Annotated in this window: 48 protein-coding genes and 1 riboswitch (2 of these 49 cut by a window edge); of the genes, 31 read left to right on the top strand and 17 right to left on the bottom strand. The window is 69.0% G+C overall.

Going from position 1 to position 57,671, the window contains the following annotated elements:
* Positions 1-150, bottom strand: partial view of a hypothetical protein gene (locus AB0I34_RS16820; protein ID WP_360445860.1) — the 5' end (the start) only. It extends 477 nt beyond the left edge of the window; the window shows 150 of its 627 coding nt (coding positions 1-150); the start codon lies at positions 148-150; the stop codon falls past the left edge of the window.
* Positions 143-2,065, bottom strand: coding sequence for an acyl-CoA dehydrogenase (locus AB0I34_RS16815; protein ID WP_360445859.1), 1,923 nt, complete (start codon positions 2,063-2,065; stop codon positions 143-145). The genes AB0I34_RS16820 and AB0I34_RS16815 overlap by 8 nt, the downstream gene beginning before the upstream one ends.
* Positions 2,066-2,165: 100 nt before the next feature.
* Here AB0I34_RS16815 and AB0I34_RS16810 point away from each other — a divergent pair, with 100 nt between their 5' ends.
* From AB0I34_RS16810 to AB0I34_RS16785, 6 genes are all read left to right on the top strand, one after another.
* Positions 2,166-2,561 (top strand): TOBE domain-containing protein, encoded by a 396-nt coding sequence (locus AB0I34_RS16810; protein ID WP_360445857.1) that lies wholly within the window; start codon positions 2,166-2,168, stop codon positions 2,559-2,561.
* Complete coding sequence (gene modA, locus AB0I34_RS16805) at positions 2,561-3,346, top strand: molybdate ABC transporter substrate-binding protein (protein WP_360445855.1); 786 nt, start codon at positions 2,561-2,563, stop codon at positions 3,344-3,346. Before AB0I34_RS16810 ends, modA begins: the two co-directional genes overlap by 1 nt.
* Before the next feature lie 38 nt (positions 3,347-3,384).
* Positions 3,385-4,149 (top strand): molybdate ABC transporter permease subunit, encoded by a 765-nt coding sequence (gene modB, locus AB0I34_RS16800; protein ID WP_360445853.1) that lies wholly within the window; start codon positions 3,385-3,387, stop codon positions 4,147-4,149.
* A complete protein-coding gene (locus tag AB0I34_RS16795) occupies positions 4,146-5,207 on the top strand; it encodes an ABC transporter ATP-binding protein (protein ID WP_360445851.1) in 1,062 nt (353 codons plus the stop codon). The genes modB and AB0I34_RS16795 overlap by 4 nt, the downstream gene beginning before the upstream one ends.
* 161 nt (positions 5,208-5,368) lie before the next feature.
* Positions 5,369-7,261: an alkyl sulfatase dimerization domain-containing protein gene (locus AB0I34_RS16790; RefSeq protein WP_360445850.1), complete on the top strand. Its 1,893-nt coding sequence runs from the start codon at positions 5,369-5,371 to the stop codon at positions 7,259-7,261.
* 106 nt (positions 7,262-7,367) lie between these two features.
* The gene (locus AB0I34_RS16785; protein WP_360445848.1) at positions 7,368-9,071 is read left to right on the top strand and encodes a SulP family inorganic anion transporter; all 1,704 of its coding nucleotides are present in this window, start codon (positions 7,368-7,370) and stop codon (positions 9,069-9,071) included.
* Between the two features lie 47 nt (positions 9,072-9,118).
* Here the strand turns inward: AB0I34_RS16785 and AB0I34_RS16780 are convergent, their stop codons facing one another.
* A complete protein-coding gene (locus AB0I34_RS16780) occupies positions 9,119-10,237 on the bottom strand; it encodes a hypothetical protein (protein WP_360445846.1) in 1,119 nt (372 codons plus the stop codon).
* Positions 10,238-10,629: 392 nt separating this feature from the next.
* Here AB0I34_RS16780 and lanKC point away from each other — a divergent pair, with 392 nt between their 5' ends.
* The 5 genes from lanKC to AB0I34_RS16755 all read left to right on the top strand — a co-directional run bounded on the left by lanKC (position 10,630) and on the right by AB0I34_RS16755 (position 18,762).
* Positions 10,630-13,206 (top strand): class III lanthionine synthetase LanKC, encoded by a 2,577-nt coding sequence (gene lanKC / locus AB0I34_RS16775; protein ID WP_360445844.1) that lies wholly within the window; start codon positions 10,630-10,632, stop codon positions 13,204-13,206.
* Between the two features lie 3 nt (positions 13,207-13,209).
* A complete protein-coding gene (locus AB0I34_RS16770; protein WP_130387812.1) occupies positions 13,210-13,347 on the top strand; it encodes a SapB/AmfS family lanthipeptide in 138 nt (45 codons plus the stop codon).
* Positions 13,348-13,502: 155 nt separating this feature from the next.
* A complete protein-coding gene (locus AB0I34_RS16765; RefSeq protein WP_360445842.1) occupies positions 13,503-15,428 on the top strand; it encodes a prolyl oligopeptidase family serine peptidase in 1,926 nt (641 codons plus the stop codon).
* On the top strand, positions 15,425-17,077 hold the full coding sequence (locus AB0I34_RS16760; protein WP_360445840.1) for an ABC transporter ATP-binding protein: 1,653 nt from the start codon (positions 15,425-15,427) through the stop codon (positions 17,075-17,077). Before AB0I34_RS16765 ends, AB0I34_RS16760 begins: the two co-directional genes overlap by 4 nt.
* Positions 17,074-18,762 (top strand): ABC transporter ATP-binding protein, encoded by a 1,689-nt coding sequence (locus tag AB0I34_RS16755; protein ID WP_360445838.1) that lies wholly within the window; start codon positions 17,074-17,076, stop codon positions 18,760-18,762. Before AB0I34_RS16760 ends, AB0I34_RS16755 begins: the two co-directional genes overlap by 4 nt.
* Here AB0I34_RS16755 and AB0I34_RS16750 read toward each other — a convergent pair.
* Entirely contained in the window at positions 18,741-19,340 is a 600-nt protein-coding gene (locus tag AB0I34_RS16750; RefSeq protein WP_360445836.1) for a response regulator transcription factor, read from the bottom strand. The two genes, AB0I34_RS16755 and AB0I34_RS16750, sit on opposite strands and share 22 nt — an antisense overlap.
* A 99-nt stretch (positions 19,341-19,439) precedes the next feature.
* Here AB0I34_RS16750 and AB0I34_RS16745 point away from each other — a divergent pair, with 99 nt between their 5' ends.
* Entirely contained in the window at positions 19,440-19,976 is a 537-nt protein-coding gene (locus AB0I34_RS16745; RefSeq protein ID WP_360445834.1) for a DUF5946 family protein, read from the top strand.
* A 344-nt stretch (positions 19,977-20,320) separates the two neighbouring features.
* Entirely contained in the window at positions 20,321-20,896 is a 576-nt protein-coding gene (locus AB0I34_RS16740) for a transglycosylase family protein (protein WP_360445832.1), read from the top strand.
* A gap of 191 nt (positions 20,897-21,087) precedes the next feature.
* Here the strand turns inward: AB0I34_RS16740 and AB0I34_RS16735 are convergent, their stop codons facing one another.
* From AB0I34_RS16735 to AB0I34_RS16725, 3 genes are read right to left on the bottom strand one after another with little or no spacing between them, the layout of a single operon-like run.
* Positions 21,088-21,738, bottom strand: a complete 651-nt coding sequence (locus AB0I34_RS16735) for a hypothetical protein (RefSeq protein WP_360445830.1) — start codon at positions 21,736-21,738, stop codon at positions 21,088-21,090.
* A gap of 4 nt (positions 21,739-21,742) precedes the next feature.
* Positions 21,743-22,384 carry a Pr6Pr family membrane protein gene (locus AB0I34_RS16730; RefSeq protein WP_360445828.1) on the bottom strand — a complete coding sequence of 214 codons (642 nt, stop codon included), beginning with the start codon at positions 22,382-22,384 and terminating at the stop codon, positions 21,743-21,745.
* A gap of 40 nt (positions 22,385-22,424) precedes the next feature.
* A complete protein-coding gene (locus AB0I34_RS16725) occupies positions 22,425-22,991 on the bottom strand; it encodes a 2TM domain-containing protein (protein ID WP_360445826.1) in 567 nt (188 codons plus the stop codon).
* A 79-nt stretch (positions 22,992-23,070) separates the two neighbouring features.
* Here AB0I34_RS16725 and AB0I34_RS16720 point away from each other — a divergent pair, with 79 nt between their 5' ends.
* From AB0I34_RS16720 to AB0I34_RS16710, 3 genes are all read left to right on the top strand, one after another.
* Complete coding sequence (locus tag AB0I34_RS16720) at positions 23,071-23,670, top strand: TetR family transcriptional regulator C-terminal domain-containing protein (protein WP_360445824.1); 600 nt, start codon at positions 23,071-23,073, stop codon at positions 23,668-23,670.
* A 91-nt stretch (positions 23,671-23,761) separates the two neighbouring features.
* Positions 23,762-24,274: an AAA family ATPase gene (locus AB0I34_RS16715; RefSeq protein ID WP_360445822.1), complete on the top strand. Its 513-nt coding sequence runs from the start codon at positions 23,762-23,764 to the stop codon at positions 24,272-24,274.
* Positions 24,275-24,309: 35 nt separating this feature from the next.
* Positions 24,310-26,403, top strand: coding sequence for a molybdopterin-dependent oxidoreductase (locus AB0I34_RS16710; protein ID WP_360445820.1), 2,094 nt, complete (start codon positions 24,310-24,312; stop codon positions 26,401-26,403).
* Here AB0I34_RS16710 and AB0I34_RS16705 read toward each other — a convergent pair.
* The gene (locus AB0I34_RS16705) at positions 26,400-27,413 is read right to left on the bottom strand and encodes a LacI family DNA-binding transcriptional regulator (protein ID WP_360445818.1); all 1,014 of its coding nucleotides are present in this window, start codon (positions 27,411-27,413) and stop codon (positions 26,400-26,402) included. The genes AB0I34_RS16710 and AB0I34_RS16705 overlap by 4 nt on opposite strands.
* A 302-nt stretch (positions 27,414-27,715) precedes the next feature.
* On the opposite strand from AB0I34_RS16705, the gene AB0I34_RS16700 reads away from it, so the two are divergent.
* The 7 genes from AB0I34_RS16700 (at position 27,716) to AB0I34_RS16670 (ending at position 35,837) form a co-directional block, all read left to right on the top strand.
* Positions 27,716-28,465, top strand: a complete 750-nt coding sequence (locus AB0I34_RS16700; RefSeq protein ID WP_360445816.1) for a sugar phosphate isomerase/epimerase — start codon at positions 27,716-27,718, stop codon at positions 28,463-28,465.
* Between the two features lie 76 nt (positions 28,466-28,541).
* The gene (locus tag AB0I34_RS16695; protein ID WP_360445814.1) at positions 28,542-29,639 is read left to right on the top strand and encodes a Gfo/Idh/MocA family oxidoreductase; all 1,098 of its coding nucleotides are present in this window, start codon (positions 28,542-28,544) and stop codon (positions 29,637-29,639) included.
* A gap of 10 nt (positions 29,640-29,649) precedes the next feature.
* Entirely contained in the window at positions 29,650-30,258 is a 609-nt protein-coding gene (locus AB0I34_RS16690) for an SGNH/GDSL hydrolase family protein (protein ID WP_360445813.1), read from the top strand.
* A 71-nt stretch (positions 30,259-30,329) separates the two neighbouring features.
* Positions 30,330-32,777, top strand: coding sequence for a glycoside hydrolase family 2 protein (locus AB0I34_RS16685; RefSeq protein WP_360445811.1), 2,448 nt, complete (start codon positions 30,330-30,332; stop codon positions 32,775-32,777).
* Positions 32,778-32,845: 68 nt separating this feature from the next.
* Complete coding sequence (locus AB0I34_RS16680) at positions 32,846-34,204, top strand: APC family permease (RefSeq protein WP_360445809.1); 1,359 nt, start codon at positions 32,846-32,848, stop codon at positions 34,202-34,204.
* 23 nt (positions 34,205-34,227) lie between these two features.
* Positions 34,228-34,611, top strand: coding sequence for a hypothetical protein (locus AB0I34_RS16675; protein ID WP_360445807.1), 384 nt, complete (start codon positions 34,228-34,230; stop codon positions 34,609-34,611).
* On the top strand, positions 34,611-35,837 hold the full coding sequence (locus AB0I34_RS16670) for a glutathionylspermidine synthase family protein (protein WP_360445806.1): 1,227 nt from the start codon (positions 34,611-34,613) through the stop codon (positions 35,835-35,837). Before AB0I34_RS16675 ends, AB0I34_RS16670 begins: the two co-directional genes overlap by 1 nt.
* Here AB0I34_RS16670 and AB0I34_RS16665 read toward each other — a convergent pair whose 3' ends face one another.
* Positions 35,838-37,298, bottom strand: a complete 1,461-nt coding sequence (locus tag AB0I34_RS16665; RefSeq protein ID WP_360445805.1) for an NAD-dependent succinate-semialdehyde dehydrogenase — start codon at positions 37,296-37,298, stop codon at positions 35,838-35,840. It lies immediately after the preceding gene.
* Positions 37,299-37,333: 35 nt separating this feature from the next.
* Positions 37,334-38,407: an MsnO8 family LLM class oxidoreductase gene (locus AB0I34_RS16660; protein ID WP_360445803.1), complete on the bottom strand. Its 1,074-nt coding sequence runs from the start codon at positions 38,405-38,407 to the stop codon at positions 37,334-37,336.
* 411 nt (positions 38,408-38,818) lie between these two features.
* On the opposite strand from AB0I34_RS16660, the gene AB0I34_RS16655 reads away from it, so the two are divergent.
* The 4 genes from AB0I34_RS16655 (at position 38,819) to AB0I34_RS16640 (ending at position 46,479) form a co-directional block, all read left to right on the top strand.
* Positions 38,819-41,806 carry a type 2 lanthipeptide synthetase LanM family protein gene (locus AB0I34_RS16655; protein WP_360445801.1) on the top strand — a complete coding sequence of 996 codons (2,988 nt, stop codon included), beginning with the start codon at positions 38,819-38,821 and terminating at the stop codon, positions 41,804-41,806.
* A complete protein-coding gene (locus AB0I34_RS16650; RefSeq protein WP_360445799.1) occupies positions 41,803-42,015 on the top strand; it encodes a hypothetical protein in 213 nt (70 codons plus the stop codon). The genes AB0I34_RS16655 and AB0I34_RS16650 overlap by 4 nt, the downstream gene beginning before the upstream one ends.
* A gap of 109 nt (positions 42,016-42,124) precedes the next feature.
* Positions 42,125-45,049 carry an AAA family ATPase gene (locus AB0I34_RS16645; protein WP_360445797.1) on the top strand — a complete coding sequence of 975 codons (2,925 nt, stop codon included), beginning with the start codon at positions 42,125-42,127 and terminating at the stop codon, positions 45,047-45,049.
* A 179-nt stretch (positions 45,050-45,228) separates the two neighbouring features.
* Positions 45,229-46,479 carry an ROK family transcriptional regulator gene (locus AB0I34_RS16640; RefSeq protein WP_131359856.1) on the top strand — a complete coding sequence of 417 codons (1,251 nt, stop codon included), beginning with the start codon at positions 45,229-45,231 and terminating at the stop codon, positions 46,477-46,479.
* On the opposite strand, the gene AB0I34_RS16635 is transcribed toward AB0I34_RS16640, so the two are convergent.
* Positions 46,476-47,234: an alpha/beta hydrolase gene (locus AB0I34_RS16635; protein ID WP_360445795.1), complete on the bottom strand. Its 759-nt coding sequence runs from the start codon at positions 47,232-47,234 to the stop codon at positions 46,476-46,478. The two genes, AB0I34_RS16640 and AB0I34_RS16635, sit on opposite strands and share 4 nt — an antisense overlap.
* 162 nt (positions 47,235-47,396) lie before the next feature.
* On the opposite strand from AB0I34_RS16635, the gene lysX reads away from it, so the two are divergent.
* The 3 genes from lysX to AB0I34_RS16620 all read left to right on the top strand — a co-directional run bounded on the left by lysX (position 47,397) and on the right by AB0I34_RS16620 (position 52,654).
* A complete protein-coding gene (lysX, locus tag AB0I34_RS16630; RefSeq protein ID WP_360445793.1) occupies positions 47,397-50,753 on the top strand; it encodes a bifunctional lysylphosphatidylglycerol synthetase/lysine--tRNA ligase LysX in 3,357 nt (1,118 codons plus the stop codon).
* 78 nt (positions 50,754-50,831) lie between these two features.
* The gene (locus AB0I34_RS16625; protein ID WP_360445792.1) at positions 50,832-51,755 is read left to right on the top strand and encodes a hypothetical protein; all 924 of its coding nucleotides are present in this window, start codon (positions 50,832-50,834) and stop codon (positions 51,753-51,755) included.
* Positions 51,756-51,826: 71 nt separating this feature from the next.
* The gene (locus tag AB0I34_RS16620) at positions 51,827-52,654 is read left to right on the top strand and encodes an alpha/beta fold hydrolase (RefSeq protein ID WP_360445790.1); all 828 of its coding nucleotides are present in this window, start codon (positions 51,827-51,829) and stop codon (positions 52,652-52,654) included.
* Positions 52,655-52,657: 3 nt separating this feature from the next.
* Here the strand turns inward: AB0I34_RS16620 and AB0I34_RS16615 are convergent, their stop codons facing one another.
* The 4 genes from AB0I34_RS16615 to AB0I34_RS16600 form a co-directional block, all read right to left on the bottom strand.
* The gene (locus AB0I34_RS16615; protein ID WP_360445788.1) at positions 52,658-53,092 is read right to left on the bottom strand and encodes a PIN domain-containing protein; all 435 of its coding nucleotides are present in this window, start codon (positions 53,090-53,092) and stop codon (positions 52,658-52,660) included.
* Positions 53,089-53,325: a CopG family transcriptional regulator gene (locus AB0I34_RS16610; RefSeq protein WP_360445787.1), complete on the bottom strand. Its 237-nt coding sequence runs from the start codon at positions 53,323-53,325 to the stop codon at positions 53,089-53,091. The genes AB0I34_RS16615 and AB0I34_RS16610 overlap by 4 nt, the downstream gene beginning before the upstream one ends.
* A gap of 22 nt (positions 53,326-53,347) precedes the next feature.
* The gene (locus AB0I34_RS16605) at positions 53,348-53,989 is read right to left on the bottom strand and encodes a hypothetical protein (protein WP_360445785.1); all 642 of its coding nucleotides are present in this window, start codon (positions 53,987-53,989) and stop codon (positions 53,348-53,350) included.
* Between the two features lie 143 nt (positions 53,990-54,132).
* Entirely contained in the window at positions 54,133-54,963 is an 831-nt protein-coding gene (locus AB0I34_RS16600) for a helix-turn-helix transcriptional regulator (RefSeq protein ID WP_360445783.1), read from the bottom strand.
* Between the two features lie 102 nt (positions 54,964-55,065).
* Between AB0I34_RS16600 and AB0I34_RS16595 the strand changes: the two genes are divergently transcribed.
* A complete protein-coding gene (locus AB0I34_RS16595; protein ID WP_360445781.1) occupies positions 55,066-55,773 on the top strand; it encodes an SDR family oxidoreductase in 708 nt (235 codons plus the stop codon).
* On the opposite strand, the gene AB0I34_RS16590 is transcribed toward AB0I34_RS16595, so the two are convergent.
* Entirely contained in the window at positions 55,774-57,147 is a 1,374-nt protein-coding gene (locus AB0I34_RS16590) for an L-serine ammonia-lyase (RefSeq protein WP_360445779.1), read from the bottom strand.
* 86 nt (positions 57,148-57,233) lie between these two features.
* Positions 57,234-57,326: riboswitch (glycine riboswitch) on the bottom strand.
* Positions 57,324-57,671 carry the 3' portion of a DUF3817 domain-containing protein gene (locus AB0I34_RS16585; RefSeq protein WP_360445777.1) on the bottom strand. It continues 36 nt past the right edge of the window, so only the last 348 of its 384 coding nucleotides appear in the window; the start codon falls outside the window, past its right edge; the stop codon is at positions 57,324-57,326. It overlaps the preceding riboswitch by 3 nt.

Below are 57,671 nucleotides of genomic sequence, written 5' to 3'. Positions count from 1 at the left end.
CGCGAGCGCCCGGGCCTGGACCCGGACGTTCTCGATCGCGCCGGTGGCCCGCAGGTCGTGGAGATCCAGAGCGTCGGCCTGCTCCAGCAGCACCCGGGCGAGTTCGCGGGCGGCCTCGGCGGCCGACGCGGGTTCGATCGGCTCACTCATGCTGCGACGGTACAACCATCGGCACCTCCACCGCCGAGCCCGGTACGCCGAACGCGTCGACGAGCTCGACCGCGACCGGCCGAACCGCGGCGCAGAGCTCGTTCACCAGCGCCGTGATCGCCTTCGACCGGCCCGGCGACAACCGCCCGTGCTCGAGGTACCAGGCACGCTCCGACTCGATCGTCGCGAGCGCATGCAGGTCGTAGACGTCCTTCAGCACCTCGCGGAGCTCCTCCGGCGCATCGTCGACCGCCGCATGGAACGCCTCCAGCACGACGCGGTCCACGTGCGCCCGCCCGGCCGCGATGACGTGGTCCTGGCACCGGTTGAACACCTCGAACGGCTCATCCCCGGCATCGATCCCCGCCTTCAGCCGCCGCGCGACCCCGGACAGCATGTGCTCCTCCCGGAACCGCAGCAGCCCCGAGTGGTACGCGTCGTCCCGCAACCCCGCATCCGGATCGTTCGCGTCACTCCGATTCGGTACGACGTCGCGCAGCCGCTCGATGAGTGGTCGCAGGGCCGCCTTCTCAACCGCGATCTCCACCGCCTGAGCCGCGATGAACCGGGCCGTGCCGAGCGGGTCCAGCTTCCCGAACGACTCCCGGTAGTCCGTCAGCAGACCCTTCGCCACCAACTGAAGCAAGACAGTGTTGTCCCCCTCGAAGGTGGTGAACACATCGGTGTCCGCCTTCAGCGTGGCCAGCCGGTTCTCCGCCAGGTAGCCGGCACCGCCGCACGCCTCACGGCACATCTGGATCGTCTCGGTCGTATGCCACGTCCCGAGCGCCTTCGTCCCGGCCGCCTGCGCCTCCAGCGCTCTCCGGTCGTGCTCGTTGCTGCCGTCACCGAACACCCGCACGAACTCGTCGACCAGCTCGGCCTGTGCGAAGTGCAGTGCGTAGGTCCGCGCGAGCAACGGCAGCAGCCGGCGCTGGTGCATCCGGTAGTCCAGCAGCAACGCCTCATCAGCACTCCCCGGAGCACCGAACTGCCGCCGCTGAGCGCCGTACCGGATCGCGATGGTCAGTGCGACCTTGCTGGCGTTGATCGCCGCGCCACCGACCGAGACGCGTCCCTGTACGAGCGTGCCGAGCATGGTGAAGAACCGGCGGTCCGGGTTCTCGATCTCACTCTGGTAGTTGCCACCAGCATCGACCTGGGCGTAGCGGTCCAGCAGCGCCTCCCGCGGCACCCGGACCTGGTCGAACACGATCCGCCCGTTGTCGACCCCGTTCAGCCCCAGCTTCGGGCCGCAGTCGGACAGCGTCACCCCGGGTGTCGCCGTACCGTTCTCATCCCGGATCGGCACGAGCAGGCAGTGCACTCCTCGGCTCTCGCCGCCGACGACGAGTTGCGCGAACACCGCGGCCATCCGTCCGTGCCGCGCCGCGTTCCCGATGTAGTCCTTCCGCGCGGCCGCGGTCGGCGTGTGCACGACGAACTCCGCGGTCGAGGCGTCGTACGTCGCCGCCGTACCAAGGGCCTGCACGTTCGAACCATGGCCAGTCTCGGTCATCGCGAAGCAGCCGAGCAGCCGGCCGCTGAGCGCATCCGCCAGGTAGCGCTCGTGGTGACGCTCGGTGCCCAGGTGCAGAATCGCGCCGGCGAACAGGCCGAACTGCACCCCCGCCTTCACCATCAACGAGAGGTCCCCGAAGGCGAGTGTCTCGAACCCGGCGATGAATCCGCCGAGATCGCCCGCACCGCCGTACTCCTTCGGGAAACCGCGTGCCGGATGACCCTCGGCCGTGACATCCAGCAACACGTCGAGCACTTTGTCGCGGTACTCGTCCGGTGGCAGGCGCACCGACATGTCGAGCAGCTCCGCGTTCGCGCTCAGCCCAGCGCGCACGACGTCCCGCGCCGCCTTGTGCGGCCCGTCCAGATAATCCCACAACCCCGTTGTGCTCATGCTCTTAACCTATGCGGATTCGCCCGTACATTCCGTCACCATCGTGTGACTGTGGACAACTCTCGTCACAATGCGCATCTGCGGCAGTATGCTGTCGACCGTGCCGAACTTGCGGATCAGTGAGGCGGCCGCGCTCCTCGGAGTCAGCGACGACACGGTACGGCGCTGGATCGATCAGGGCAGGCTGCAGTCAGTCCAGGAAGGCGGTCGGATGGCCGTCGACGGTGGCGCGCTCGCCGCCTTTGCCCAGAGCCTGGCGGAGTCGCCCGAGCCGGGGGTCACCGCCGCGGCCTCGGCACGCAACCGCATGCGGGGGATCGTCACCCGTGTCCTCAAAGACGGCGTGATGGCCCAGGTCGAGATGCAGGCCGGGCCGTTCCGCGTCGTGTCCCTGATGAGTCGTGAGGCCGCCGACGAGCTCGGACTCGAGCCAGGTGTGGTTGCGGTCGCCTCGATCAAGTCGACCCATGTGGTCGTAGAAATCCCGGAGGCCTGATGTTCCGTCGTGCAGTGCTCGCCGCGCTTGCCGCCACCGTCGCGCTCACCCTGGCCGGCTGCGGTGACGACACCCCTGCGGCTTCGCCGTCCTCGGACAGCCCGAGCGCCGCGGCGTCCCTGTCCGGGACTGTCAACGTGTTCGCCGCCGCGTCGCTCACCGAGTCGTTCACCCAGATCGGCAAGGACTTCGAGGCGGCTCATCCGGGTGTGAAGGTCACCTTCAACTTCGCCGGCAGTTCGGCCCTGGCGCAGCAGATCAACCAGGGTGCGCCCGCCGACGTGTTCGCCTCCGCCGCGCCGAAGAACATGGACCAGGTGACCGACAAGAACAGCCCGACCACGTTCGTGACGAACACGCTGGAGATCGCGGTACCGCCCGGCAACCCCGGGAAGATCACCGGACTGAAGGACTTCGGGGACAAGAGCAAGAAGATCGCGCTGTGCGCGCCGCAGGTGCCGTGTGGCGCAGCGTCGGAAACGGTGTTCAAGGCGGCCGGGATCACCCCGCAGCCGGACAGCCTGGAGCAGGACGTCAAGGCCGCGCTGACCAAGGTCAGCCTCGGTGAGGTCGACGCCGCGCTGGTCTACAAGACCGACGTACAGGCGGCGAAGGGCAAGGTGGAGGGGATTGAGTTCCCCGAAGCCGGCGAGGCCGTCAACAAGTACCCGATCGCCACGCTGACCAAGGCCCCGAACGCTGACGGCGCCAAGGCGTTCGTCGACTATGTCCTGTCCGACAAGGGCAAGGCCGTCCTCACCGCAGCTGGCTTCGCCACACCGTGAGCCGTCGTAGCAGGAGCACGATCGGGCGTCTGCCCCTCGTGCTCTTGCTGCCTGCGTTACTCGGCCTGGCGTTCCTGCTCATCCCGCTGGTAGGTCTGCTCGCCAAGGCGCCGTGGTCGACGCTGCCGAGCCGTCTGTTCAGTGCTGATGTCTGGGACGCACTGAGGTTGTCTTTGGTCTGCGCAACAGCGGCCACTGCGGTGTGCATGGTCCTGGGGATCCCGCTGGCGTGGTTGCTGGCCAAAGCACCGATACCCGGCCGCGGCGTCATCAGAGCGTTGGTGACTGTTCCACTGGTCCTGCCGCCGGTGGTGGGAGGTGTTGCGCTGCTCCTGGTGCTCGGACGGCGTGGGCTGGTCGGTCAGCACCTGGACGCCTGGTTCGGCATCAGTCTGCCGTTCACCACGGCCGGAGTGATCGTGGCTGAAGCCTTTGTGGCTATGCCGTTCCTGGTCATCTCCGTGGAGGGTGCGCTGCGCGCTGCGGACCCCCGCTACGAGGAGGCCGCCGCGACGCTCGGCGCTGGTCGGTGGCTGACGTTCCGCCGCGTCACACTGCCTTCCATCGCACCAGGTGTCGTGGCGGGCGCCGTACTGTGCTGGGCTCGTGCTCTGGGTGAGTTCGGCGCCACCATCACCTTTGCCGGCAACTTTCCCGGTCGTACGACGACGATGCCGCTGGCCGTCTATCTGGCTTTGGAGACCGACCCGGACGTGGCCGTCGTACTGAGTCTGGTGCTGCTGATCGTTTCTGTCGTCGTACTGGCGTCTCTGCGTGAGCGCTGGATCAGTGGGCTGCGATGACGCTGCATGCCGAGATTCGCGTGACGCGCGGCGAGTTCGACCTCTCACTCGACCTCGCCGTCGAACCAGGCGAGGTCGTCGCCCTCCTCGGACCCAACGGCGCCGGCAAGACCACCGCGCTCCGTGCGATCTCCGGACTGCTGCCGCTGGGCGACGGCCGGATCGCGCTGGACGAGGAGGTGTGGGACGAGCCTCCTCGCACCTTCCGTACGCCGGACCGTCGGCCGATCGGCGTGGTCTTCCAGGACTACCTGCTGTTCGACCACCTGAGCTGCCTGGAGAACGTTGCCTTCGGCCTCAGAGCCCGTGGTGTCGACAAGCACGCAGCCCGCGCGGAAGCCACCCGGTGGCTCGACACTGTAGGCCTCTCGGCGTACGCCCGAAGCCGACCACGCTCGCTGTCCGGCGGCCAGGCCCAGCGGGTCGCTCTGGTCCGCGCGCTGGCGACCAGCCCTTCGCTGCTCCTGCTTGACGAGCCGCTGGCCGCATTGGACGCCAGTACGACGCTCCACGTGCGCGCCGAACTCGGTCAGCACCTGGACCGCTTCCCAGGGCACACGCTGCTCGTCACCCACGACCCCCTCGACGCCATGGTCCTCGCGGACCGCCTGGTGATCGTCGAACACGGCCGCGTGGTCCAGGAAGGCCGTCCCACCGAGATAGCCCGCCGCCCTCGCACCGACTACGTAGCCCAACTGGTAGGCCTCAACCTCTACCGAGGCACAGCATCCGGCACCACCGTCACGCTGTCCGAAGGCGGCACCATGACCCTCGCCGAGCCTGCGACCGGCCCGGTTCACGTAGCCTTCCCACCCACTGCCGTCAGCCTCTACCCCGAGGCCCCGTCCGGCAGCCCCCGCAACACCTGGCCCGCCACAGTGACCGGCATAGAGCAACACGCCCACACAGTCCGAGTCCGCCTGACCGCAACCCCCGCCGGCCCAACCACCCTCCTGGCCGACATCACCCCCGCCGCAGTAGCCGACCTCCACCTGTCCCCCGGCCAAACCCTCCACGCCTCCCTGAAAGCCACCGAAATCCACACCTACCCGGTGTAAAGGCCCCACCCGCAACGCGACAGTTGAGGACGTTCCCGTCCTCGAGGGTGACTGGGCCAGCGCCAGCTCGTCCAACAGCGACTCGCATCGTTGACGGTGCTGTCGAACTCATCCTGCTCGGGTGAAGTCGAGCGCGTCCGAGCCGGATAAGACTCAGGGGCATGACGACTCCTCGTGATGCCAGCGCTGCCGTCCGCGTCCAGCACCGAGCGGCGCTCGAGACTCTGCCGATGTCCGATACTGCCGACTTCGATGCGACCTCACGGGGTCGGATCGATGAGCTCAGCCCGGGTGTGGTGCGGGCCGTGGGCGGCGAGGTGGTGTGGGACAACGACTCGTACGCGTTCCTGGAAGGAGACGCCCCGGACACGGTGCACCCGAGTCTGTGGCGGCAGTCGCAGCTGGTCGGGCGACAGGGGCTTTTCGAGGTGGTCGAGGGCATCTACCAGGCGCGCGGCTTCGACCTGTCGAACATCACGTTCGTCGAGGGCGAGACCGGTCTCGTGGTGATCGACCCGCTGCTGTCGGCACAGACCGCTGCCGCCGCGCTCGGTCTGTACCGCAAGCACCGGGGCGACCGACCCATCCACGCAGTCATCTATACCCACTCTCACGTCGACCACTTCGGTGGCGTGAAGGGCGTGGTCTCCCAGGAGGACGTCGACGCCGGGCGCGTGCGGATCCTCGCTCCGGAGGGGTTCACCGAGCACGCTGTCTCCGAGAATGTCTACGCCGGCACCGCGATGGGCCGACGGGCCGGCTACATGTACGGCGCGGCACTGGCCCGTGGGCCGCGCGGCCAGGTCGGCGCCGGGCTCGGGCAGACGACCTCGACCGGAACGATCACGCTGATCGCGCCGACCGACTTCATCTCCACGACCGGGCACGAGGAGACCGTCGACGGGGTCCGGATGGTGTTCCAGATGGCACCCGACACCGAGGCGCCCGCGGAGATGCTGATCTACTTCCCCGAGCACAGGGCGCTGTGCGCAGCCGAGGACGCCACCCACAACCTCCACAACCTCCTCACCCTGCGCGGCGCGCTGGTCCGCGACCCGCGCGGCTGGGCTCGCTATCTCACCGAGACCCTCGACCTGTTCGGTGCGGACGTCGACGTTGTCTTCGCCTCCCACCATTGGCCCACCTGGGGCAACGAGCACGTCGTCCACTACCTCACCCTCCAGCGCGACCTTTACGCCTACCTGCACGACCAGACCCTGCGGATGCTGAACAAGGGCCTGACCGGCCCCGAGATCGCCGAGCTGATCCAGCTCCCGCCCGTCCTGGACAACGCCTGGCACACCCACGGCTACTACGGCTCGGTGAGCCACAACGTCAAGGCGATCTACCAGCGCTACATGGGCTGGTTCGACGGCAATCCCGCCCACCTGTGGCAGCACCCACCCGTCGAGGCCGCCACCCGGTACGTCGAGTTCATGGGCGGCGCCGACGCTGTCGTGGAGAAGGCCCAGCAGTACTTCGACAACGGCGACTTCCGCTGGGTCGCGGAGGTCGTCAACCACGTCGTGTTCGCCCAGCCGGATCACGCCGCCGCCCGCGAGTTGCTCGCCGACACCTACGAGCAACTCGGCTACGGCTCCGAGAACGGCACCTGGCGCAACTTCTACCTGTCCGGTGCCACCGAGCTACGCGACGGCAGCTTCGGCACCCCGACCATCGCCGCATCTGCCGACGTGGTCTCCAACCTCAGCCCGGACATGTTGTTCGACGCCTTCGCGATCCAGCTCGACGGACCCCGCGCCTGGGACCAGACCCTGTCCATCGACGTTGTCTTCAATGATGTCGACGAGCGCTACCGGCTCCGCCTGTCCAACGGCGCCCTCACCTACAGCTCGGCGCCACAGCGCGGAGACGCCGACGTGACCCTGACCCTGCCTCGCGCTTCGTTGCCCGCCCTCGCCCAGGCAACGACAGATCCCGTCGCGCTGGCTGCTGCCGGCATCGACGTCGCCGGCGACGCCGGAGTCCTCGACCGGCTGTTCGGGCTTCTCGACCCCGGCGACCCGAACTTCACGATCGTCACACCTGACTAGTCCAGACGAAGCGTCGACCAGGACCGCCGGCTGCTGAGCCTTGGGCGGGCATCTTGCAGGTGCTGGACACCGGAGTGGGACCTTCGAGACAGGCGGGGTGACACGCGTGAGGTTGCTGTTCGGATCGCTGGCCGGGTACCGGCCACAATGGCTGCGCCGCGACCTGGTCGCAGGCCTGACAGTGTGGGCGGTGCTGGTTCCCGAGTCGCTCGCCTACGCCACGATTGCCGGCGTCTCGCCGGTCGTAGGCCTGTACGCGGCGGTACCGGCGCTGGTGCTGTACGCGGCCATCGGAAGTTCCCGGCACCTGGTGGTCGGTCCGATGTCGGCGACCGCGGCATTGTCGGCCGGCATCGTCGGCACCTTCGTCGCCGCCGGCGACGATCGGTACGCCGCGCTGACGACCGCGCTCGCGCTGGTGACCGGGGTCATCGGTGTGGTCGCGGGGCTGGCCCGGCTGGGGTTCCTCGCCTCGTTCATCTCCGAGCCGGTGCTGAAGGGGTTCATCGTCGGGTTGGCGCTGACGATCGTGGCTGGACAACTCCCGAAGTTGTTCGGAGTCGAGGGTAGCGACGGCGACTTTTTCGCCAAGCTCTGGCACCTGCTCACCTCGCTGGACCAGACGAGCGGGACCACGCTGGCAATCGGCGTTCTCAGCCTCGTCCTGGTGCTGGGCCTGCGCCGGTGGCTACCGCTCGTCCCGGGGTCCCTGGTGGCGGTCCTGCTCGGCATCGCCGCGGTCGCCCTGTTCGACCTCGACCAGCATGGCGTGGCGATCGTCGGGCCGATCCAGTCGGGCCTGCCGACGTTCGGGCTCCCCTCCGGCTTGGCGTGGGACGACTACCTCGCCCTGGTGGGGCCGGCCGGTGGAGTGCTGCTGGTCGGGTTCGCCGAGGGACTGGCGGCGGCGAAGACGTACGCCGCCCGGGCCGGCTACGACATCGACGCCAACCGCGAGCTGGCCGGTTTGGGTGTGGCGAACCTCGGAGCAGGCGTCGCCTCCGGGATGGTCGTCAACGGCAGCCTGTCCAAGACCGCCGTCAACGGCGGGGCCGGCGCCCGCTCCCAGATCAGCGGGCTGACGGTTGCCGCACTCACGGTCGTGACGCTGCTGTTCCTGACCGGCCTGTTCGAGGAGCTTCCGGAGGCCACCCTGGCCGCCATCGTGATCGCCGCGGTCATCGAGCTGGTCGACATCGCCGCCCTGCGCCGGCTGTATCGCGTATGGACCCAAAGGCTCGGCGGCATCTACGGCCCCGCCGCCCGCGCGGACTTCCTCGCCGCGATCGCCGCGATGCTCGGCGTGCTCGTCTTCGACACCCTGCCCGGCCTGGTGATCGGCATCGCCGTGTCGATGACGCTGCTGCTCTACCGAGCCAGCCGGCCGCACGTGACCAGACTGGTCCGCGTCGGCGACACCGACCGGCCCGGACTCTGGGTGGATGCCGACCGCCACCCCGACGTCCGCCCTGAGGAAGGCATCCTCGTGATCCGGGTGGAATCCGGGCTGTTCTTCGCCAACGCCGATCACGTCCGCGACAGCATCCGTGCCCTTGCCGCACCCGGTCCCGTCGCCGTCGTGCTGGACGGCGAGAGCAGCCCGTTCATCGACGTGACAGCGGCCGGCATGCTCGATCAACTCAGCCGCGAACTCGCTGCCCGCGGCGTACGCCTCTACTTCGCCCGCGACATCGGCCAGGTCCGCGATGTCCTCCACCACACCGACAACGGATCAGGACTCGTGATCTACCGGAACATCGACGCCGCAATCACTGCCGCCCGAGCACATGCGCAACGACCTGACGACTGACGCACGCATCGCTGCTCAACCCCAGCTGTGCTGCGGCCGACCCGTAGTTAGTGCAGTCCGTGGCTCCACGCCAATTGGAGGAGAGCGGCGCCTGCGGGTTGGGTTGGGTTTTGGTGGGTGAAGGTGTTGATTACCTCGGGGGTGAAGGGTTGGGGGGTCAGGAGGCGGCCTTCGGGGTTGGTGGTGGGGAGGTCGGGGAAGAGGGTGTCGAAGATCGTGGAGTCGAGGGACAGGACTGTCAGTAGGTCGGTGGCGAAGGTCAGGGGGTCTACGCCTAGGCCTACGCAGTGGGCTCGGGCCGTGCCGGCTTGGAGTGCGTTGGTCAGCTGGGTGGCGAAAGGCCAGTGCGCGTAGGGGATGGGGGCGGTGGCGCTTCCGTAGTCTTCGGGGTGGGCGGCCAGCTCTTCGGCCAGTTCTCTGGTGAGGTTGTGCCAGAGGGAGAAGTCGTTCTGTTCGTTCCAGGGGGCGTCGGCGCTGGGTTGGAAGATGCCGGAGGGGACTACCTGGTAGAGGCCGCCGGCGTGGCCGACTTTGGCGGGGTCTCGCCAGTGGAGGTAGAAGGTGGATTCGCCGGAGTCGACGTCGCGGCGGATGGTGAGGGTGCTGATCGCGATGTTGGTCGGGCGGTTGGCTGGGTTCCAGGGAGCGCCGATGGATGTGCGCAGCAGGGTGGGGGCGCTCGGGTCGAGGCGTTGGGCGGTGAACTCGTGGGCAGAGGCTTCTCCGGTGTTGATGCTGTCGAAGTAGGTGGCTCGACCCAGGCGGAGGCAGGGCTCGGGGCCAGTCAGGTCCGCGGCTATGAGGCGGTAGGTGGGGCGGTCCTCGAAGACGGCTGGTGGGGCCAGGTCGGCGATGGTTTCGGCGTACGAGCCGTAGTGGGTGCCGTCATGGCGGCGGGGCAGCTGCACCCGGGCTGCGGGTTCGCGGCCGGTGACGCCGGTGAAGGTCGCGTCGGGATCGAACTCGAGAGTGATGGACGCCAGCGGGATGGGTGTCGTCGGTAGCCAGGTTTCTGGTGCCAGCAGCGGTGTGCCTGCAACATGACGGGCTGCAGGGAACTCGTCGGATGCGTCCAGGCCGAGGCGATAACGGTGCTCGACGAGGTGGCGGCGTACGGCGAACCAGGCGTGGCGGCTTGCCTCGACGTCGGCTGTGGATTCCGGCATGACTCATTGCAGCAAGGTGCACGCTCCCCGAGCAACGGCGGGTCCCGTCGATCGTGTGCATCCGACCGACGGGGAGGCCGACTACGTGATCAAGCCTGTTGTTGCCCCAGGCATCTTGGCGATCGCTGCATGACGGCGAACTTGGAGGCCGCCCTCGGCGCTGCACGAGGAACCGTCGGAGAAGTTACGGGCTGTGACGTCAACGGGATGAATTGACATCGTGTAACGGCCGATTTCACGCTCAGAACGCGCGGTATGGTAACGAGGAGTGTTTAGTTACTCACTCGTAGTGTGTGGATTCTTCACACGAGAGTGATGACATCGTGCACTACGCCAGCCCCTGTCCGGGTGTCCAAGATGTGCGGGGCACCACGAGAGGGGGTCGGACAGTCATGCACGAGAGTTACGAGTTCTACTGCCTTGCGGACCGGACGTTCTACGAGACGCCGGCCAACCGTGGTGCCCAGCACCCGGACTTCGCCCTGTCCGGCAGGGCGGTACCGGACGGGTGGCGGCATGTGCCCGGGGAGACCTGGATGCACTACGCGCCGGACGGGCTGGAGCTTCCCGCGCAGGGCTGGAAGATCCACGTGTCGGCCCGGCTCGCGGATGTCGAACGGACGCTCGAGGCCGTCTGGGAGTACTGCGTCCCGCGCGGCATCGCGTTCAAGTTCCTCCGCAACGAGCCCGTCCTCGTGATGGTCAACTCGAAGGCCGCTCCGCGCGGATCGAGTGGCAAGCTCGTGACGATCTACCCGATCGACGAAGCACAGCTCGAGCTCGTTCTCAAGGAGCTCGACGGGATCCTCCACGGCGTCGAAGGCCCTTATATCCTGAGCGATCTGCGCTACGGCGAGGGTCCGCTGTTCGTCCGGTACGGCGCCTTCGTCATCAGGTTCTGTCTGTCGCCGGCCGGCGAGCGCGTGCTGGCGCTCGAGGACGACCAGGGCCGGCTAGTCCCGGACCATCGGGGCCCGACGTTCGCGCTGCCCTCGTGGGTGACGTTGCCGGACTTCCTGCAGCCGCAGCTCGACGCGCGCAACGCCGTCACCACCAACGACCTCGCGTACACGATCGACGGCGTCATCCAGTTCTCCAACGGCGGCGGCGTGTACCTCGGCCACCACAACGAGACCGGTGACCGCGTTGTTCTCAAGGAAGGCCGTCCGTACGCCGGTCTGGACATGGCCGGCCGAGATGCGGTCGCGCGGATCGCCCACGAGAAGGACATCCTCGAGCAGCTCGACGGCCTGGACGTCGTACCGAAGCTGCACGACTACCTCCAGCTCGGTGAGCATCACTTCCTCGTGCAGGAGCACATCGACTCGGTGTCACTGCAACGAGAGCTGGTACGGCGGTATCCGCTGACGCACCCGGATGCGTCCGAGGCGGACAAGGCGGAGTACGCCGAGTGGGCCGCACATTTGGTCGGCAGGGTCGCAGAAGCGGTCGGTCAGCTGCATGAGCGCGGAGTCGTGTTCTGCGACCTGCACCCGGACAACGTCCTGCTCGACGCCAACGGCCGGCTCACGCTGATCGACTTCGAGGTCGCGACTCGCGCCGAGGACAAGGCCCGCTCGACGCTCGCGCATCCTGGCTACGCAGCTCCCGGCGATCGCCAGGGCGTCGACGTCGACCGCTACGCGCTGGCCTGTATCGCGCTCGGCGTCTACGCGCCGCAGGCAACGATCCTGCTGAATCTCCATCCCGGCAAGGCATTCCAGCTCGCCGACATGATCACCGAGACGTTTCCGGTGCCCAAGGCAACCATTGAGGAAGCCGTCCGCATCATTGTCGGACCGAAGGCCACGCACGATCCCGAGATGGTCGACCTGGCCCTCCCCGGCGAGGCCGAGTGGCCCGAGGTCCGCGAGGCACTGACCCGATCCATCGTCGCGAGCGCGACCCCCGAACGCACCGACCGGCTGTTCCCCGGCGACATCGCGCAGTTCCGCGACGGCGGCGGCATCGACCTCGCCACCGGCGCCGCGGGCGTCCTGTACGCACTCGCCACGACCGGCGCCGGCCGCTTCCCGGAGTACGACGACTGGCTGCGCAAGCGGGCCGTGGACACGGAGACCGGTCCCGGCTTGTACGACGGTCTGCACGGTGTCGCGCACGTCCTCGACGAGCTCGGGTACCGCCAGGACGCACTGGATCTGGTCGAGCGCACGCTCGCCGACGACTGGAGCTCCCGCGAGCTCGGGTTGCACTCCGGTCTGGCCGGCATCGGGCTCAGTCTCCTGCACTTCGACACCGAGCCGGCCCTTCGGGCGAAGGCGGTCCGCGTGCTCGACCTCGTCGCTGACCGGCTCGGCGACGTCACCGACGTACCCGAGGTCAGCGGCGGACAGCAGACGCGGGCCGGTTTGATGCACGGATCGTCCGGTCCGGCGCTCTTGTTCCTGGAAGCGTTCGAGCAGCTGGGCGACACCGGGCTGCTCGACCTGGCCGAGATCGCCATCAGGCAGGACCTCCGACGTACCACCCTCACCCCGGATGGGATGCGGCAGGTGGACCAGGGTTGGCGGACCCTGCCGTACCTCGAAGAAGGTTCGGCCGGCGTTGCCCTCGTCCTCGAGCGGTATCTGCGCCACCGTCCCTCCGCGGAGCTCGCGGCGACGCTCGCTGAGCTCCAGCGGGTGACGCATTGCTCCTACTACGTCCAGCCCGGTCTGTTCATGGGTCGCGCCGGTCTGCTGCTCACAGCCGCCTCACTCGGCGAGGAGCAGGCGACGGTCGACGACCTGGTGTACGGGCTCGGCTGGCACGCGATGCCGTACCAAGGCGGTCTCGCGTACCCCGGCAACCAGTTGCTCCGTCTGTCGATGGACCTGGCGACCGGGTCGGCCGGCGTACTGCTGGCCCTGGGAACGGCGCTGCACGACGCGCCGGCGTCCCTCCCGTTCCTCGGACCTCCCCAGTGGTCCGAGTCTCCATCCCGACGATCTGCACCGAAGGAGGTGTAAAACATGGCACTTCTCGACCTTCAGGGTCTGGAGACCCCGGGCTACGGCCACGGCGGCCACCACCACGGCGGCTCCACGCTGACCGTGCTGGGCTGCGCTTCGCAGACCCCGAGCAACCTGAGCCTTCTGCTCTGCCACTGATCGGTGGTTCTGAGGCCCTGGGTGGGCGGCATACCTCACCCAGGGCCGAACTGCCTTCGGCCGTGCCGCAGGGCACGGCCCGACCCGATCACCGGTGACCGACTCGCCTCGGTCGCCGGGCGGCTGGTGTTGTGCCGGACGGAAGGAGTGGAGTGTTGGGTACTTCCGTGCAGTCCTATCCATGCGCCGAGCGGACTCCGCTCGTGGAGCAGGTGCACGGCTGTTCCGTCGCGGATCCGTACCGCTGGCTCGAGGACTCCGAGTCCGGCGAGACCCAGCGGTGGCAGGCGGAGCAGGACCAGCTGTGGCTGAATCATGCCGCCACGCTGACGAACCGGTTCCGGTTCCGCACCAGAGTGAAGGCCCTCTCGAACGTCGGCACGGTCTCCGTTCCCAGCTGGCGCGGCGACCGCTGCTTCACACTCCGCCGCGATCCGGGCCGACAGCACCCGATCCTGTACGTCGACGAGCGCGTCCTCCTCGATCCGCTGCAGCTCGACCCCAGCGGGCGCACCACTCTGGACGGCTGGCAGCCGTCGTCGGATGGCAACCTCCTCGCCTTCCAGGTCTCACAAGGCGGCACCGAGCAGTCCGTCCTGTACGTCCTCGACGTGACCACCGGTCAGCTCGTGGACGGCCCGATCGACGGTTGCCGGTACTCCCCGATTGCGTGGCTCCCGGACGGAAAGTCCTTCTACTACGTGCGTTTCCGCCAGGTACGCCATCACCACCTGAACGACCCCGACGACACCACGATCCTCGCGACCGAAGCGTCGTACGGGCTCGAGCTCAGCCATGACGGTCGCTGGCTGACGATCTCCGCCTCCCGCGGGACCGCGAACGACCTCTGGCTCGCCGACCTTGCCACGGACGAACCACCCACCCCCGTGCAGCAGGACATCGACGCCCTCACGGTCATGACGGTGGGTCCCGACGGTCGTCTGTACGTCGTCACCACCCGCACCGCGCCGACCGGCCGCATCTGCATCGGCGACCCCAAGGACCCCTCGAGCTGGGACGACTTCATCGATCCCTGCGCACCACTGACCGGTCTCGCGATCCTCGATGACCACATCCTCGTCAGCCACACCGACCGGATCACGATCCACGACCGCGCAACAGGCACGCGCATCGGCTCCGTCGAACTCCCAGGGTCCGTAGGCTCCCTGACCACGCGACCGGACGGCGGCACCCAAGCCTGGTTCGCCTACACCGACAGCGTCACCCCGTCGGCCGTCTACTGCTACGACGCCACGACCGGCGGTACGACGCTCTGGTCGCACGCACCTGGCGTGGTCGCGGACGCCGAGTCGCACCGCCTCACCTACACCTCGCCCGACGGCACCGAGCTCTCGCTCCTCGCGATCGCCAAGCCCGGGATCAACGGACCGCGACCCACGATCCTCTACGGGTACGGCGGTTTCGGCCGATCGCTCACCCCGACGTACTCCGCGTTCACGCTCGCCTGGGTCGAGGCGGGCGGTGTCTTCGTGACCGCTACCGTCCGCGGCGGCGGCGAGCGCGGCGAAGCATCCCACTGGGCCGGGATCCTGGAGCAGAAGCAGCAGGTCTTCGACGACTTCATCGCGGCCGCCGAGCACCTGATCGCGACCGGTTGGACCACCGCCGATCAGCTCGCAGCGTGTGGCGAGTCCAACGGCGGCCTGCTCGTCGCCGCTGCGCTCACCCAGCGCCCGGAGCTGTTCGCGGCCGCCGTCTGCTCGGCACCGCTGACGGACATGGCGAGGTACGAGTTGTCGGGTCTCGGCGAGCGCTGGGTGCCAGAGTTCGGGTCCGCGTCGGATCCCGGCCAGTTCAGGAACTTGCTGTCCTATTCGCCGTACCATCGCGTCGCCGAAGGCCTGAAGTACCCGGCCGTTCTCCTGACGGCCTTCGGGAACGACACACGCGTGGATCCCTTGCACGCGAGGAAGATGTGTGCGGCCCTCCAGCACGCGACCGCGGGCGAGCGTCCGGTGTTGCTGCGCCTCGAAGCCGACGCGGGCCACGCGACCGGAGGCATCAGCCTGGCCGCTGACATGCTGGCGTTCGTCGCCGGCCAGACCGGCCTGGCGTCATGATCACCTTCGGAGAGGTCGCCAAGCACAGCCGTGGCTGGCTGCCGGTGATCGGTCTCAACGCACTGATCGGCAGCGGCGTCACCCTTGCCCTGCCGACGATCCTCGGCCGTTCGGTCGACTCGATCGTGGCGGGAGACGGCTACACCCGTTGGCTGATCGCGGCCGCCGGAGTGATCGGCCTCGGCATCGCCGCCAGCATCGTCGACGCCTTCGTCGGCGCAGCCTGTGTCGCCGAGACGACCGCCTGGTTGCGGCATCGCCTGGTCAGACAGATCGTGCACGGCGGCCCGGAGGGAACCCGCAGGTTCGACACCGGCGACCTCGTCACCCGCGTCTCCGCCAACGCCACCGACGCCGCCCAAGCCGGCCCGGCCACGGTGACCGCGATCGCCGCGATCGCTCCGCCTGTGGGCAGTCTGGTCCTGCTCGCAGTGATCGACCCGTGGCTCGCCGCGGCGTTCTTTGGCGGCGTACTGCTCGTGGTCCTCGTCCTGTGGACGTTTGCGAAGCGCACCGCCGACGTCAGCCTCGCCTACCAGGAGGCCCAGGGCCGGATCGCCGCACTGCTGTCCGAGTCGCTCACCGGCATCCGCACGATCGCCGCCGCCGGTACGACGGCCCGCGAGGAACGCCGCATCCTCGGTCTCCTGCCCGAGTTGCACAAGCACGGCGTCGTCACTTGGCGCATCCTGGCCCGCTCCGGCGCACAAGCCGCGATCGTGGGTCCGCTCGTACTCGTCGCCGTACTGGCCGTGGGTGGGCTCCAGCTCGCGTCCGGCCGGATCACCGCGGGCGAACTGTTCGCCGCGTCCCAGTACGCCGTACTCGGCGCCGGCCTCGGCAACCTGACCGGTGTGATCGGGGAGATCGCCCGCGCCAAGGCCGGTGTGCATCGGGCCGGCGAGGTGCTCGCGATCGAGTCGGTCGCGCACGGCACGCTCGCACTGCCGAAGGGAACCGGCCGCCTGACGTTCCACGGCGTCAGCGTGATCGCGGGCGGCAATGTCCTGCTGGACAACGTGAATCTCGACCTTCCCGGCGGTGCGACCGTCGCCGTGGTCGGTCCGAGCGGCGCCGGCAAGTCGGTGCTGGCCGCGGTCGCCGCGAGGCTGCGCGACCCGTCGACCGGCCAGGTGTCGCTGGACGGCGTACCGCTGCGGGCCGTCAGCCGGCAGGCTCTGCGCAGCGCGGTCGGTTGCGCCTTCGAACGTCCGCAACTGGTCGGCCGGACCATCGGCGACGCGATCGCGCCCGAGACGATCAGCCCGGTCCGCACGCTGGCCGCGGCCCGAGCCACCCACGCGCACGACTTCGTCAGCCGGCTGCCCGACGGGTACTTCACGTCGTTGCGCAAGGCACCGATGTCCGGTGGTGAGCGGCAACGGCTCGGCCTCGCCCGAGCCTGGTCGGCGGACCGTCTGCTGGTACTCGACGACGCGACCTCCAGCCTGGACACGGCCACCGAGCGGCAGATCAGCCGGACCCTCACCGAGGACCGCCACCACCGGACCCGCCTCATCGTCACCCACCGCCCAGGCACGGCGGCCCGTGCCGACCTTGTCGTCTGGCTCGACCACGGTCGCGTCCGCGCCATCGGCCCACACGCCGACCTGTGGCAGCACACGTCCTACCGCGAAGTCTTCGGATGAAGCGCGAACTGAGCTACGGCGCCGCGGCGCTGCGGAGGCGGGATACGACCAGGCTGATCGCCTGGTCGATTCCGGAGATCCTGCCGACCGCGATCTACGGCATCGCGGTCGCCCACGCGACCGACAACTTCCTCGCCGGCCACGTCTGGCAGGGCATCGCCTGGCTCGGCGGACTGGTCGCGACGGCTTGTCTGGGGGCGACCGGCGCACGCCAGGTGTACGGCCGCCTCGGGGATCTGGTCGAGCCCGTCAGGGACGACCTGGTACGACGCGTTGTCGCCGGCGCACTGCAGACCGGGGACGACAGTGCCGTGGCGCGGTTGAACCGGCAGGTCGAGATCGTTCGGGACACGTTCGCCGGGTTGGTCCTGGTCATCCGCAGTTTCGCCGTCACGTTGTTCGGCGTGCTGACCGGCCTCTTGTCGCTGGCGCCGTTGGTGGCGGCGTTCGTCGTACCGCCGTTCCTGCTCGGCTTCGCGTTGTCGTTGGCTGTGTTGGGGATGGCAGCGGATCGAGTTCGGGCGTCGTTGCAGGCGGATGAGGATCTCGCAGCGTCGGCCGGGATGGTGTTCGGCGGGGTGCGGGACGTCGCGGCGGCCGGGACCGAGGAGTTCGCCGGACGTTTGGTGGGCGAACCGATCGAGGCGCATGCCGCGGCCGAGCGTGCACTCGCCAAGGTCGCGGCGCTCCGGACGCTGTGCTTCGCGGTCGGTGGGTGGCTACCGCTGCTGATCTTGCTCGCCACCGGACCCTGGCTGGTCGGACGTGGCGTGAGCACGGGCACCTTGCTCGGCGGCCTGACCTACGTGCTGATCGGGTTGCAGCCGGCGCTCAACACAGTGATGGGCGCGCTGGGCGACAGCGGTCTGCGGTACGTCATCACCCTCGGCCGGATCCTGGACACCTCCCCCGCGGTAGGGCAGCCCCGTCGCGCAGACAGCCCCACCGGTTTCGACGTCCGCCTGCGCGGGCTGAGCTTCGCCTACGGCCCGAACGCCGAGCCTGTGCTGGACAAGCTCGACCTGACCATTCCCGAAGGTGAGCATCTGGCGGTCGTCGGACCGAGCGGGATCGGGAAGTCCACGCTGGCCGGGCTGGTGTGCGGGATGCTGACACCCACGAGCGGGCAGGTGCTCCTGGGCGGCGTACGACCGGCCAGGGTGACGCCGGCCACGCGGGTGCTGATCCCGCAGGAGGCCTACGTCTTCAATGGGACCGTGCTGGACAACCTGACCTATCTGTTGCCGAACGCAACAACACCGCAGGTGGCGGACGCGGTCGATGCGATCGGTGCGGCCGCGCTGATCGAGCGGATCGGTGGACTCACCGCCGACGTCAGACCGGGCGAGCTGTCCGCAGGCGAACGGCAGTTGATCGCACTGGTCCGCGCGTACCTGTCCCCCGCGCCGCTCGTCGTACTCGACGAGGCGACGTGCTTCCTGGATCCGGAAGCCGAGCGCGTCGCCGAGGAGGCGTTCGCCAAACGCGAGGGCACGCTCATCGTCATCGCGCACCGCATCAGCTCGGCGCTCCGCGCCCGCCGCATCCTGGTCCTCGACGGCAACCAGGCAACCCTGGGCACGCACGTCAGCCTGATGCGCAAGTCCCGCATGTACCGCGACCTTCACGGCAGCTGGGCACCGGCCACGACCCAGAACCGGAGTCAGATCCAGCCGGCGTCCTGAGCCTTGCGGATCGCCTCGATCCGGCTGCGCGAGCCGGTCTTCGCCAGGATGCGGGACAGGTAGTTCCGCACGGTGCCGGCGCTCAGACTGAGGGTCCGGGCAACTTCTTGCGCCGTCGCACCCGTGGTGACCTGGCGCAGCACCTCGCACTCGCGATCGGTCAACGGGTTGTCGCCGGCCTTCAACGCCGCGACCGCGAGCCGCACGTCGACGACCGGTAGCCCCTTCGCGACGTCCCGGACCGCCTGCACCAACTGGTCAGGGGTGACATCCGTCGCGATCAGCCCGATCCGCGGCGCCTGCTTCACCAGCGCGATGCTGGTCGCGGCGACGGCCTCGTGCTCGATCAGCACCAGCACACCGCGGCCTGCCAGCTTCCGGCACAGCTCCTCGATCCGGATCCGCCCGGGCAGCTGTGGGTCGAGCAGTACGACGTGCGGCCGTCGCCCAGCCACCTGTAGGACGTCCTCCGAGCGATCCAGCTCGGCCACCACGTCCAGATCGTTCTCCCTTGCCAGCACCGCGGCCAGTGCACCACGCACCAACGTGCCGCGATGGCCGAGAGCCACTCGGATCACCGCTTGCCCCCATACCCTTCCGTCGCCTCATCCGCCGGTCCACCACCGCGGCGGCGAAATCCAGCTGCCGGACGGCGGGGCCCGTGCTTCGATCAACGAGTGAACCCGCCGGATGACACGCACGAATCCCGCCGCTGCCCGGGCTGCGGCGCCGATCTCCCGCGCTCGGACTGGCCGGGCGAGGCGAAGAACAACGCATCCCCCGAATGCCTGGAGGTGTCCGGTCAGCTGCTCGGCTTCGAGATCGAGCACCAGGCCAGGCTCGGCCACCTGCACCAACTGCGGATCGACGCGTACGGCGGCCAGCACGTCCTCCCCGGGGCTCCGCCGATCGGGCCGGTGTTCGCGCTCAACGGGCTTTACATGTACCTCGAGCGCGGTTCGGGCAACCTCGACGTCCGCACGGCGCACGGCATCATGGCCAACTCGTACGACGACTGGCCGGTGCTCACCCCACCCGCGACGGTCGGCCGGCTCACGGCGTACGACGTCCTGACCGCAGGTGGGGTCGAGGAGGTGGAGTCGATGCTCATCATGTGGGCCGGACAGGTGTGGGATTCCTGGCCGGACGACGTCCAGGATGTGGTCCGGAAGCTGACCGTCGAGCTGGTCCCGGAACGCTGTTTCCGGCGCTAGAAACCGGTCGGTTCCGAGCCTCGGATACCCCTTTCCAGCGACCCTAAAACCTCGGCGGGTCGGGCCGGAAACCGTTCTGTTGTTGGACTTTCACTACCTCAAAGGCCAGAAAAAACCGGGGCAGATTCCCCGGATGGTCTTGCGCTCCGCGCCGAGGTCGCACAGGATGACAGGCGTTGCGTCGTTACCGTGGCGTGATCATTCGGTCGCTGTCCTGTGACCTGACCGAGTGCCCCCTCCCCTGCACGGGGGGTCTGGTGAGTTCCACCATGCCCAAGCTCACGAGGAGCGCAATTCCGATGTCCAAAGCTCGACATGCGCGCCCCCGGCGAAGTACCCGCCGGGTGGCACGGACCCTCACGATCGCCGGTCTCGGGGCCGGCATCACCGCCGCCGGCGCCGGTGCGGCGTTTGCGACCGACTACACGGTCAAGCCCGGCGACACCCTCTCCGAGATCGCGCAGGCCAACGGCGCCGACTGGCATCAGCTGGCCAGGATCAACAACCTGAAGGACCCCGATCTGATCCTGATCGGGCAGACCCTGACGCTGGACGGCGTGACGAAGGCCGCCGCTCCGAAGCGGGTGACGACCAAGAAGGTCGAGACCAGGAAGGTCCGCAAGACCGAGCGCAAGGTGAAGTCCAGCCGCTCCGAGGACCGTCGGTCGACCAGCGGCCGCGCGAACCTCAGCGGCGCCTGGGCGAAGGTCGCCAACTGCGAATCCAGTGGGAACCCGCGGGCCGTCAACCCGGCCGGGTACTACGGGCTGTTCCAGTTCGACCGGCAGACGTGGCGCAGCGTCGGCGGCTCCGGCAGCCCGGCCAAGGCATCGGCGGCCGAGCAGTTGATGCGCGCGAAGAAGCTGTACGCCCAGCGCGGCGCGTCCCCGTGGCCGGTCTGCGGCCGCTTCCTCCGCTGACCTGGCTCCACACGCCGCTCCATCCGGCCGGGCGGTGGTGGACCGTCCTCCCACCGCCTGGCCGGGTCCTCCGCGTCCCTGGCGTCTGGCGCTCCCCACCCATCGTGGCGGGTTAGTGCGCAACTCATCCGTGATCGCGACGGGTGGGGAGCACCAGACGCCAGTTGGTCAGAGGGTTCTCAGATGCCCTGTCAGGTCCGGGTGATGACCAGCATCTCGTTGGCACCGACCTGGAACTCGTACGGCACCTTGCGGGTCTCCCAGGTGATGCCGCCCAGCTCGTCCAGGATCTCCGGCAGGAACGGCACCGGCTCGCCGTCGCCCTGCAGCACGAGCGGGAAGATGCGCACTTCGCCGTTGCTCACCCGGATCAGTTCACGCAGAGCCGCCAGGTGCCAGTCGCGGTCGTACTTGTCCGCCCACGTGAACAGCAGGTGCGAGCACAGCACCAGGTCGAACCGCCGGTCGCCGAACGGAAGCTCCGGCAGCCCGGCCGCGATGTAGCGCTCGGGCGCCACCGACACGTCCTGCAGGAACCGGTCGGCCGCCTCGATCCTGTACTGGTCCTTCCGCTCCGGCGATCCGTACCAGTGCCAGACGAAGCTCCCGTGGTGCTCATCCACGATCCCCGCGGTCGCGGGCAGGCTGCGCCGAACGGTGTCGACGAGCTCCGACGGCTCCAGCTCGTACGCCGGATCGGCCGCGATCGCGTCGACGCCACGCGCGGCGGCCTCCGCGGTGAAGCTCGCACCGCCCGCACAGCAGTCGAGCACGGAGTCAGGGAGTTCTCTCAGGTCGAACATCGCTTCGTACTCGGCGTACGAGCGCGAGGTCACCAGCACGGGTCTACCTTTCGACGGTTGTCTTCCGGTGCAGGCGGCGATCCAGGAAGGATGCTCCGGCCGCCAGAGCCAGGAAGAGTACCGCGACCAGCAGACAGTTCAGCAGCACCCGGGCGTACCCGTGCTCGCCGACGTCCACGAACGGATACGGGTAGAAACCGACGAACTCACCGCGGACCAGTGTGAAGACCAGCCACAGCAGGGGGTACACGATCGACCACCCCACGATCCGCTGATCCACCACGCCGCGCGGGCCGAACAGCAGCCATCCGAGGACGCCGAGGATCGGCGTCGCCGTGTGCAGCAGCAGGTTCGCCACCGATGCCCACCCGGACAGATCGTCCTGCCCGGCCAGCACCAAGTGGTAGACGATCCCGGTCACGGCGATGCACAGCACACCATTCAGCCGCAACGTCTTGAACAAGGTCCCCTGCGGCCGGTCCGGCTGCAGCGCCAGTAGCAGAACCGTTGCCCCCAGCAGCAGGTTCGACTGGATCGTGAAGTACGCGAACACGTTGAACACCCGCTCCGGATTGTCCCGGAAGAACCCCTCGGTCCCGTTCGCCGTCACGAACAGCTGCACCACGATGCCGGCCGCCACGGCGAATGCGGTGCCCCCGGCCCAGACCCGCCCGGTCGTCGTCATGCCCGCAATCTACGACGGCCGGACGGCGGAGCCGGGGATCTCAGACGGACTGCTTCTCGCGCGGCGCCTGCTCCTGGCCGGCGGACGCGTCGGCGCCCTGGAAGCTGTAGCTGAACGAGACGATGGCATCGATCACGAGCACGATGGTCCACGTCCACGCCGGGGCGAGGGCAGCGTCGTACCCCTGCCCGGAGAGCAGGCCGAGGGCGATCATGATGCCGACGGCTACGACATACGCGAGCAGGTGGCGATACCAGCCGGCGCGCTCGCGGCGGGCCCGCTCAGGCCCGCGCCTCGGCGGCTTGACCGGCCGCGGCGCGCCACCCAGGTAGTGCGCGGCCCACTTGTCCGCCCACTGGAGCGTCTGGTGGCCGAAGCCGACGCTGACGCCGATGAAGATCGCGGCCAGCGAGTGCTTGAACGACGGCTCGCCGCCGCGATGGATGTCGATCACGCTGGCAACCAGCAGGACCATGTCGACCAGCGGCACCGCCGCCAGCAGGACCAGGCCGGCCTTCGGCAGCCGGAGCAGATAGCGCGCCGCGAGGCCGGCGGCGAGCAGGACCCAGAACCCGACCTCACACGCGGCGATCACAGCGAGCAGCACAGTGGTTCACCCTCCCGAGACGTTTATTAGTACGACTGTGTTGTGAACGAATGTAACACGACTGTGCTAAAAAGGGCACATGCCGAAGATCGTCGACCACGACGTCCGCCGCGAGGAGATCGCTCAGGCCCTCTGGCGGGTGGTCCGCCGCGACGGCGTCCGCGCCGCCTCGGTCCGGACCGTCGCCGCCGAGGCCGGCTGGTCACCCGGTGCCGTCCGCTACTACTTCCCCGACCAGGAGGGTCTGCTCAGCTTCGCGATGGACCTGGTGGCGCGCCGGGTCGACCAGCGGATCAGCGCACTGGACGTCAAAGGAAGCGCTCTGACGATCGCGCTGCGCTACCTGGAGGAGGCCCTTCCCCTCGACGCCGAGCGGCGGGCCGAGTTCGACGTCTGGCTGGCGTTCATGGCCCAGGCCCAGGCCGAGTCCGGGGCCGGCGCCTTGCACGGACACGTCGACGCGGTGCACGACGGCTTGCGCCGACTCTGCGAGTCGCTGCTCCGATCCCTGTCCGAGGCCGGCAGTCTCCGGGAGGGTCTGGATCTGCGCCGCGAGGCCGAGCTTCTGCACGCCCTGATCGACGGTCTGGCCCTGCACTCGGCCATCCAGCCCGGCCGGACCACACCGGCCCGGATCCGGCAGCTCCTCCGGCACCACCTCGAGACACTGCTTGCCTGAAACCCCTTGCACACGAAGCTTTTCTGTCCGAACACAGACAAGATTCGGCGAGACCGGACTAAAACCTTGCGCCGCGTGGCACGATCACCGCATGGAGTCCGAGGGGGTGATCGTCGTCAGTGGGATCATGGCGGCCGGGAAGTCGACGGTTTCCCAATTACTGGCCGAGAGATTCCAGTACGGCGTCCATCTCCGGGGTGACGTATTCCGCCGGATGATCGTCAGCGGGCAGGCCTCGATGGCCGACGACATGGCCGAGGCCCAGCGGCAACTCCAGCTCCGGTACCGGCTCGCCTGCCAGGCCGCCGACGGGTACGCGCAGGCCGGTTTCACCGTGGTCCTGCAGGACGTGGTGATCGGTGAACTGCTGCGCGAGTTCCTGGACGGGATCCAGACCCGGCCGCGCTATCTCGTCGTTCTCACGCCGCGACCCGAGGTGATCTCCAGCCGGCTCGGCGGGGCTTATCACCTGGTCGACGAGCTCGACTACGAGCTGCACGCGTTCAGTCCGCGGCGCGGGTTGTGGCTGGACAACTCCGATCTGTCCGCCGGCGAGACCGTCGACGCGATCCTCGGCCGCCTGGACGAGGCGCGCTTCGAGTGATGACCGGACAGGCTACCCAGGGGTAGTTTGGCTGGATGGCGACCACAGTACGGCGGACCTCCTGCAACCTGTGTGAAGCGATCTGCGGCGTGCTCGTGACGGTCGACGACGGCCGGGTCACCGACATCCGGGGCGACGAATCCGACCCGCTCTCCCGCGGTCACATCTGCCCGAAGGCCGTCGCGCTCCCCGATCTCCAGGAGGACCCGGATCGGCTGACCACGCCAGTACGACGTACTGCCGACGGCTGGCAGGAGATCGGCTGGGACGCGGCGTACGAGCTGGTCGTCGAGAAGCTGACCGAGATCCAGCGCGAGCACGGCCGGAACTCGGTCGGTGTCTACCTCGGCAACCCGAACGTGCACAGCCTGGGCGCGCTGACTCACCTGCCGACGATGATCCGGCAGCTCCGGACCCGGAACCGGTTCAGTGCCACATCGATCGATCAGCTTCCGCACATGCTCGCGTCGTACCTGCTGTACGGACACCAGCTGATGGTCGCGGTGCCGGACATCGACCGGACGTCGTACCTGCTGATGCTCGGCGCCAACCCGCTCGCGTCGAACGGCAGCATGATGACCGCGCCCGGCTTCGGCCGACGGCTCAAGGACCTGCGTCAGCGCGGCGGCAGGGTCGTGGTGATCGACCCGCGCCGGACCGAGACAGCCGCGGTTGCCGACGAGCACCACTTCGTCCGGCCAGGCACCGACGCGGCGTTCCTGCTCGCGCTCATTCACCAGGTCATCGCCGACGGTCACGCGCGGCCGGCGTCATACGTCGACGGGTTCGCGGCGGTCAAGGCAGCGGTCGTGCCGTGGACCCCGGAGCGGGCAGCCGCCATCACCGGGATCGACGCGGACGTGATCCGGCGGATCGCGACCGAGTTCGCGACCGCGGACCGGGCCGCCTGCTACGGGCGGGTCGGGGTGTCGACGCAACAGTTCGGCGCGATCTGCCAGTGGGCGATCCAGGTGCTCAACATCATCACCGGCAACCTCGACCGGCCGGGCGGGACGATGTTCCCGCGGCCTGCGGTGAACGCGCTGCTCGGCCTGGGCCGCGGTCACGTGGGGCTGTGGAAGAGCCGGGTCCGCGGGCTGCCCGAGTTCGGCGGCGAGCTGCCGGTGTCGACGATGGCCGAGGAGATGCTGACGCCGGGCGACGGCAGGATCCGGGCGATGGTGACGGTCGCCGGCAATCCGGTGCTGTCCACCCCGAGCGGCCGGCGCCTGGACGAGGCCCTGGACACGCTCGACTTCATGGTCGCGGTCGACCCCTACATCAACGAGACCACCCGGCACGCGGACGTGATCCTGCCGCCCGCGCCGCCGCTGGAGCGCGACCACTACGACGTGATCTTCCACCAGCTCGCGGTCCGCAACACGGCTCGCTGGAACGACGCCGTACTGCCCAAGCCGCCCGAGGCCCGGCACGACTGGGAGATCTTCCGCGACCTCGGCCTGGCCTTGGTACGCCGTACGCCGTGGAGCCGGCGGAAGGTGGAGGTGATGGCGCGACTGCGGATGTCGCCGCGACGGATCGTCGACCTCGGACTGCGGATCGGGCCGTACCGGTTGTCGCTGCGGAAGCTGCGGAAGTCGCCGGGTGGAGTCGACCTCGGCCCGCTCCAGCCGGCGCTGCCCGGAGCACTCCGGGGCAAGAGCAAGCGGATCGACCTGGCCCAGTCGATGATCCTGGACGACCTGCCGCGGCTCGAGTCGCTGGTCGCTCTCGACGACGGCGGGCTGTTGCTGATCGGACGGCGGCATCTGCGCAACAACAACTCGTGGATGCACAACTCGGCCCGGTTGGTGAAGGGGCGGCCGCGGCACCAGTTGCTGATGAACCCGGCGGATCTGGCCGAGCGCGATCTGAAGGACGGCCAGCTGGTCACGGTGGCGTCGGCGGCCGGGTCGGTCTCCGTGGAGGTTGCTGCGAGCAACGACATCATGCCGGGTGTGGTCAGCTTGCCGCACGGCTTCGGGCACGGCCGGCCGGGTGTCCGGCTCACGGTTGCGAGTCAGGTCGCGGGAGCGAGCGCGAACGACGTCACGGACGCCGGGCTCACCGACACCGTGGCCGGCACCGCCGCGGTCAACGGCGTACCGGTGACGGTGACGGCCGGCTAGACCGGCGGTGGGCCGGAGCTGTCGCGGACGATCAGCAAGGGTGTGGAGTAGAGGTGCGCCTGTGGGCGGGCCCCGTTGAGCAGGTCGAGCAGCCGGTTGGTCACCTCGGCGCCATATCCGATGATGTTGTGGCTCATCGCCGTCAACGTCGGGTGCGTGATCCGGCACAGGGTCGAGTCGTCCCAGGCGACCAGGGTGACGTCGTCGGGTGAGCGCGACCCCAGACCGTGCACGACGGCCAGACCGGCCACCGCCATCAGGTCGTTGTCGTAGATGATCGCGGTCGGCCGGTTCGCGGCGGCCAGCAGGTCGCGCGTCGCCGCGGCACCCTCGTCGGCGGAGAAATCGGTGTGCACGACCCGGACGTCGAGGCCGAGCCGCCGGCCCGCCGTCGCGTACGCACGGTCGCGGATCCAGACATCGCCGTACTGCGGTGGTCCGGCGACGCGGGCGACCACGCGGTGACCGAGCGACGCGACATGGTCGAGCGCCGCGTTCATCGCCGCCGTACCGTCGGTCCAGACACACGGCATCCCGTCGGCCAGCTCCGGATCGGCGACCAGCACGGCCGGCAGCCCGAGCTTGCGGAGCAAGGGGATGCGCGGATCGGCGACCCGCAGGTCGACCACGATCACGCCGTCGACCCGGCGTTCCGCGGCCCACTTCCGGTACGTCGCCAGCTCTTCGTCCAGGTCCGCCACCACCTGCAGGGCGAGCGCGTACGACTTCTGTGCGAGCACGGACTCCACGCCACCCACGAAGCCCATGTAGAACGGTTCCTCGGTCAGGGTCTTCGCGGTCCTCGCGAGGACGAGCCCGAAGGTCTCGCTCCGCGCCGCGGACAGCTGGCGCGCGGCCCGGTTGGGCACCCACTCCAGCTCTTCCGCGACCTTCAGGACCCGCGCCCGGGTGGCCTCGGAGACGCCCGGCTGATTGTTCAGCGCATACGACACCGCGCCTTGGGAGACGCCCGCGCGGCGGGCGATCTCTTTGATCGTGACTCGGGGCACAACGGCCTCCTCGAAGGGCGGCCGGACCGCTGACGGTCGGTCCGGAATCCTTCAGTGTGCGCCGCTTTCCACACCGTGTCACCACTCAGGCGCGGAGGGTGACTGTTTGATCAAATCCTTGTCCATTCAAAGGAACCGCGGACCGGTGGGGCGTGGGGATAGTGACCGCCCAGTGGTTGGGCGGAGGGTGGTGTGGGCAGGCCCGGGTGGGATACCGTTGCCGTCGTTACTTAACCGGTTCGGCAATCAAGTCGGCGACGACCCCAGGGCAGCGGGTGAGCCGCCGGCGACGAGGAGAAACCATGGTCGCAGTGGACAACCTGTCCCTCCAGTTGTACACGGTCCGGGGCAAGCTCGAGGAGGACTTCGACGCCACCCTGGCCCACATCGCGCAGATCGGCTACACCAAGGTCGAGCCCTTCGGTGTAACGAACTTCGCGGACCGCCTGGCCGAGGCGCTGCCCAAGTACGGACTGTCGGCACCCACCACGCACGCCGGCCTGCTCCGCGACGAGAGCGGCCCGATCTACGCCGCGGCGAAGCGGCTCGGCATCACCACCGTGATCGACCCGCACACCGACCCGGCCCGCTGGCAGGCGGCCGACGACATCAAGGCCATCGCCGAGGGTCTGAACAAGGCTGCGGTCGAGGCCGCCGACCACGGCATCACGGTCGGCTACCACAACCACCAGTTCGAGCTCGAGTCGAAGATCGACGGCGTGCACGGGCTGGAGATCCTCGCGGACAACCTGTCCGACGAGGTGATCCTCGAGGTGGACACCTATTGGGCCGCCGTCGGTGGCGCCGATGTCACCGCACTGCTGGCCAGGCTCGGCGACCGGGTGAAGGCGATTCACGTCAAGGACGGCGACGGCACCCTGAACAACAAGGCCCAGGTGGCGGTCGGCGACGGCAGCATCGCGGTCCGGGAGATCCTGGCCGCCGCACCGAACGCGCTGCGGGTGGTAGAGCTCGACGACTTCACCGGCGAGATCTTCGACGCGGTGGAAGGCAGCTACAAGTTCCTCACGGGAGAGGGCGCGCCTGCATGAAGGAGCGAAGCGAGTTCATCATCAAACACAGTGTGCCTCGTGCCTCATCGGCGCCCGGAGCGAAGCGAGGACGACGATGAGTGCCGTTGGTGTAGGTGTGATCGGCGCCGGGGTGATCTCCGACGCCTATATCAAGAGCATGCAGAGCTTCCCCGACCTGAAGGTGCACGCCATCGGCGACCTTCGGCCGGAGGCGGCGAAGGAGAAGGCCGAGCAGTACGGCATCGAGACCCACGGCGGTCCCGAGGCGGTCCTGAACCACCCGGACGTCGAGATCGTGGTCAACCTGACCATCCCGATCGCGCACGTCGAGGTGGCGCTGGCAGCGGTTGCCGCGGGCAAGCACGTGTGGAGCGAGAAGCCGTTCTCGCTGGACCAGGACAGCGGCCTGAAGCTGCTGGCGACGGCGCAGGACGCGGGTGTGCGGCTGGGCTGTGCACCCGACACCATCCTGGGTCCTGGCCTGCAGGAGTCTCGCCGCATCATCGAGCGCGGTGACATCGGGCAGCCGATGACCGCGCTGACCCTGATGCAGTCGCCCGGCCCGGAGTCCTGGCACCCGAACCCGGCGTTCCTGTTCCAGGAGGGCGCAGGCCCGCTGTGGGACATCGGCCCGTACTACCTGACCACGCTGGTGCAGCTGTTCGGTCCGGTCGCGGCCGTCGCCGGGATCGGCTCGAAGTCGCGGGAGAAGCGCACGATCGGCTCCGGTCCGCTGGCCGGCACCGACTTCGACGTGACCGTGCCGACGCACGTCAGCACGATCGCGCGGTTCGAGTCGGGGCAGTCGTCGCAGAGCATCTTCAGCTTCGACTCGCCGCTGTCGCGGGGCGGGTTCGTCGAGATCACCGGCGCTGACGCGACTCTCGCCGTACCGGACCCGAACGGGTTCGACGGTGCGATCAAGATCCGCCGTCGGGGCAGTGACGACTGGGAGACCATCGCCGAGACGAAGGCGGTGGCGCAGCGCGGCACCGGCGTACTCGAGATGGCGCGGGCGATCCGGGCCGACCGGCCGCATCGCGCGACCGGGGCGCTGGCGTTCCACATCGTCGACGTGATGGCCTCCATCACCGAGTCGATCGACTCCGGTGCGTTCGTCGACGTGAAGAGCACGGTCGAGGTCGCGGCGATCCTGCCGGACGACTGGGACGTCACCGCGGCGACCCTGTGAGTCCGGCACTGTGACCACGATCCTTCTCGATCCCCGGCGGACCGTCGTGTTCGCCGGGGACTCGGTCACTGACTGCGGCCGCCGTACCGACCCGGACGGGCTCGGCGGCGGCTACGTGCGCAACCTGTACGACGACCTCGGCCCACGCCGGCCGCGGATCGTCAACGCCGGCATCAGCGGCAACCGGGCCGCCGACCTGGTCGGCCGCTGGTCCGCCGATGTGCTGGCCCACGACCCCTCGCTGGTGTCGATCATGATCGGCATCAATGACACCTGGCGGCGGTACGACAAGTTCGACCCGACGACGGCCGAGTCGTTCGAGACGTCGTACCGGGCGTTGCTGGATCCGCTCACCTGCCCGGTCGTGCTGGTCGAGCCGTTCCTGATGCCGGTGAAGGACGGGCAGGAGGGCTGGCGGGAGGACCTCGACCCCAAGCTCGACGTCGTCCGCAAGCTCGCCGTCGAGTACGGCGCCATCCTCGTGCCGGCCGACGTGGAGCTGAACCGCCAGGCCAGGACCGTCGGCGCGGCCACCCTGGCGCACGACGGCGTGCACCCGTCCACCGCCGGGCATCGCGCCATCGCCGACCTGTGGCGCAAGACCGTCCTCGAAGACTGAGACCACCGCTCCCCATTCCCTGGGGAGCGGTTTTTCAACGGAACTAAACCGGTTCACTTTGGAGAGCTGCTGTGACATCGCTCAAGACAGTCCCGCTGACCACTGAAGGCGGCGCCGCCTGGACCGTGCGCGCGGCCGCCGGGCCGGTGCCCGAGGGGATCCGCACACCGGTCGCCGCCACAGTCCCGGGCGAGGTGCACACCGACCTCCTCGCCGCCGGACTCATCCCGGATCCGTTCGACGGTGACAACGAGGGCGAACTGGCCTGGATCGGCCGGGCCGACTGGAGCTACCGGACCACCTTCGACTGGGCGGCCGACGACCACGCGGTCCAGGAATTGGTGGCCGACGGGCTGGACACCGCGGCGACCGTGACACTGAACGGGACGGAGCTGGGCAGGACCTGCAACCAGCACCGGGGCTACCGGTTCGACGTCACCGGACTGCTGGTGGCCGAGGGCAACGAGCTGGTCATCGACTTCGCCGGGCCGGTGCGGACGGCCGAGGAGCTGGCCGAATCGCTCGGACTGTGGCCGCACACGAACCACCATCCGTACAACGCGATCCGCAAGATGGCCAGCAACTTCGGCTGGGACTGGGGACCGGATGTCGCGACGGCCGGCATCTGGCGGCCGATCCGGCTCGAGTCGTGGTCGGACGTTCGGATCGACTCGGTCCGCCCGTTGGCCGGGCTCGACGGCGACCGCGGCGTACTGACCACGCACGTCGCGCTGGCCTGGGCGGACGGCGCGACCGAAGGCGCTACCGTCACCGTCGAGGTCGGCGGGACGACCGTCTCGGAGAAGGTTGCCGCTGGCACCGGAACCGTGGAGCTCACCTCGACGGTCGAGTCGGTCGACGCGTGGTGGCCGCGAGGCTACGGCAAGCAGCCGCTGTACGACGTGGCGGTGGCGCTGGACGACCAGGACAGCTGGCGGGGTCGGGTCGGCTTCCGGACGATCACGTTGAACGTTGCCCCGGACAAGGATGGTGGGCCGTTCGTGCTGTCCGTGAACGACAAGCCGATCTTCGTGCGTGGCGCCAACTGGATCCCCGACGACGCCTTCGTCACCCGGCTGAACAGGGCGACGTACGAGACCAGCCTGCAGGACGCGCTGGACGCGGGCATGAACCTGCTGCGGGTCTGGGGTGGCGGGATCTACGAGAGCGAAGACTTCTACGACATCTGTGACGAGCAGGGCCTGCTGGTCTGGCAGGACTTCCTGTTCGCGTGCGCGGCGTACTCCGAAGACGAGCCGATGCGCAGCGAGGTGGAGGCCGAGGCGCGGCAGGCGGTGACCCGGCTCAGCCGGCACGCCAGCCTCGCGGTGTGGAACGGCAACAACGAGAACATCTGGGGGTACGTCGAGTGGGGCTGGCGGGCGCCGCTCGCCGGGCGCGCGTGGGGTGAGGGGTACTACTTCGACCTGCTGCCCGGGATCGTCGCCGAGCTCGACCCGCGAACGCCGTACTCGCAAGGCAGCCCGTACTCGTACGACCACTTCATCCACCCGAACGACGAGCGCAACGGGACCATGCACATCTGGGATGTGTGGAACCAGGTGGACTACACGACGTACCGCAAGTACAAGCCGCGGTTCGTGTCGGAGTTCGGCTTCCAGGGGCCGCCGGCCTGGTCGACGCTGGTCTCGGTGGTGCACGACGAGCCGATGGATCCGTACGGCCGGCAGATGCTCGTGCACCAGAAGGCGTTCGAGGGCAACCTCAAGCTGGAGCGCGGACTCGGCGACCATCTGCCGAAGTGGAAGAACATCGACGACTGGCACTGGACGACCCAGCTCAACCAGGCGCGCGCGATCATCTACGGCATCGAGCACTTCCGCAGCCTGTTCCCGCTGAACACCGGCGCGATCGTGTGGCAGCTGAACGACAACTGGCCGGTCGTCTCGTGGGCAGCGGTCGACGGCCACGGCATCCGCAAGCCGCTGTGGTTCGCCTTGAAGCGCGTGTACTCCGAACGCCTGCTGACCGTCCAGCCGCGGGACAACGAACTGGTCGTTGCCGCGCACAACGACTCTGACGTCGCGTGGAGCACCGAGGTCACGGTCACCCGCAGGTCGACCGCCGTCGGCAGCGAGGTGCTGGCACGGGAGACGTTCGTGCTCGAGGTCCAGCCGCGGTCGGCGACACTCAGCTCGCTGCCCGCATCGGTCGCCGTACCGGGTGATGCTGCCGGTGAGTACCTCGAGGTGCGCGGCGGCGACGGGTCGACGGCGTACTGGTACTTCGTCGAGGACACCGCGCTGCGGCTGTCCGGAGACGCGTACGCGGCCTCGGTCACCCCGACCGAGGACGGGTACGACGTGACCGTCACGGCTGCCGCACTGGCGAAGGACCTGGCCTTGTTCCCGGACCGGCTGGACCCGGCCGCGCGGGTGGACTCGTGCCTGGTCACGCTGTCCGCGGGCGAGAGCCACACCTTCCACGTGACGGGTGCGGCAGCGCCGGCGCAGGTCGGCGTACCGGTGCTGCGGTCCGCGAACGACCTGGTGAGCTGACTTACTTGACCATGGAATGACCGGCCTGCGTGGCGTGAGCTTGTGGGCGTGCGACAGTTGATGTCGCCATGACCATCACAGACTCGCGATCACGCGGCCGGAGCCTGCGCAAGGATGCCCTGGGCCTCGGCTCGTCCACCGCGATCGGCATCGCTTCGACCGCTCCGGCGTACTCGCTGGCGGTGTCGGTCGGCCTGCTGGCCGGGTACGTCGGGGCCGCGGCACCCGTGGTCCTCGCGGTGAGCGCGATCCCGGTGTTCCTGGTCGTGCTGTGCTTCCGCGAGCTCAACCGGGCCGAGCCGGACTGCGGTACGACGTTCCCCTGGACGGAGAAGGCGTTCGGCATCGGCGTCGGGCGAATGGTCGGCTGGACCACCGTGATGGCGTGCCTGCTGGTGATGAGCAACCTCGCGCAGGTCGCTGCCATCTACACCTACCTGCTACTCGGTCTGGACGGCGCCGCCGACTCCCGCCTCGCCAAGGCCGGGCTGGGCGTCGTGTTCATCCTGCTGATGGCGGGGCTCGCCTACCGCGGTATCCGGATCGCCGCGACCACACAGTTCATCTTGCTGACGATCGAAGTACTCGCGCTGCTCTGGTTCGCCGTCAACGCCTTCCTCGAGGCCGGCACGGTCAGCATCCCGGCGTTCGCGGAGACCGGCGATGGCTCCTGGGTCGCCGCGGTCCTGGTCGCGATCTTCGTCTACTGGGGCTGGGACTCCTCCTTCAGCACCAACGAGGAGACCCGCGATCCGCGCCGCACCCCGGCGATCGCCGCCCTCATCGCGAATGGATTCCTGGTCGTCCTGTACGTCGTGGTCGCGTGGGCCGCGGTCGCGTACGCCGGGTCCGCTGCGCTCGGGGACATCGCGGACGACGACTTCTTCGCCGTGCTGTCGAACGAGCTGCTCGGGACCGCCGGCGGGAAACTCTTGGTCGCCGCGGTCCTGGTGTCGGCGCTGGCGTCGACGCAGACGACGATCCTGCCGACCGCGCGGACGATGCTGTCGATGGCCCGGCGGGACGCGTTCCCGGGCCAGTTCGCCCGGATCTCCTCCCGCTACCAGACGCCGACCGTGTCGACCTGGGTGTTCGCGGGAACCAGCGTGGTCGTGTATGCGTCCCTCGTCTTGACGTCGGACGACGTACTGGCCGATTCCGTCGCTGCCGTGTCCCTGCTGGTGTCGCTGTACTACCTGGCGACAGCGGCCGCCGTACCGGTGTACTTCGCCGGGCAGTGGAGCGGGCGCATACTGCAACGGGTGGTCGTGCCGGTAGTGGCGGCCGCGTCGTTCGTGGGAGTACTGGTGCTGTCGGTGATCGACGTGGGCGCCGGTCCTCTGATCGTTGTCGCCGTGGTGCTGGTGATCGGGGCGGCGATCATGTTCTCGATGAAGCCACCGGCCGAGGGGGAAGGCAGGCAGTGACACAACGCCAGACCAGGAGGCGGATGCGCAGCGCGGGCGTCACGCTCGGGCTCACCGCGCTGGTGGCCGCGTCGCTGACCGGATGCTCCAACAACAGCCAGCCCGACTACGCCGCGATCTGCGTCGATCCGCAGACCCAGACCCGGTCCGACGACGAGAACTGCAAGGACGACCGCGAGTACCACGGCTCCGGCGCCGGATTCTTCTGGTTCTACATGGCCACCCGCGGCGGCGGCCTGGTGCCGCCGATCGGCGGCCGCTACAACGCTGCCCAGGGCACTTACACGATCCCGCGGACGGGATCGCCGACGATCAAGCGGGGCGGCGTCGACAAGAAGGGCGGCGACATCGGCACCATCACCCGCGGCGGGTTCGGCAAGTCCGGCAAGGGGAGCTCTGGCGGCTGATGTGGCGGCACCTGATCAAGCCCCGGCCCGACTGGCAGGACACGGTGATCGAGCAGGGGCTGGTCTTCCCGATGACCGATCTGCCCGACGGCAGCCAGCGCCCGTACTGGAACGAGAGCGCCTGGTACGAGGTGACGATGGACGAGGTGCTGCACCTCGAGCGCGTCACCGAGGAGCTGTACGAGATGTGCAAGCACGCGGCATCGGTGATGGCGTCGGGTGACCGGTTCTCGGATGCCCAGCTCGGTCTTGCCTCGGGCACGCTCCCGCTGGTGCAGGAGTCGCTGAAGCGAGACGACCTGTCGGCGTACGCACGGTTCGATCTGGCCTGGAGCGGGGTCGAGCCGAAGATGCTGGAGATCAACGGGGACACCCCGACCGGACTGCTGGAGTCGGCGGTGATCCAGTGGAACTGGTTGGAGGACGTCTTCCCGGACGCGGACCAGTGGAACTCGGTGCACGACCGGCTGGTGAAGTGGTGGGGCGAGCAGCTGGCGGCCGGGCGATTCCCCGGCCGGGAGGCGCACTTCTTCAACTCCGGCGCGGAGACCACTGGCGAGGAGGCGATGACGGTCGCGTATCTTCGCGACACCGCCGCGATGGCGGGACTGGCGACGTACGGGCATGAGATCGAGGACGTCGGCTGGGACGAGGCACGGCGTGCGTTCGTCGACTGGGGCGGCCGGCCGATCCGGACCGCGTTCAAGCTGTACCCGTGGGAGGACATGCTCGACGACCAGTTCGGCCGGTACATCCTGGCCGGGCTGGAAGCCGAGCCGGTGCGCTGGATCGAGCCGATCTGGAAGACGATGCTGTCCACCAAGGCGATCCTGCCGGTGCTGTGGGAGCTGTACCCGGACCACCCGAACCTGCTCCCGGCGTACTTCGGAGATCCCGGCGATCTACTCGAGTGGGTGGCGAAACCGCTGCACGGCCGCGAGGGCAGCAACATCGTCATCCACACCATCGCCGACACCGAGGACCACGTCCACGACGGGCCCTACGACACCTCGACGATGGTCTACCAGGAGTGGCACCCGCTCCCGTCGTACGAGGGCAACCGGGCGGTGATCGGGAGCTGGATCGTCGACGGGGTCGCGGCCGGGATGATGGTGCGCGAGTCGGACGGGCCGATCACGGACTACTTCGCCCGGTTCGTCCCGCACGCGATCGGCACCAGTCCGCGACCGGACGACGAGACCGTCCAGCGCTGGCTGGCCGAATAGTCAGTCCAGGTTCACCGCGACGTACTTGATCTCCAGGTACTCGTCGATGCCGACACTGCCGCCCTCGCGGCCGAGGCCGGACTGCTTCACGCCGCCGAACGGTGCCGCGGGGTTGGAGACGATGCCCTGGTTGAGGCCGATCATGCCGGTCTCGAGCTTCTCGGAGACGCGGAGCGCACGGCTGAGGTCGTTGGTGAACAGGTAGGAGACCAGGCCGTACTCCGTGTCGTTCGCCATCCGGACCGCCTCGTCCTCGGTCTCGAACGGGGTCAGTGGGGCGACCGGGCCGAAGATCTCCTCCTTCTGCAGCCGGGCGCTGTACGGTACGTCGGCCAGCACTGTCGGCTGGTAGAAGTACCCGTTGCCTTCAGCAACCGAACCGCCGGTGAGCGTCCGGGCGCCCTGGGCGATAGCGTCGTCGACCAGATCCTTTACCTTGTCCCGCTGTGTCGCATCGATCAGCGGGCCGACGTCGACGCCATCCTCCGTGCCGCGGCCGACCTTCAGCGCGTCCATCCGTTGGGTCAGCCGAGTGGCGAACTCGTCCATCACCGGCGCCTGCACGTAGATCCGGTTGGCCGCCGTACAGGCCTCGCCGCCGTTGCGCATCTTGGCCAGCATCGCGCCGTCGACCGCCTTGTCCAGGTCGGCGTCGGCGAACACCAGCAGCGGCGCGTTGCCGCCGAGCTCCATGCTGGTCCGCAGTACCTGGCCGGCCGCCTGCTCGATCAGCTTCCGGCCGACCTGGGTGGAGCCGGTGAAGGACAACTTGCGGGCGCGGCCGTCGCGGATCAGCGGCTCCATCACGCCACCGGCGTCGTGGGTGGTGATCAAGTTGAGTACGCCGGCCGGCAGCCCGGCCTCGGTCATCAATTCGGCCAGCTTCAGCATCGACAGGGGTGTCTGGCTGGCGGGCTTGATCACCATCGTGCAGCCGGCCGCAACGGCCGGGCCGATCTTGCGTGCGCCCATCGCGGCCGGGAAGTTCCACGGCGTGATCAGCAGGCACGGCCCGACCGGTTGCCGCATCACCAGGAACCGGCCCTTGCCGTTCGGCGCGATCTGGTAGCCGCCCTCGATCCGGACCGCTTCCTCGGCGAACCAGCGGAAGAACTCGGCCGCGTACGCGATCTCGCCCTTCGACTCGGCGACCGGCTTGCCCATCTCGAGCGTCATCAGCAGCGCCAGCTCGTCGGCCCGCTCGGTCATCAGCTCATACGTACGCCGCAGGATCTCGCCTCGGTCGCGAGGCGGGGTGGCGGCCCACTCGGCTTGCGCGGCCACCGCGGCGTCCAGGGCGGCCAGTCCGTCCGCCGGACTCGCGTCGGCGACGTCACAGATCGTCGTACCGGTGGCTGGGTCCTCGACCGCGAGGGTCTTGCCACCCTCCGCAGCCTGCCACTTCCCTCCGATGAACAACTCGGTCGGACACGCCTCGACGACTTCCCGCTCCCGTGACATGAGGCCCCGCCTTTCACTAGTCGGCAGGATCCAGACTAGGCGGTGGCTATGAGGGGTGGGGCGTGTCTGGGGATGGTCCGGATGGACTTGGTCAGGCCGGCGGCGATGGTCCGGAGGATGGCCGACCGGACCAGGCCGTCGAAGGCCAGTGGGACCAGCATGATCTCGTCGGCGCCGGTCTCGGCCGCGAGCGTCCCGAGCGCGGACACCACGGTCGCTCGCGAGCCGACGATGTGACCGGGGTCGTCCAGCAGCCGCTCGGCGCGGCCGCGTTCCCGTCCGGTCAGCGGTGGATCCAGCAGAGCCATCAGTTCGGCCGGAGTCGCCCGTGGCGATGCCGTCGCCAGCCGGGTCTTGACCCGGACGTAGTCGGCGAACCGGATGATGGCCGACTCCTCCGAGTCGGCAGCTACGACACCGACGGTCACAGCCATGTACGGCTTCACTGTGGGCCCACTCGACTCGAAGTGATCCCGGTACGCCGCCACCGCCGCAGGAGTCGGCGCCGCAGCGGAATGATGCGCCAGGAACACCGGCAGCCCACGTACCGCGGCCGTCGCGGCAGCGCCCGGGTGGTCGGCCAGCACGAACACAGGAGGCGGCAGACCGGCGAGCGACAGCCGTACGTCGCCTACAGGTGCGCGGCCGGGCAGTCCGTCGCGCAGGAACCCGCAGAGCTCGTCCAGCCGCTGCGGGAAGGCATCACGGGCACTGCCACCGAGTGCGGCCGCCGTACTGGGCACAATGCCGAACTGCTGGCCGACGCCGAGATCGATGCGACTCGGGTACGCCGCTGCCAGTGCGGCGAACTGTTCGGCCACGACCAGCGGCTGATGGTTGGTGAGCAGGACCCCACCGGCGCCGAGCCGGATCCGGTCCGTCCGTGCGGCGAGGACTGCCGCGAGTACCGCCGGTGCCGCGCTGCCGACGCCTCGGACGCCGTGCTGCTCCCCCACCCAGAACCGGCGATACCCGAGGTCATCGGCAGCCTGTGCCACCTCCGCGGTCTCCCGGAGTGCGGCCGCAGCCGACTGACCGGGCAGCTGCGGTACGACGTCCAGCACCGAATGGGCTGAGACGGGCAGTCCGGGAGTGACGGGGGCAAGCACCTGTTCACCGTGGCAGGGCCGGCCCGATCGCACATGGGTGCGCGACCCCCATGTTCGGACCGCGCGGCACCCATCTGTCCGTGCCTGCCGGCGATCCCGAAATTGGGTAGGCGGAGGTCTTGCCGGACCCCAGGATGTGGGGGCATCGTTCCGGGCGTTCCTTCCAGATTTCGCGGACAGAGGAGGCCGAAGACGAGTGCAGACACCTAGCTGGGAGCCGTAGCGCTCCCTACCTGAGCCGGCCGTCCTTCCACCAGAGGCCGACCGGCCGGGCGCTGCTGCCGCGGGGTGGTCAACCCCCAGTCGTCACCCCGCGGCAGGTGCTGCCCCACGCGTGGACCGCCAGCTCCCAGGAAATATGGGGGCCGGATACCCATGCCCTGAGCGGGTGGGCAATGACAGCCTGTCCGCGTGCTCAACTCAGCGACCGCCGGGCCGACCCGGACCGACCAGCGCACAGCCTGGTGGTCCGCGGGGATGCGCCCGCACGAGCTGGCCCAGACCGCACCGGCCTGGGCCGAGTACGTGGAGCGTAGTACCTCCACCCAGACCGCGCCTGCCGCCGGTCGAGGCCCCGCAGGGACCGGCACCGCAGCCAGCCACACGTCAGGTGGGGCAGGCGGGGCGTCGGGTGGGCCTGACATGGACTGGCGGCAGGCGCTTATGCGCTGCTTGGAGCCACTGCTCTCGGCAGCTCGCCGCGATCTCGCGGCAGCCGGGCATACCGGCGTACTGACCGAGCAGTTCCTGCAGCGGCTCGGGCTGCGACTGGTCAAGCTGGCGTCGCGCACGCTGGTGCTGGAGCTCGCTCGGGCCCGGGACCGCGGTGAGCTGGCCGGTGACACTCCGGCCGAACGTTTTCTGGACTTCACCCACCGGCTCGTTGGAGGGAGCGAGCTGGCGGACTTCCTGGCCGCATACCCGGTGCTGGCCAGGGTCCTGGGCGAGTCGTGCCGGCAAGGCGTCGAGGGACACCTCGAACTGCTGGCACGGCTCGCCGAGGACCGTGAGTCGCTCGTCACCGGGCTGCTGGACGGCCGTGATCCCGGCGCGGTGACCGCCATCGACCCGGGGGGCGATCCCCACCGGGGCGGTCGGTCCACCGCAACCCTCACCTTCGCCGACGGACGGCGGGTGGTCTACAAGCCCCGGCCGCTCGACCTGCACCGGCATTTCAACGAGTTCGTCGCCTGGCTGAACGACAAGACCGGCCTGGGCATCCGCACGGTCGATCTGCTTCCCCGTCGCGGCTACGGCTGGCTGGAGTACGTCGTACCCGAGCCCTGTCACGACGTGGCCGAGGTACGCCGGTTCTACCAGCGGCAAGGCGCTCTGCTGGCACTGCTGTACGTGCTGGACGGCACCGACATGCACTACGAGAACCTGATCGCCGTCGGCGACCAACCGGTGCTCGTGGACGTCGAGACCCTGTTTCATCCGAGCCACCTACCAACCGGCACGCTCAGCCAGGACCCGGCGTACCGGACGCTGCTCAGCTCGGTCTACCGCACAGCGCTGCTACCGCTTCTGGTCGCCGGCGAGCACGGTGTCGCGGACATGTCCGGCCTCGGCGGGGACGCGGACGCGACCGCGCCTTCCAGCGTGGTCGACTGGGCGGACGCCGGACTGGACTCCATGCACCTCATCAGGCGTCCCGGCAAGACGCCCGGCGCTGCCAACCGGCCACACCTCGACGGCGCCGTGATGGAGCCACGGGACCACGAGATCGCCGTCCTGACCGGGTTCCGGGCCGCGTACGAGGCGATCGCCTGGCATCGCGACGAGCTGATCGGTCCGGACGGTCTGGTACGCCGTTGCGCGCAGGACCGGATCCGGTTCGTGCCACGGAACACCAGTCTCTACACGGGTTTGCTGGACGAGGCAACGCATCCCGACGCGTTGCGGAACGCGGCAGGTCGCAGTCAGTTGCTGGATCTGCTGTGGGACGCCGACGAGTCACTGGGCGACGTGGTGCCGTACGAACTGGCCGACATGTGGGCGGGCGACGTGCCGCTCTTCACGGCACGGCCGGACAGCCGCGACCTGTGGGCATCCGACGGCACGCGTATCCCCAACATCCTTGCCACCGAAGGGCTTGCCGCGGTCGAGGCGAAGATCGCCGGGCTCAACGACATCGACGAGCACCGGCAGAAGTGGCTGATCTCCGCGTCTCTCGCCACTCGGCCGGAGCCGATCGTGCACGCCAGTACCGCCGGCCGGCACGGCGTCGGCGCCACCGAGGCGGATCCCGGCTGCCTGCTGGCGGCTGCCACCGACATCGCCGACGAGATCGTGGCGCAGGTGATCAGCGAACGCGGCGGTGCCGCCAACTGGCTCGGCCTCGAACTGCTCGACGACCACCACTGGGCCATCCGCCCAATGGGCGCAGGGCTTTCCAACGGCTACACCGGTACGGCGCTGTTCCTCGCACAGGTCGGTGTGCTCACCGGAGCCAACAAGTACTGCGAGCTGGCGCGTGACGCGATCCGCCCGATCCCCTTGGTGCTGGAGAGTCTCTCCGCAGACTTGGAGACGGCTCAGCTGGTCGGACCGGGTCTGCACGGCCTCGGCGGGATCAGCTACGGCCTCCACCGGCTCAGCACGTTGCTCGACGACTCTGAGCTCACCAGTTGGTTGCACGCAGCCCTGGAACTGACCGATCGGCTCAAGCCCGAGCCCACCGAGTTCCCGACGTACGCCGAGGGTGCGGCGGGCGGACTCGCTGCCATGCAAGCGATTGAAGGCATCCCCGCCGCAGCCGACCTGGCCAAGCGGTACGCCGACGAACTGGTCGCCGCTGTGGACCAAGGGCTGCGCGGCGGCCTGGCCGCACCCGACCACGGGTTCACCCGCGGCTACCAGGGCATCGCCTGGACTCTCGGGCAGTACGGCGTACCTGGCGACAGGTACACGGATGCCGCGCGTACGGCGGCCGACCTGGACCGGCGGACCCGGTCCGGCGGCCATGGATGGTGCTCCGGTGACGCCGGGACCGCGTTGGCCCGGCTGGCGGCCGGAGTACCCGCGGACCTCGACGCCTACCTGAGGACCGCAACAGAACGTCCGGTGCTCGCAGACCTCAGTCTGTGTCATGGCGAGCTCGGCGCGGTGGAGCCACTGGTGTGGCTCGCCGAACGCGAACACCCAGCCGTTGAGGCGGTCCGGCGACGCCGGGCCGGGCTGGTGCTCGCAGCAGTACAGCAGTACGGCCCACAATGCGGGACACCCCGTGCCGTTCCGTCACCAGGCTTGCTGACCGGCCTGGCGGGCATCGGCTACGGCTTGCTCCGGCTGGCGTTCTCCGAACGCGTCCCGTCCGTCCTGCTGCTCGAACCATCCACCGGGTCGGCGCGCCCATCACAGCGCGGACGCCCCACAGCGACAGGGGAAACAGCATGACCGCCCAGCACCACGAAGACGACATCCGCGACGCCCAGCTCGAGCGCCCGGACTCCACCGACCCACTCGGCCCGATCACTCTGCCGAAGCGCACCCACGTCGGTGCCCGCGCGATGGCACTCGTAGGCACCGTAGGGATGAGTGCGTTCGCCCTCGCGGCGGTCGCCAACGCCGGCGGGTTCAGCACCTGGCCCACGATCGAAGCCTGACCCTGCCAGCAAGCGCTTGATCGGCGGAGTCGCCCGGTCACCCGAGGGTGCCCGGCCGGCCCCGCCGATCCGCTGCGGTGGCAGCGATACGTCGTTAGAGTTGGCAAGCATGCAGACCCGTGCGCCCGGAGTGGTCGGCAGAGACAGGGAGATCGATCAGCTCCACCGCCTGCTGACTGCAGCCCGTGGCGGTCACGGAGGTGCGGTCTTCCTCGTCGGTGAGCCCGGCATCGGCAAGAGCCGGCTGGCCGGAGTCGCCACCACGCGGGCGGTGGACGATGCGATGGCAACCTTGCGCGGACGCGTCGGAGCGATCGGCACGATGGTTGCGTTCCGCCCGTTCACGGAGGCGTTGCTGTCGTTGATCCGTCGCGGCGAGATGCCTGCGGCGGATGGACTCGGGCCGTACCGCCAGGTGCTCGGCCGCCTGGTGCCGGACTGGGACGACGGGACGGCGCACAACACTGCGACCTCCACTGTCGTTCTCGGCGAGGCTGTCCTGCGGTTGCTGGCCTTGGTCGGCAAGGACCGCGGCTGCCTGCTGGTGCTGGAGGATCTGCACGGTTCCGATCCGGAGACTCTCGCTGTGATCGAGTATCTGCTCGACAACTTGGAGGACCAGCCGATCGCTCTGGTCGCCACACTTCGTTCGGAGACCTGCGCGGCCTTCGAGCTCGCCCAACTGTCCGCACAGCGTGGAGCGGCCGGCCTGGTCGAACTGCAGCCCTTGGACCGCGCAGAGGTGGGTGAGCTCACGGCCGGGTGCCTCGAGGTCCCAGTGGACGGCGTGCCCGATGCGCTGGTCGACAGCCTGTGGCGGGACAGTGCCGGAGTCCCTTTTATCGTTGAGGAATTGCTGCAGGAGGCGAGTCGGACCGGACAGCTGCTGTCTAAGGAGGACGGCAGTGTCCAGGTGGTCGATGGCCTGCAGACCACCGTGCCGGCGGCCGTTGTGCGCAGCATCAGTAGCCGGACGGACCAGCTCGGACCGCAGTCGCGTGACCTGCTGGTGCTTGCCGCGGTCATCGGCCATCGCTTCCCGCTGAGCGTCGTACGCAAGGCCACCGGGACCGATGAGCGGTTGCTGCTGGCCACACTGCGCGCCGGTCTCGCGGCGCAACTGGTCGGGCCGGACGAGCCCGTTCCGGACTGGTACGCATTCCGGCATCCATTGACCGCGGATGCACTGCTGGCCGGGCTGACACCGACAGAGCGCTCCACCCTCGCACGCCGGTGTGCCGATGCGATCGAGGAACTGCATCCCGGTCTGCCGGGTGAGTGGTGTCCGATGGTCGCGGAACTGGCTGAGACCGGTGGTGACAACGGGCGAGCCGGGCGGCTGTTCGCGATGGCCGGGCGACGATCGTTCGACGATGGGTCGATGGCGTCGGCCGTCAACCTGCTGGAACGCGCGAACGCCTTACTGGCCGGCGATCCCGACACCATCTACCGCGCCGAGGTACTGGGGTCGTTGCTGATCGCACTCAGTGAGACCGGCCAGTTCGAGAGCAGCGCCGAGCACGCGGCGACGATCGAGGAGATGGCCGACCGCAACCTCGACAGCAGCAGGGTCGCCGCCCTGCATGTCCAGCTGGCCAATCTCGAACACATGGCGGGCCGCTGGTCTGCCGCACTGACCCAGGTCGCGACCGCCCGATCGTTGCTCGGTATCGACGCGGGCGACGCCGACCTCGCACCGGTCGATGCGATCGCCGCACACCTCGAGCTCGCCCGGCCCAGTCCCGGCCGGCTGAAGGCCGCCACCGAGCTCGCCACTCGCGCCGCGGAAGCGGCGGAACGCGCCAAGCTGCCCGCGGTGGCGTGCGACGCGCTGCAACTGCTCGGCATCCTGTCCCGTGAGCACGACCTGGACCGGTCGATCGACTTCTTCCACCGGGCCCGGCTGGTGGCCGAAGAGCACAACATGACCTTCCAGCGGGTGTGCTCGCACATCTTCCAGGCCGGCACGATCTGCCTGGCCAACGGCAGCATCGCCGAGCTCGAACGGGCCCGGCAGCAGGCGCTGCGGATCGGCGCGATCCCGCTCGCCTACGAGGTGGACGGCATCCTCGGCCAGCAGGCGATCCTGCGGTCGGAGTACGCCAAGGCCGCGGTCATCATCGACGAATGCCTGGAGGTGACCCGGCGCCTGCGGCTCGGCCGCTCGGCGACGTACTTCCTGTCCACCAAGGCGATCCTCGAGGCGCATCAGGGCCGTCGTACGGCGATGGAGGCGACGCTGGCCGAGGTCGCGAACTGGGGTGGCGAACGGGCGTCGTACGAGCTGCCGTACTCCTACGGGCTGGCGCGGACGTTCTGCGCGCTGCTGGAGGAGAACCGCGAGCTGGCCGACTCCGAGATGGCGCAGGCCCTCGCGTACGACGCGCAGAACCCGACCACCCTGCACACCTCGGGGAAGTACGGTCTGGGCCTGCTGCTCGGCGTACTGTCAGGCCGCAACGGCTGGGCGCACTTCGAGGCGATCACCGCCGCGGCTGCCAGTGGAATGCGGTGGAACAAGCAGTTCGTCCGACTGGCGCACGCCGTACTGCTCGGCCGGGACGGTCGGGTGGACGCGGCCAACGCCAAGGTGGTGGAGGCGCTGGAGACCGCGTCGCTCTACCCGATGGCGCGCTATCTGGGTCTTCGCCTGGTGGCCGAGCCGGCCAATGCAGACGGCTGGGGCGAGCCGGTCGCGTGGCTGCGGCAGGCCGAGGACTACTTCCACAACGCGGAGGTGCCGGCGGTGGCCAGTGTCTGTCGTAGTCTGCTGCGTCAGCTCGGGGCAACCGTCTCGCAGCGGCGGAGCGGGACCGAGCAGGTGCCCGCGCACCTGCGTCAGCTCGGGGTCACCACCCGCGAGTACGAGGTGTGCCGGTTGCTGGTCGACCGGATCGGGAACAAGTCGATCGCCTCCCGGCTGCACATCTCGCCACGGACGGTGGAGAAACACGTGGCGAGCCTGATGACCAAGACCCAGCAACCGGATCGGGAGGCACTGAGCAGTTTCGCCCGGACCGTTGTGCAGGACTGAACAGCGGACCGGGACACTCCGCGAGTCGCGGGTCCGATTCCGGCACTGATGCGTGTTCTGGAGGATCGGACCCCCAGTGGGTGATAGTTGTCGACTCACGCAGTCGGGACCGCCAGCCGCTTGCGGACACGGGAATCACGGTAATTTATGAACGCTCGCTTTCTATATAGGATGGGCGAGTGGCAGGCAAGGGGTCGGACATGGGCAAGGGAACGGTCGGCGGCGGCGGTACGACGATGCTGCGGCGGATCAACGTCGCGGCAGTCCTGGACGCGGTACGGCGCTCCGCACCGGCACCACTGCGTGTCGCGGAGCTGGTCGAACGGACGGGCCTGGCCAGACCGACCGTCGCACAGGCGGTCGACGAACTCCTGGACGCCGGCTGGCTGCAGCAGCACGGCCCCGACTCGGCGGACCGCTCGCTCGGCCGTCCGGCGATCCGCGTGTCGCTGCGCGGCCGCGCAGCGCCGGTGCTCGGCCTCGACGTCGGCCCGCACCGGGTGACCGTCGGTGTTTCCGACCTGGCCGGCCGCAAGCTCTCCCTGGTACGGCGCTCGGGACCCGGATGGACCGCCCAGGAGCTGCTCGGAGTCATCAGCGAGGTGATCACCGAGGCTCTCGCAGAGGCCGAGGTACCGGCCGAGGACGTGGCTGCAGCCGTCGCCGCCAGCCCCGGCATCGTGGACGAGCACACCGGTCGGGTCCAGCTGGTCCCGAGTGTGCCGGGCTGGTCTGCGATCGACCTGATCAAGCACGTCCGCGGTCTGCTCGACTGCCCGGTGATGCTCGACAACGACGCCAACCTGGCCGCCCTCGCCATCGCCGCCGCACGGGGCGGCACCGGCACGCTGCTGGCAGTGCAGTGGGGCGAGCGGCTCGGCGCCGGCATCGTCATCGACGGACGGCTGCACCGCGGCACCGGAGCGGCGGGCGAGATCGGCTTCATCGCCACCGCGCCGGACGACGTGATCAACCCTGAGGACAGCCGGGGCCCGTTGGAGCGTGCGGTCGGCTCGGAGGCGATCGCAGCTCTCGGCCGGCAGGCCGCACTGGACAACCCGAAGTCCCGGCTCGCCGAGCTGGGTGGAGAGCAGCTCGACACGGCCGACGTGTTCGCGGCCGCGGCGGAGCGCGACCCGGTGGCTCAAGCCGTCGTGCAGCAGGTCGCCCGCGACTTCGCCCGCGCGCTGGCGCCGTCCATCCTCGTGCTCGACCCGACTGCTGTCGTCATCGGCGGCGGCGTCGCCCGGGCCGGCGCCGTACTGCTCGACGCCATCTCCGACCAGTTGCGCCTACTCACCCTGAACCACCCAAAGCTGGAGCTGTCCGCCCTGGCCGAGGACGCAGTCGTCACCGGCGCCATGCGCATGGCCCTCGACGAGGTCTGGCAGCGCAAGCTCCCCACCCCGACCCTCACCACAACCGCCTAGGTCGCCCGCCCGTCGACGGCCGCGGCGATTGCGTCTGGGCGGTCCAGGTGGACGAGGTGGGCGGAATCCGGTAGCACCTCGACCGAGCCGCCCAGCGCGTCCGCCAGCCGTTGCTGACCCGCCACCCACCGGTTGGCGGTGAAGCGCGAGCTACCACCGGTGGCGACCAGCAGCACGGTCGGCGCGATCGCATCAACCGGCCGGGCGACCAGGCGTCCGACCTCGGTCGCCAGCTCCCAGCTCCCGGCCAGTTCGTCCCAGAACAGCAGCCACGACGACGCAGCGCCGTACCGGGACCTTTCAGTTGCCTTGGACAACAGATCCCGCTTCGTCGCGCTGCCGATCCGCACGATCAGCCGCCGCAGCCCAGGTCCCAGCAGTTGCGGTACGCCGATCCGCCCGAGCAACCGCAGGAACGTACGCACCGCCCGATCACCCCGCGACCCCGGATACAACCACCGCACCCCGGTCTCCGAGGTGAGACTCGTGTCGACGAGCACGAGACTGACCACCTCCACCGGCCGGGTCAGCGCCCACCGCAAGGCAGCCAGTCCGCCGATCGAGTGACCGACCAATCCGATCTCCGCATCCGCCGGTACGCCGGCCGCCGTACGCAAGTCGTCGACAGCGGAGGTGACCGGCGTACGCCAAGGATCGATCACGCGTAGCTCGGTGCCCGGCAACAACTCGACGACCCGCGCGAACTCCTCCGGAGTCTCGGCCAGGCCGGGCAGCACGATCCAGGTGACGCTCATCGAGAGCAAGCGTGCCTCACGCCGGCCAGTACTGTCCCCAGGAATATGCACATGCCCGACAGCGTCGCACCCGAACCGAGGGATTGACTGTCGTCTCAGCTATACCCTTGGGGTAGACCTGGCACGACCGAAGTCGCAGCGAGGTAATGGCATGATCGCTGCGTGCGGTCGGAACAAGCCGAGGTGATTCCCGCGTGGCAGCATCGTGCTGCCGTGTGGGTCGGACGTGTTGTGGTGGCCGCCGCGGTCTGGTCGTTCATCGCGATCCCGTTGCACTTGTTCGCCCCGGCGTACGTGAAGCGGGTCGACCAGGCGTTCGACTTCTTCGGCATCCCGGCCGGACACACCTTCTTCCCGGCGGTCTACCTGGCCGTCGTCGGCAGCGCGCTGCTGCGCGGCAAGCGCGCCGCGTTGCTCTGGGTGCTGTGGGTCTTCGAGGCCCTCTGGTTACTGGCACAGACCGCGGCCGTCGCGTTCACCAGCGTCCGGCTGGCCAATCCGAACGACGCCGAGCTGCTCTCCGACTTCGGCCCGGCCACGGTCAAGGATCTCGAGCTCGGCATCGTCCAGGTGGTCGTGGTGATCGCGATCATCGTGCTGCTGTGGACGATCCGGGGCGCGTTCCCGGCCCGGCTGGCGCCCGGCACCCGGCGGCTCGCGATCGGCGCGCTGGTCACCGGCATGCTGATCTCGATCGCGGTCAGCATCACGCTGACGCAGATCTTCCCCAAGACCCTGACCGGTCAGCGGGAGAAGATCGGCTGGGCGATCGTCGCGGCCTTCGGTCAGTCCCGCAACCGGATGGGTGGGCACGAGGGCCACGGCTGGATCGGCCTGACGGTCGGCGCGATCTCGGCCGCGACGCTGGTGATCGCGTTCGCCATCTTCCTGCGCTCGGTGCGCCGGGTGCGCTACCTCACGCAGCCCGAGGAGCTCGATGTACGCCGCCTGCTGCTGGAGCACGGTGAACGCGACTCGCTCGGGTACTTCGCCACCCGGCGCGACAAGGCGGTCGTCTTCTCCCCCGACAAGCAGGCGGCGATCGCGTACCGCGTGGTCAACGGGGTCAGCCTGGCCAGCGGCGACCCACTCGGCGATCCGCTCGCCTGGCCGGGCGCGATCCAGCGCTGGCTCGCGGAAGCCCGCACGTATGGCTGGTCGCCCGCGGTCCTCTCGGTGAGCGAGGAGGGCGCGCACGCGTACGTCGACGCCGGCCTGCGCGCGCTGTCGATGGGCGACGAGGCCATCATCGACGTCGCGGACTTCACGCTGGAAGGCCGGACCATGCGGCCGGTCCGGCAGGCGGTGACGCGGGTCCAGCGGGCGGGCTATCACGCGGAAGTCGTCCGGCACGGGGACCTGTCGCCCGAGGCCCTGGCGCAGTACGTCGGCCTCGCCGAGAGGTGGCGCGGCGCGCAGACCGAGCGTGGGTTCTCGATGGCGCTCGGGCGGCTGGGTGACCCGTCCGACGCGCGCTGCGTGATGGTCATCGCGCGAGACTCCGACGGCGAGGTCCGCGGGCTGCTGTCGTTCGTGCCGTGGGGTGTGCGAGGCGTTTCGCTGGACCTGATGCGGCGCGACCCGGAGTCCGTGAACGGGTTGATGGAGTTCATGGTGACGTCGCTGGTGGACGCGTGCGGCGACCTCGGACTGCACCGGATCTCGCTGAACTTCGCGATGTTCCGGGAGATCTTCAGCGATGCCGAGCGAGTCGGGGCCGGGCCGGTACTGCGGCTGACCAGCGCGCTGCTCACCGCCGCCTCACGCTTCTGGCAACTGGAGAGTCTCTACCAGTCGAACGAGAAGTACCTGCCGCGCTGGTCCCCACGGCTGATCTGCTACTCCCGTGGGGCGTCGCTCGCGCAGGTCCTGCTGGCGGCGGGGACCGCGGAGGGCTTCCTGCCCGCGCCGAGGCCGTGGACCCGGGTCGACACCGTGGCGACCGCCGAGCGGCACACGATCATGGCTGCGGACGGCGGCGCGTTCGCTACCGCCGTCCGTGAGCAGGAGGAGAAGCTGCTGCGACCGGCGCCGCCTGATCGCAAGCTCACCGAGCAGGAGCTGATCCGCCGGACCAAGCTCGTCGAGCTGATTGCTGCGGGCATCGATCCCTACCCGGTCAGCGTGCCGCGGACGGAGACACTGGAGCGGGTGCGCGCACTGCACCCGAACCTGCCGGCCGATCATCGCACCGGCCATACGGTGTCGATCACCGGGCGGATCATGCGGATGCGGGACCACGGTGGTCTGTCGTTCGCCCAGCTGCAAGACGGCCTGGCGCAGCTTCAGGTGATGCTGACGACCGAGGACTGCGGCGAGACGGCGCGCGAGCAGTGGCGGCGATTTGTCGACATCGGCGATCACGTCAGCGTCACCGGCGAGGTGGTCACCAGTCGTCGCGGCGAGCTGTCGATCGCGGTGACCAGCTGGCTGATGGCGGCGAAGTGCCTGCACCCGCTGCCCGACAAGCGGAAGGGTTTCACCGATCCGGAGGCACGCGTCCGGCAGCGGCATCTCGACCTGATCATGAACCCGGACTCGCTCCGGATGATGCAGCAGCGCAGCGCGGCGGTCCGGGCCCTGCGCAACGGCTTCGAGGCGCGCGGGTTCATCGAGGTGGAGACGCCGATGCTGCAGGCGGTCCACGGCGGGGCGAACGCGCGGCCGTTCGCGACCCACATCAACGCCTACGACACCGAACTGTTTCTCCGGATCGCGCCGGAGCTGTTCCTGAAGCGGCTGAGTGTCGGCGGGATGGGCAAGGTCTTCGAACTGAACCGGAACTTCCGCAACGAGGGCGCCGACGCGACCCACAACCCGGAGTTCACCTCGGTCGAGGCGTACCAGCCGTACGCCGACTACCAGGTGATGCGGGAGCTGACCCGCGAGCTGCTGATCGAGGCGGCGACCGCGGTGTTCGGCAAGCCGGTGGTGCAGCGGCCGGACGGCGAGATCGACATCTCCGGTGAGTGGCCCGTCATCACCGTGCACGACGCCGTCGGCCGGGCCGTGGGCGCGACGATCGACACGGACACAACGGTCGAGCGGCTCCGCGAGCTGTGCGCGGAGCACGGCGTACACACGACCTTCGAACTGACCGCGGGCGAGCTCGTCCTCGAGCTGTACGACGCGTTGGTCGAGCCGGCCACGACCGTGCCGACGTTCTACACCGACTTCCCGTTGGAGACGTCACCGCTGACCCGGAGCCACCGGTCCGAACCGCGGCTGGCCGAACGCTGGGACCTGGTTGCCTTCGGCGCGGAGATCGGTACGGCGTACTCCGAACTCGTCGACCCGGTCGAGCAGCGCCGCCGGCTGACCGAGCAGTCCCTCAAGGCGGCGGCCGGCGACCCCGAGGCGATGTCCCTGGACGAGGACTTCCTCAGCACCCTCGAGTACGCGATGCCCCCGACCGGCGGCCTCGGTATCGGTGTGGATCGAGTCATGATGATGCTCACCGGCCAGAACATCCGCGCCACCCTCGCCTTCCCGTTCGTTAGATCCGCTCCCAGAAGCTAGAGCTCGACTCGCACGGACCTGGCCGGTGCGCATACCCTGTGCGGCACAAGGGTTGTGGGGCGACCTGGGGGGACGTGCATGAAGCGGTTCTGCGTGCTCTGGGCCGGTGTTGCGGTGCTGGGGCTGGTGGCTGGTTGTGGTGGTCCGGCCGAGGACGATGCCTCGGCCGCGCCGTCGACGCCGGCGGGTGCGTCGTCCTCGGCTCCGGCTTCGTCGACCCCGACCGGGCCGCTCGGGACGGCGGCGTACCAGGCGGAGCTGACGAAGCTCGAACAGGGCCTGGCGAAGGACCTGCGGAGCCTCACCCGAGTGCGCACCGCCGAGGCGCTGGCTCAGACCATGACAAGCCTGGCGGAGTCGCTGAACACCGCCGCCTCACGACTTGCCGACTCCACGGTGACGAGCCGCCTGACCGCCGTACACGAACTGCTGCAGGACAGCCTCGGCACCGCCGCGGTCTCACTGGCCGACTCGGACCAGGCCGAGCTGAACGCGCGGTGCGGCGGAGTCGCGTACACCTCAGAGAAGGTCCAGCGGACGCTGCGCGCCGATCTGAAGACCGCGATCGCGGCCCTGACGAAGCTCAAGCTGAAGTTCGGCGCCACGCTGCCCGATCCCGGCCCGGCACCGGACAACGAACGACCGGACAACGGCGAGATCCTGGTCCGCGAGGGGGACTCCGGCACCGGCCGGATGAAGGTCACCAACGGAACGGCGAACGACGTCGCGATCTCGGTCGTCAACGACGGCGACCCACCCAGCGAGCCGCACGTGATGATGTTCGTCCAGGCGAACAAGGCCGCCACGATCACCCGGATCGGCGGCACGTACCGGATCTACTACAAGAGCGGTACGGACTGGAACTCCGAACGTCGTCAGTTCAGCGCCGGCTGCTCGTTCCAGAAGTTCGACCGCTCCTTCGGCCGGAACGAGTCCTGGCAGGTGAACCTCGAACCGACCGTCGACGGCAACGCGTCGACGACCGAGGTCGAAGCCTACTGAGGTCTGTCGAGGTTATGTGACATCGGCCATGTCACGATGACAGGACCTCGTCCCAGGGTCACGATGAAGTGATGAGCGCCATCGCAACCGTGACCGTGGCCGGCGTCCCGGGAGTGGAGATCGCCTACCACCGCAAGGGAGCCGGCGAGCCGCTGCTGCTCCTGCACGGCATCGGCCACCACCGGCAGGCCTTCGACCCCGTCCTCGACCGGCTGGCCGAACACCGCGACGTGATCGCCCTCGACCTCCCCGGCTTCGGCGAGTCACCCGACGTACCGGCCGGCATCCCGAACGAGCTCGACACCTTCGCCTACGCGATCGAGGCTTTCTGTACGGCGCTCGACGTCGACCGGCCGCAGGTCGCAGGGAACTCGATGGGCGGCCTGGTCGCGCTCCGCATGGGCCAACTCGGTCTCGCTCGGTCCGTCACCGCGCTCTCCCCGGCCGGCTTCTGGACGCCCCGTGAGCGCACCTGGGCGATCGGCCTGCTGACCAACCTCCGCCGCGTCGCCCGGCGTACCCCTGAAGCGACCGTACGGCGGCTGTCGCACACCGCAGCCGGCCGACGGGTGATGACCGGCGCGATCTACCACCGCCCGGCCCTGCGCGATCCGGACGCGGTCGTCGCCGAGACCCGCGCCCTCCGCGACGCACCCGCCTTCGATCGCGTCGCCGCGCATGCGCGCGCCGGCATCACGTTCGACGGCGACGTACCGGACATCCCGGTCACCATCGCATGGGGCACGCACGACCGCGTCCTCATCCCGACCCAGGCGGCGCGAGCTCACCTTCAACTCCCGCGCGCCCGCATGATCCCGCTACTCGACTGCGGTCACGTCCCCATGAACGACGCACCCGCCCTGGTAGCAGACACCATCCTCCAAACCCCGGAAGGCTGACGATCAGAGATCGTCAGGCAGTAGCCGGAAAGCAGCATGTGGCGTGAGCGGACGGACAGCCCTGAAGTCCCTCCGGTCCAGGGTCAGCACAGCATCCGTCCGGTAGTCCGCGGCGAGCGCGATGCTGACAGCATCAGCCAGATCGAGATCCAGGTCCGCGTATCGGCTCATGATCGCCAAGGCAGTCGCGAAGGTTTCGGGGCGAATGTCAGGTACCTGAAAACGCATCCGCCGGACCTGGGTCAGCAGTAACTCGAGGATCGATGCCCTGGCCGCGCCACCCAACCGGGCTCGGGCCAGGTGATCAACCTCTGCAAGCACCAGCGGCGAAAGAACAACTGTCCCGGCGTCCTGGAGAAGCTTCCTGCACAATGGCCCCTCGGGTGCGTTGCGATCGAAGGCCGCGATGATGCCCGAGGTGTCGGCGACGAGGATCACCGGTCGGTACGACGCACGACCTCGGCCCGAACCTCGTCCTTGGTCAGCGGCTCGCCGCTGCCGTCGAAGGTCGGCCAGTCGAGCTGCTCGTCCCAGACTCTGTTCGCCATCGCCGCGAGGTGAATGCCCTCCCGGATGATCTCCGCCTCCGGGATCCCACGTCGACGTGCCGCATCCTTGATCAGCGCCAGATCCTCAGGATCGGCGTAGACGTTGGTGCGCTTCATCGACATGTACCGACCCTAACACACGTACCTACAGGCCGAGGGTGTGTAGGAGGCCGCCGAGTAGGCCGCCGAGGGTGAGCGGCGGCGGGTTCGGGTCCGGGTCCTGGGTTCCTGGGTCGTCAGGAGTGGTCGGCGGGTCGTCCGGGGTGGTGGGCGGCGGACTGGTCGGCTTGTCCGGAGGATCGGTCGTCGGGTCAGGCGGCGGCGCAGTGGTGTGCGTCGGCGGCCGCTTGGTACCGACCGGGGTGGTCGGATCGTACTGATCGACGACCTGCTGCGGCGGCTTGACCATTTGCGTCGGGGAGGGCGTCTTCACTCCGCTGTCGACGACGGAGTTGCCCGTGCCGGTCGTCTCCTCCGGGGTGATTGCCGGCGGCAACGGCGTACTCGCGAGCGTGGCACCGGGGGTCGGCGAACTGCCGCCCGGGATCGTCGGGACGTTCTTGGTCGGCTGACTGGGCTGGAGCCCGGCGACCGGGTTGGCCGGGTCCGGTCCGCCGCCGGGCAGCGGCAGGAACGACGCGCCCAGCCGCGGGCCCCCGAGGAGAGCGATCAGGACCAGCACAAGGTAGAGCAGCAGCAGTGCGCCGGCGACGCCGGCGACCTGTCGCAGCCGCTGCGGGTTCTGCCAGGGCGGGCGGCGGGCGGCCACGGCAGCGATCGGTCTCACAAGTCCCGGAGGGTATCTGGTGCACCAGCGCTTCAAACAGCCCTTGGAAGAAATTCCACGCTAGATCGCAACTTTTCGGCAGCCGAGTTACCCCTACGCGCGCGTAGGATTCCGCTCCGTCATGGGACCGGTGAGTTCAGTTATCACCCGAGCGTCTGCAGGCCGACGACCGACAGCAGTCGCAGCTTCTCGGCGGCCTCGCTGTTCGGCGCGGCGGTGTAGACCACGATGCGCAGATCATTGCCCGGCACTGTGAGTACGTCGCAGTCGATGACGATGGCACCGAGATCGGGGTGGTTGATGGTCTTCTGTTCGCTCTGATGGAACCCGACGACCGGTTGATCCCAGAGCTGGGCGAACGCGTCGTAGCCGGCCCGCAGTTCGTGGATCAGCCCCTTGAGCTCCGGGTCGTGCGGATAGCGAGCGATCGAGGCACGCAGGTCCGTCACCATCGCGGCCCGGAACGTCCGCTGCTGCTCGGGTGTCTGTACGACGCGTTCCCCCGGAGCCGCGTACTGGCGCCAGATGATGTTCCGCCACCGGCCACGCCACTCGGATGGATCACCGATCAGGGCCGCGAAGAGCGGATTCCAGGTGATCACCGTCCAGGCGGCGTCGCACACGCACAGCGGCGCACCGTCGAGCTGGTCCACGATCCGCTGTACGCCGGGCGGGATGTACGCCGAAATCCTCCCCGGAGACGGTTCCACCTGGCCGGCGAGTACGAAGAGATGGTTGCGCTCGGCATCGGACAGGCGAAGTGCCCGGGACAACGCGGTCAGCACCTGGACCGACGGCGAATCCGATCGACCCTGCTCGAGGCGGACGACATAGTCCACCGACATTCCGGCCAGGTGCGCCAACTCTTCCCGGCGCAGTCCCGGCGCTCGCCGCTTGCCGCCCGCCGGAAGGCCGACCGCGTCCGGCGTCACCCGATCCCGCCACGCGTGCAGTGTCCGGCCCAGCTCGCTCATGCACCCAGTATTCCGCGCACCGCACCGGCCAGCCTGGTACTGCCGTTCCCTAGGACATCGCGGGTACTACCTGGCCGACACCCCTGGCGCGAGGCTGAGTGCATGACCACGACACTCATCACCGGGGCCAACAAGAGCCTTGGATTCGAAACCGCCCGCCGGCTGATCGCCGCCGGGCACACCGTCTACATCGGCGCCCGCGATCCCCAGCGAGGCAAGGAGGCCGCGGCCACTCTCGATGCGCGATACGTGCCGCTCGACGTCACCAGCGACGAGTCCGTCGACAATGCGGCCACTCAGATCGAGGCCGAGGCCGGCGGACTCGACGTACTGATCAACAATGCAGGCGTTTTTGGCCCGATCCGCACCGCCTGGGACCTGACGGCTGATGACCTGCGACAGACGTACGACGTCAACGTGTTCGGACCGGTCCGAATGCTGCACCGTTTCCTGCCGCTGCTCAAGCGCAGCGCCAACCCGGTCGTCGTGAATGTGTCCAGCGGGCTCGGCTCGATCGCCACGGCCGTAGATCCAGAGGGACAGTCCGCTGGGGTCCCGGTCTGGGTTCCCGCACCGGGCTACGGCTCCTCGAAGGCCGCGCTCAACATGCTCACCGTCCAGTACGCGCGGCAACTGCCGGAACTGCGGATCAACACGGTCGACCCCGGCTACACCGCGACCGACTTCAACGGGCACCGCGGCGACCAGACGGTCGAGCAGGGAGCGGAGATCATCGTCCGGCTGGCCCAGATCGGCCCGGACGGACCGACCGGTGAGTATCTGAGCCTGACCGGAACCGTGCCTTGGTGATCAGCATTCGATGACGTTGACGGCCAGGCCGCCGCGGGACGTCTCCTTGTACTTGATCTTCATGTCGGCGCCGGTCTCGCGCATCGTCTTGATCACCTTGTCGAGGGTGACCACGTGCACCCCGTCGCCGTGCATCGCCATCCGGGCCGCGTTGACCGCCTTCACCGACGCCATCGCGTTCCGCTCGATGCACGGGATCTGCACCAGCCCGCCGACCGGGTCGCAGGTCAGGCCGAGGTTGTGCTCCATCGCGATCTCGGCCGCGTTCTCGACCTGCTGCGGCGTACCGCCGAGGACCTCGCACAGCCCGGCCGCCGCCATCGAGCAGGCCGAGCCGACCTCGCCCTGGCAGCCGACCTCGGCGCCGGAGATCGACGCGTTCTCCTTGTAGAGCACGCCGATCGCGCCGGCGGTAAGCAGGAACCGGACCGCGCCGTCGTCGGTTGCCCCCGGCACGAACCGCCGGTAGTAGTGCAGTACGGCGGGGATGATGCCCGCGGCGCCGTTCGTCGGCGCGGTGACGATCCGCCCGCCGGACGCGTTCTGCTCGTTCACCGCGAGGGCGAACAGGTTGACCCAGTCCATCACCTTGAGCGGATCCACCGACCACGGGTCGCGGCTCAGCTTCTGGTGCAGCGCGTGCGCCCGCCGCGGCACCTTCAGGCCGCCGGGCAGGATGCCCTCGGTCTCACAGCCCTCGCGGACGCAGTCCTGCATCACCTGCCAGATGTGCAGCAGGCCGTCGTGGATCTCGGTCTCGGTCCGCCAGGCCAGCTCGTTGGCGAGCATCACCTCGCTGATCGGCAACTGCGACTCGCGGCACCGCTCGAGCAGCTCGGCGCCAGTCGTGAACGGGTACTTCAGTGGGGTCGTGTCCGGCACGATCCGGTCCCCGGCCGCCGCGTTCTCGTCGACCACGAACCCGCCGCCGACCGAGTAGTACGTCCGCTCCCGCAGTACGCCGCCGTCCGCGGACCGGGCCACGAACGTCATCCCGTTCGGGTGGTACGGCAGGACCTTGCGCCGGTGCATCACCAGGTGTGCGTTCTCGTCGAACGTGATCTCGTGCGTGCCGGCCAGCAGCAACCGGCCGCGCTCGCGGATCGTCTCGACACGTGCGTCGACCGAATGAGTGACGACGGTCTCGGGATCCTCGGCCTCGAGACCGAGCAGGACCGCCTTGTCGCTGCCGTGGCCGTGGCCGGTCACTCCCAGCGAACCGAACAGCTGTGCCTCGACGGTCGCGGTAGTAGCCAGCAGGCCGGCATCGGCCAGGCCGAGTGCGAAGGTGCGGGCGGCGCGCATCGGTCCCACTGTGTGGGAGCTCGACGGGCCGATCCCGATACTGAACAGGTCGAAGACGCTGATCGCCATCGTGTGGAGGTTTCCTTCCGGTCGCCGTTGACCGTTTGGTGTCCTCCCCGCTCTGTCAGACGTCCGGGGACGTCTTCCAGAGGTGCCTCGCCCGTGCGGTGAAGGTGCCTGAGAGATTCTTGGGGAGAGTTGCTCCTACGGCGCCCGGGTCGTACCCGGGACTCTCCCGCACGGGTTCATGCGGCTGTTGAATTAGCTGACGTCCTGGACGGTACGGCGGTGTCCCGGCCGTCGTCAATCCGGCCCGTGCGCACCGCCCAGATCTCGAAGAACCAGGTGAACAGGGGCGGAACACTGGCCGCCAGCGCAAGCAGCGTGACCGGCCAGGACCAGCGCAGCGGGCCACGCACCAGCAGCACGGTGAGCACGTAGACGATGAAGATGCCGCCGTGGATCGGGCCGAAGATCTTCACCCCGAGCTCGTTGTCGGACAGCACGTACTTGAACAGCATTCCGATCAGCAGACCGGTCCAGGAGATCGCCTCGGCGATCGCCACCGTGCGGAACCAGGTCGCGTGTCTCTT

Source organism: Kribbella sp. NPDC050281 (assembly GCF_040655855.1).
Classification (GTDB): domain Bacteria; phylum Actinomycetota; class Actinomycetes; order Propionibacteriales; family Kribbellaceae; genus Kribbella.
This window is presented reverse-complemented; position numbering and strand designations above follow the sequence as displayed.

Bases quoted from the DNA above. Each gene is read 5' to 3' on its own strand.
- AB0I34_RS16815 (WP_360445859.1), bottom strand. From the start codon at position 2,065: ATGAGCACAACGGGGTTGTGGGATTATCTGGACGGGCCGCACAAGGCG.
- modA (WP_360445855.1), top strand. From the start codon at position 2,561: ATGTTCCGTCGTGCAGTGCTCGCCGCGCTTGCCGCCACCGTCGCGCTC.
- AB0I34_RS16795 (WP_360445851.1), top strand. From the start codon at position 4,146: ATGACGCTGCATGCCGAGATTCGCGTGACGCGCGGCGAGTTCGACCTC.
- AB0I34_RS16790 (WP_360445850.1), top strand. From the start codon at position 5,369: ATGACGACTCCTCGTGATGCCAGCGCTGCCGTCCGCGTCCAGCACCGA.
- AB0I34_RS16780 (WP_360445846.1), bottom strand. From the start codon at position 10,237: ATGCCGGAATCCACAGCCGACGTCGAGGCAAGCCGCCACGCCTGGTTC.
- lanKC (WP_360445844.1), top strand. From the start codon at position 10,630: ATGCACGAGAGTTACGAGTTCTACTGCCTTGCGGACCGGACGTTCTAC.
- AB0I34_RS16770 (WP_130387812.1), top strand. From the start codon at position 13,210: ATGGCACTTCTCGACCTTCAGGGTCTGGAGACCCCGGGCTACGGCCAC.
- AB0I34_RS16760 (WP_360445840.1), top strand. From the start codon at position 15,425: ATGATCACCTTCGGAGAGGTCGCCAAGCACAGCCGTGGCTGGCTGCCG.
- AB0I34_RS16755 (WP_360445838.1), top strand. From the start codon at position 17,074: ATGAAGCGCGAACTGAGCTACGGCGCCGCGGCGCTGCGGAGGCGGGAT.
- AB0I34_RS16730 (WP_360445828.1), bottom strand. From the start codon at position 22,384: ATGACGACGACCGGGCGGGTCTGGGCCGGGGGCACCGCATTCGCCGTG.
- AB0I34_RS16720 (WP_360445824.1), top strand. From the start codon at position 23,071: ATGCCGAAGATCGTCGACCACGACGTCCGCCGCGAGGAGATCGCTCAG.
- AB0I34_RS16715 (WP_360445822.1), top strand. From the start codon at position 23,762: ATGGAGTCCGAGGGGGTGATCGTCGTCAGTGGGATCATGGCGGCCGGG.
- AB0I34_RS16710 (WP_360445820.1), top strand. From the start codon at position 24,310: ATGGCGACCACAGTACGGCGGACCTCCTGCAACCTGTGTGAAGCGATC.
- AB0I34_RS16700 (WP_360445816.1), top strand. From the start codon at position 27,716: ATGGTCGCAGTGGACAACCTGTCCCTCCAGTTGTACACGGTCCGGGGC.
- AB0I34_RS16695 (WP_360445814.1), top strand. From the start codon at position 28,542: ATGAGTGCCGTTGGTGTAGGTGTGATCGGCGCCGGGGTGATCTCCGAC.
- AB0I34_RS16680 (WP_360445809.1), top strand. From the start codon at position 32,846: ATGACCATCACAGACTCGCGATCACGCGGCCGGAGCCTGCGCAAGGAT.
- AB0I34_RS16675 (WP_360445807.1), top strand. From the start codon at position 34,228: ATGCGCAGCGCGGGCGTCACGCTCGGGCTCACCGCGCTGGTGGCCGCG.
- AB0I34_RS16670 (WP_360445806.1), top strand. From the start codon at position 34,611: ATGTGGCGGCACCTGATCAAGCCCCGGCCCGACTGGCAGGACACGGTG.
- AB0I34_RS16665 (WP_360445805.1), bottom strand. From the start codon at position 37,298: ATGTCACGGGAGCGGGAAGTCGTCGAGGCGTGTCCGACCGAGTTGTTC.
- AB0I34_RS16650 (WP_360445799.1), top strand. From the start codon at position 41,803: ATGACCGCCCAGCACCACGAAGACGACATCCGCGACGCCCAGCTCGAG.
- AB0I34_RS16645 (WP_360445797.1), top strand. From the start codon at position 42,125: ATGCAGACCCGTGCGCCCGGAGTGGTCGGCAGAGACAGGGAGATCGAT.
- AB0I34_RS16635 (WP_360445795.1), bottom strand. From the start codon at position 47,234: ATGAGCGTCACCTGGATCGTGCTGCCCGGCCTGGCCGAGACTCCGGAG.
- AB0I34_RS16625 (WP_360445792.1), top strand. From the start codon at position 50,832: ATGAAGCGGTTCTGCGTGCTCTGGGCCGGTGTTGCGGTGCTGGGGCTG.
- AB0I34_RS16620 (WP_360445790.1), top strand. From the start codon at position 51,827: ATGAGCGCCATCGCAACCGTGACCGTGGCCGGCGTCCCGGGAGTGGAG.
- AB0I34_RS16610 (WP_360445787.1), bottom strand. From the start codon at position 53,325: ATGTCGATGAAGCGCACCAACGTCTACGCCGATCCTGAGGATCTGGCG.
- AB0I34_RS16600 (WP_360445783.1), bottom strand. From the start codon at position 54,963: ATGAGCGAGCTGGGCCGGACACTGCACGCGTGGCGGGATCGGGTGACG.
- AB0I34_RS16595 (WP_360445781.1), top strand. From the start codon at position 55,066: ATGACCACGACACTCATCACCGGGGCCAACAAGAGCCTTGGATTCGAA.
- AB0I34_RS16590 (WP_360445779.1), bottom strand. From the start codon at position 57,147: ATGGCGATCAGCGTCTTCGACCTGTTCAGTATCGGGATCGGCCCGTCG.